Consider the following 57,671-nt stretch of genomic DNA (forward strand, 5'->3'; position numbering starts at 1 on the left):
TACTCTGTATGGGTATAGTAATACGATTTTGCGATTGCGTAGAGGCAATGCAACGATAGATTCTCTATTTGAAGGGTTTCGTGGATTTAGAAGAATGCTTCATGCTACGAAAGCGATGTTTTTCATTTTCTTATATACGGGTAGTTGGATTCCTAGTATAATAATGGGCTTTTCTTCGTTTTTAGAAGAAACTGATAATTTTGGAATTCTAAGCTTATATACTATTTTATTATTGGCATCATGTGTTTTCGTCGCTATCAGATATTTTTCATATGCGATGACGTACTTCATCATGATAGATTATCCAGAGTATTCTGCTTTACAAGCAATGAAAGAAAGCAAGAGGATGATGAAAGGACATAAAATGGACTTATTTCTTTTATGGCTTAGCTTCATTGGTTGGGGGATATTACTGTTCTTCTCAGTACTTTTACTTACAGTATTCTTATTTGGAATTGGATTGTTATTTATATTTGGAATTCTATGGCTCATGCCTTATATCTGTACAACAACAGCGGTATTTTACGAGAAAATCTCAAATAATGATTATAAAAAAGAGAATACTACTTTCTAAAAAAACCCCAAGCATAAACATTAATTGTTCATGCTTGGGGTTTTTTGTAGGAATTTCATAAATTCTTTACCGCTTAGTGGCTTGCTAAAATAATAACCTTGCATATATTTACAGCCATTGTTTTGTAAGAATTGGAGTTGTTCTTCTGTTTCAATTCCTTCTGCAACAACGGAGAGTTTTAATGTATTGGCAAGTGAAAGAATTGTTGATACAATCGCTTTTTCTTCTTCGCGATGTTCAGCCATTTGTATAAATTCTCTTGGTACTTTTAATGTATCAATTGGATAAAGAGATAGATAGGCAAGTGATGAGTAGCCTGTACCAAAATCATCAATTGATGTTTGAATTCCACATTCTTTTAATTGTCTCAGCTTTAATAAAGTTTCTTCTTCATCTATCATTGCGATTCGTTCCGTTAATTCGAGTGTTAAAAATTTGGGCTCTAAGTTTGTTTCTTGCAGTATATTTAGAATTACATCGATTAAGTTATCCTGCTGAAATTCTTTTGCTGATAAATTAACGCTCATGTTTAAATCGCAATAGCCGAATCTATGCCATGTTTGTAGTTGTTGACAAGCTTGTTTTAACATCCAGTGACTGAGTGGAATCATTTGTATCGTTTCTTCCGCTATAGGAATGAACTCGCACGGAGAGATCATTCCTAGGTCGGGGTGTTGCCAACGAATTAATGCCTCTGCACCAATTATTTTTCTTGTGAAAACATCGATTTGTGGTTGGTAGACGATAGAGAATTCATGATTTGCTAAGGCAAGCGGTAAGTCTTTCTCAATTCTAGCTCTTCGTTCCATCTTCTCATACAGTTCCTTTGTATAAAAAGAACTACCATTTTTTCCTTTATGTTTTGTTTCATACATCGCCATATCAGCATGCTGCAAAATAGACATCGCATCTTCACCATCTTCTGGATAGATGGAAATACCGATGCTCGGTGAGATTTGTAGTAGATGATTTTCAATTTCAAATGGTTTATTCATTGACGATAAAATGTTGTCTGCAACTCTTTGTACTTCAGAGTCTTCCTTATAATCTTCTATAAGAAGTGTAAATTCATCTCCAGCAAGTCGTGCGATCTTTACATTGGATTTCGAAATTTGCTGCAATCGTTTTGCTACAGCAATTAAGAGAAGGTCTCCTACACGATGTCCAAGAGTATCATTTATAATTTTAAAGCGGTCTAAGTCAAGAAACATAACTGCAAAGGATCCTTGTTCTTTTTTCGCCTTTATAACGGCAGATTCAAGGTGTTCCTGGAAAGCGCGGCGGTTTGCTAGTTCAGTTAATGTATCATGATATGCTAGGAAGTTAATTTGTTTTTGTTGTTGTTTACTTTCTGTAATGTCTTTGATCATCAGATAAATTCCTGTAATATGTTCTTTTAAAATAATAGGAACAGCTGTAACGTGTAAATAATAAATGTCTCTGTTTTTATGATATGCTCGTATGTCTAAAGAAATAGAGTGTCCTTGTTTTACATGGCGGAATGTATCTATTATCTTTTGCAAATCTTTTTCGTAAATGAGGGAATGGCAAGGTTTTTGTAACAACTCGTTTGTTTGATAGCCAAGTAATGTAGTTCCGGCATTATTAACATTTAAAAAATTCCCATATAAATCTAATGTGAAAATTGGATCTGGATGATGCTCATATAAAGATTTAAACATTTGCTTGCTTTGAAATAATTTATTTTTTTGATCTACTAAATCTTCTGTGCGTAATTCAATTTGTTTTTCTAGTTCTAGACTGAAATGCAGTTGTTGTAGTAAAAGCATTTTATTTTGTCTTCGTACTAACATATGACGAATCAATAAGAAGAAAAATGTGATAATAAATCCGGTTACTAAAACAGGCGCAAAAACGTGCTCCACCAATATAAAGATACTAAGTACAATCACAGATATATATGGTAATGATAAACGAATTGCTTCACCAGCTTGTGGTGTTAAAAGTACTTGCTCATGTTTCTTAGTCTTTTTTGTGTGAAGTACGCATGCAATCGTAATCATCATTAGTATGGCTTGATAAATTGGTGCGACCGTAAACATGGAATATTCTGGTGCTGAGTATTTGATGTACATATAGATAAAATCTGTACCTGCATACAAAACAAGAGAACTTCCAAGGAGTGCGGCAACCTGTTTTGAAATAAGTGATAGCGGCCGAAATAATAATTGAATTCCTATTAATAGAAACAATAAATTTGCCATCGGATACATAAGTTGAACAGTCATATTGATGAGAGATAAGGTGAATATATGAATGGCTTGTTCAATGAGAAGGTAATAACTTAAAGTGAATTGGGCAGTCACAATGATACAAATGTCACATAGTGTAAAGAGTTTCTCCCATATATTTTTGTTATAAATCATCTTGTATAAAAAGGCAGATACGAAACTTATTATAAATAGTAAATAAAAAATATCAGATGGATCAACAAATGTATAATAGTCATCCAGAATGAGTCTTTGATAGAAAACAATCATATCACCGATACCATAAAATATTGTACCTGCTGTTAGTAATATCCAAAATGTATAGGACGGTTTATCTGTATTTGATGAAAAATAAAATAAGTAACTACCCATCATTATGTTGAGAAAAATGGTAGTGGTACCCACTATGATTTGGAACGAAACTGAGTATCCAGAAAAAAAGAGTAAAGCTGTATAGTGAATCGTAAAATATAGTAATAAAGAGCTTATAAGGATAGTTACATGTGTTTGTTTCTTTATTTTCACTGAAGTCACCTGCGATATAGACGAATATAAATCGTCCTTTTCTGTTTTCTTGGGGAATTGCGTGATACGCATATGCAGTTTCCATATTTTATTTTACACATTTATGACAAATTTTAAAAATGAGGGGAGAATTGAGTGGTTATTAAACTGGTTAAAATGACTGTAAACCAAGTAGTATGAGGGGAAAACTAACCTTATGTTACTTGGTTTTTCTTTTTCCCAATATATCGACATAGGAATTTGAAGTTTGTTATAATGGAAGAAATAGTTGCATTATTTAGAAAAATTTAAAAATAATAAATAATGCAGGTGAGACATATTGTTTACTAAGTGAACTTGTTGTTAATTTAGGGGGGAGGGTTTCAAGGTGGCAAATGTATATGAAAATAGTTATATGATTGTTGCTATCTTTTTACTATTAGGCATATTACTGCCGATAGTGGCTCTTACGTTAGGAAAGTTGCTGCGCCCACATAAACCAAGTGCAGCGAAGGCAACGACGTACGAAAGCGGAATTGAACCTTATCATGATGCAAATGTCCGTTTTCATGCTCGTTACTATATTTTTGCATTATTGTTTGTCATTTTTGATGTGGAAACCGTATTTTTATATCCGTGGGCCGTTGCGTATGACAAGCTTGGTTTGTTCGCACTTGTTGAAATGTTAATCTTTGTCATTATGTTGCTCGTTGGTTTGGCGTATGCTTGGAAAAAGAAGGTGTTACAATGGCTATAAATTTCGAAGAGTTACATCCACAGGAACGGGCGGAATTAGAGAGAAATATCTTCTTTACAACATTAGAGCAGGTGAAGGGATGGGCGCGTAGTAATTCTTTATGGCCGATGACATTTGGACTTGCATGCTGCGCGATTGAAATGATGGGAGTTGGCTCATCTCATTATGATTTAGACCGATTTGGGTCATTTTTTCGGACATCGCCGAGGCAATCAGATGTCATGATTGTTTCAGGAACAGTGACAAAGAAAATGGCACCGATCGTGCGTCGTTTATACGATCAAATGCCAGAACCGAAGTGGGTTATTGCGATGGGATCCTGTGCAACAGCTGGTGGTCCGTATGTGAACTCGTATGCTGTTGTGAAGGGAGTGGATCAAATCGTACCGGTAGATGTGTACATTCCAGGGTGTCCCCCGAATCCGGCGGCTTTAATTTATGGGATTAATAAGTTAAAAGAGAAGATTCGTTACGAAGCAAAGACTGGAAAGCAGGTGACGAATAGATGAGCGATCCAAATAAAGAGATAGAGGATATGAAAAAAGAGGCCGCAAGACATGCAAGAGAAGAGGCACGGAAAAAACTTGCTGCTAAACATGAAGCGGAATTGTCTAGTGGGGCACAAGAAGAAGAGAAAGCGCTACCAAAAGGTGCGGAGATAAATATAGAGGAAGCAAAACGCCTCGCCGCAGAGGCAGCGAAAGCAAAAGCGGCCGCGCTAGCAAAACAAAAAATGACAGAAGGAGAAGGAATATCGGAAGAGGAAAAAGCAAAAGCGAAGGCGAAAGCCGCGGCAGCAGCAAAGGCAAAAGCGGCAGCGTTAGCAAAGCAGAAAGAGGCAGAAGGCGGAGCGATATCGGAAGAGGAAAAAGCAAAAGCGAAGGCAAAAGCCGCGGCGGCGGCAAAGGCAAAAGCGGCAGCGTTAGCGAAGCAGCAAAGGGCAGAAGGCGAAGCACCATCTGAAGAGGAAAAGGCGAAAGCGAAGGCAAAAGCAGTCGCGGCGGCAAAGGCAAAAGCGGTAGCGTTAGCGAAGCAGCAAAGGGCAGAAGGCGGAGCGATATCGGAAGAGGAAAAAGCAAAAGCCGCGGCAGCAGCAAAAGCAAAGGCGGCAGCGTTAGCGAAGCAGAAAGAGGCAGAAGGCGGAACGATATCGGAAGAGGAAAAAGCAAAAGCGAAGGCAAAAGCCGCGGCAGCAGCAAAGGCAAAAGCGGCAGCGTTAGCGAAGCAGAAAGAGGCAGAAGGCGGAACGATATCGGAAGAGGAAAAAGCAAAGGCGGCAGCGTTAGCGAAGCAGAAAAGAGCAGAAGGCGGAGCGATATCGGAAGAGGAAAAAGCAAAAGCGAAGGCAAAAGCAGTCGCGGCGGCGAAAGCAAAGGCGGCAGCATTAGCGAAGCGAAAAGGAGCAGAAGGCGAGGCAATATCGGAAGAGGAAAAGGCGAAGGTGATTGCAGTGGCCAAAGCGAAAGCGGCGGCAGCTGCTAAGGCAAAAGGTGTTGCAAGCAAGAAAGAAGAAAAGCCGAAGCCGGAAGAATCATCACCGAATCAGCCGTATTTGGATGCTTATGTAGAGATTATTCAGGAGAAAATGGGTGGGCATTCATTAGAAGATTACTATATTAATAAACTTTCCAAGGATGTGCCAACACTTGTTATTAGGTTAGAAAGTTATTACGAAGTGATGGAATTATTAAAGTGCCATGAAGGACTTGCCTTCGATTATATGTCGGAGTTGCATGCGACGGATTTTGTTACGCATATGGAAGTGTACGTTCATTTGTTTTCATATGGTAAGAAACAGTCTGCAGCGGTGAAGGTGAAGCTAGCCAGGGAAGCGCCGCGGGTAGCGTCAATTGCGCCGCTATGGAACGGGGCGAATTGGCCGGAGCGAGAGGCTTATGATTTGCTTGGTGTTGTTTTTGAAGGGCATCCAAATTTAACGCGTATTTTAATGCCGGATGATTGGGCTGGTCATCCGCTTCGCAAGGATTATGAGCCACTTGATGTGGAGGTGTAACATTATGATTCGTACAGAAGAAATGCTTTTAAATGTAGGACCGCAGCATCCGAGTACGCACGGTGTATTTAGGCTCGTTATTAAAATTGATGGAGAAATTATTAAGGAAGCTACACCTGTCATTGGTTATTTACACCGCGGAACAGAGAAAATCGCCGAGAGCTTGCAGTATACACAAATTATCCCGTATACAGATCGAATGGATTATTTATCAGCGATGACGAATAACTATGTGATCTGTCACGCTGTTGAAACAATGATGGACCTTGAAATTCCAGAGCGGGCCGAATATTTGCGCGTACTGGCGATGGAACTTGGCCGCGTTGCGAGTCACCTCGTTTGGTGGGGAACAAACCTACTGGACATTGGAGCAGTTAGCCCGTTCCTATATGCATTTCGGGAGCGAGAGATGATTATTAATCTCTTAAATGAACTCTGTGGTGCGCGGCTAACGTTTAACTACATGCGAGTGGGCGGTGTAAAGTGGGATGCCCCAGATGGTTGGATCCTAAAAGTGCGTGAGTTTGTTCCGTATATGAGAGAACAATTGAAAGGTTATCACGACCTTGTGAGCGGGAATGAAATTTTCTTGAATCGTGTAAAGGGTGTTGGCATATATAGTGCGGAAGATGCACTTTCTTATTCACTAAGCGGAGCAAATTTACGGTGCGTGGGTGTGAAATGGGATCTTCGTAAGGATGAACCATACTCTATTTATAATCGCTTTGATTTTGATGTTCCGGTAGGGAGCGTGGGGGATGCTTGGGACCGTTACGTTTGCAGGATGGAGGAAATTGAGGAATCCCTCAAAATTATTGAGCAGGCGGCTGAGCAAATTCCATCAGAAGGGCAAGTGATGGCAAAAGTGCCGAAGATTATTAAGGCGCCAAAGGGCGAAGCGTTTGTCCGAATCGAGTCGCCGCGCGGGGAAATTGGCTGCTATATCGCGAGTGAAGGGAAGAAAGAGCCGTATCGCTTAAAGTTCCGCAGACCATCTTTCTACAACCTTCAAATTTTACCGAAGCTTTTGAAGGGCGAAAATATCGCGAACTTAATTACGATTTTAGGTGGCGTTGATATTGTGCTTGGGGAGGTTGATGGATGATGATAGAGCATCTCATAGAGTCATCGGCGAGTTGGACGAACTTTTTCATTTTTTTCGGATTAGCGGTCCTTCTACTATTTGCCGTCCTTGGATTTGTTACATATGGAATTTTAGCAGAGCGAAAAGTGATGGGATTTATGCAAGGACGGATTGGTCCGAATCAGGTTGGCGGCAGATTCGGTTTACTGCAAACAGTTGCTGACGTTTTAAAACTTTTATTAAAAGAAGATAGCATTCCAAAAGCTGCAGATAAGCCGCTGTTTATATTAGCACCTGTTATTGCATTTGCACCAGCTTTTATGGTGCTTGCGGTCATTCCGTTTACGGATAAATTTCAGTTTGCGGATATCGGAGTGGGGTTGCTTTATTATATTGCTGTATCAGGAATTACAACGATTGGTGTTGTGACCGGAGGATGGGCATCAAACAATAAATATTCACTTTTAGGTGGGATGCGTGCGGCGGCGCAAATGATTTCCTATGAAATTCCGCTTGTAATGAGTGTGATTGGCGTTGTTTTATTAGCGGGCAGTCTGAATTTAAATGAAATTGTAGCGGCGCAGGAGAAGGTTTGGTACATTTTCGCGCAGCCCATTGGTTTTGTGATTTTCTTAATCGCAGCGGTTGCAGAGTTAAATCGGACGCCATTTGACTTACCGGAAGCAGAATCAGAACTTGTTTCGGGATATCATACGGAATATTCAGGGTTTCGCTGGGCATTCTTTATGCTTTCTGAATACGTGTACTTCTTTGGGATGGCTTCGCTCATTACGGTGCTCTTCCTAGGGGGATGGCATCCAGTTATGTTCCTTGGTTTTATTCCTGGAGCTGTATGGTTTGCCTTGAAATTTAGCGCAGTAGTCTTTCTCTTAATTTGGTTCCGCGTTACGTTTCCACGTATCAGGGGCGATCAATTGATGGAGTTTGGCTGGAAGGTATTATTGCCAATCGCACTTGCGAATATTTTCTTAACGGCATTGATTAAGGAGTTGTTCTTCTAATCTAAACGGGGGGTGCCACTAAGATATGAAAGGACTATTTAAAGGGTTAAAGTATACGCTTAGTAACTTGAGTAAGAAAAAAGTAACCTACGATTATCCCAATCAACCATTGCCACTACCAGATCGCTTTCGCGGGATTCAAAAATTTTATCCAGAAAAATGTATTGTTTGTAACCAATGTGCCAACATTTGCCCCACTGATTGTATTCAACTAACAGGGAAGAAGCATCCGGATCCGGCAAAAAAGGGGAAAATCATTGATACGTATGATATTAACTTTGAAATTTGTATTCTTTGTGATTTATGTACAGAGGTTTGTCCAACAGAGGCAATCGTTATGACAAATAATTTTGAGTTAGCGGAGTATACGCGTGATGATTTATTTAAAAATTTGCAGTGGTTAGATGAAAATGATGAGAACGTCAGAAAGGAGAATAAAGCATGAACGGCGAGTTGATAGCGTTTTTTGTTTTGTCTCTAACGGCGATTATCGGCGGTATTCTTATGCTGAACTTAACGAAAGTCATGCACATGATGCTCGCTCTTGTGTTTACGTTTCTTAGCATTGCTGGATTGTACTTTCTCTTATCGGCAGAGTTTGTTGGAGTCGCGCAAATTTTAATTTATTCCGGTGCCATTACGATTATTATGATTTTCGGCATTATGCTAACGAAGCATGACGCCGAAAGTGAATCTAGTTTTAGTTTTCGGAAATGGCTCATCTTTCTCGCGGTAGTAGCTTTTGGCGCAGTGATGTACTTTGCTGTTAACAACATAGACTTTACAAATCGAAATGTACAAGGAAGCTTACCGCTTCATGAACAAAATACACTTCAAATTGGCACACTCTTGTATTCAAAATATGTTATTCCATTTGAATTAACGTCGGTTATTTTACTTGTTGCACTTGTTGGAGCGATTGTACTTGCGAAGAAAGATGAGAAAGAGGGGGATTCCAATGAGTAGTGTTCCAGCTTCCGCCTACTTAGCTCTTGCCATTATTCTGTTTTGCATCGGTTTATTCGGGGCTTTAACAAAACGGAATACGGTCATTGTCTTAGTTTGTATCGAACTGATGTTAAATGCGGCGAACTTAAACTTAGTCGCTTTTAGTAAATTAGGATTTTTTCCGAATTTAACAGGACAAATCTTTTCACTGTTTACGATGTCTGTTGCGGCAGCTGAAGCGGCAGTTGGACTTGCAATCTTAATTGCATTATATCGTAAGCATGCAACAGTTAACGTAGATGAAATGGATTCGCTGAAAGGTTAATTGTGACCGGAAAGGGGGAAGGAAACAATGATCGATTATGCATGGCTCATACCACTTTTCCCGCTTGCCTCGTTCTTTTTGCTCGTTATGTTTGGGGGGAAGTTGAGAGAAGGAAGCAGCTTACTTGGTATCTTTCTCACATTTCTTTCCTTTGTGGGTGCGGCGGTAGTATTAATAGAACGGTTTTCATCAGAAACAGTAAAGCATCAGTGGTTATGGCTCCGAATTGGTGATGTAGATCTTTCGTTTGGTTTTGAGATTAACGCATTAAATGCTTTGATGCTTTTTATTGTGACGCTCGTTAGTTTCCTTGTGCATGTGTATTCAAAAGGGTATATGCATGGTGATGAGAGATTGCACATCTTTTATGCATATTTAGGGCTCTTTACATTTGCGATGCTGGGGCTTGTCATCTCAACGAATTTATTACAACTCTATATATTTTGGGAATTAGTTGGACTTGGTTCGTTTTTACTCATTGGGTTTTATTTCTTTAAAGCAGAAGCAAAGGCTGCAGCGAAAAAAGCGTTTATTATGACACGTATTGGAGATGTAGGTTTATTTATCGGGATGATTTTACTCTTCTGGCAGGCTGGTAGCTTTGAATATGAAGTTATTTTTAAAGCGATGAAGATGGGAGACATATCACCTACCATGATAACGCTCACGGCAATTTTAATCTTTATTGGTGCCATGGGGAAATCAGGTCAGTTTCCGCTTCATACGTGGCTACCAGATGCGATGGAAGGACCAACGCCTGTATCGGCACTTATTCACGCGGCAACGATGGTCGCGGCAGGTGTGTATTTAGTAGCAACGATGTTTCCGCTATTCTCGGCAAGTCCTGTGGCGATGCAAACAGTCGCGATTGTCGGTGCATTTACCGCAATCTTTGCTGCCTCTATTGGCCTTGTACAAACGGATATAAAAAGAGTCCTCGCCTATTCAACAGTCAGCCAGCTCGGTTATATGATGCTCGCGCTTGGCTCGGCAGGGTACGTGGCCGGCGTCTTTCATTTAACGACACATGCTTTCTTTAAAGCGCTACTTTTCTTAGCAGCAGGAAGCGTCATTCATGCGGTGCATACGCAAAACATTAATGAAATGGGCGGACTGCAGAGGAAAATGAAAGTGACGGGGGTCCTCTTCTTAATCGGCACGCTAGCAATTAGTGGTGTTCCGCTTTTCTCAGGTTTTTTTAGTAAGGATGAAATTTTGGCTAGAGCGTGGATGCACGGCAATTATGTTTTGTTTGTCCTCGCGGTTCTCGCGGCATTCTTAACGGCGTTCTACATGTTCCGTTTATATTTTCTCGTTTTTACAGGCGAAGCGAAGAAAGAAGAGGATGTGCATGAATCTCCTCGCGTTATGACATTTCCGATGATTGTCCTTGGTATTCTCGCAGTTTTAGCAGGTTACATCAATACGCCGTGGTTTGGAACATTTCTTGGGGACTGGCTCACAAAGGATGTCCCGTTTCAAGTGGAGCAAAGTCACGGTCCTGTGTGGATTATGATTATTGCGACACTCGTTTCATTTGCGGGCATTTTCTTGGCATATCTCATCTATGGCAAACGCTCCGTCTCTAGAGAATGGGCTGGCGGAAAAGAAACAGTTCTATACAGCCTCCTTAAGGAAAAATATTATGTAGATGAAATATATAATGTGACTGTGCTCCCGCTCATAAAAGGAATCGCTTATGTGCTTCGCTTATGTGAAGTATATATTGTGGAAGGAATCGCCCAGCTAATTGCGTGGATTGTGAGAGGAGCAAGCACTGCTGGTTCTAAACTTCAAAACGGAAACGTACAAGTATACGGAACCGCGGTGGCTGTTTCTTTGGCAGCATTAGTTGTCATTCTGTTATATACAGGGGGGTATTGGCAATGAATGCATTCTTATTATCGTTCTTTATTTTCTCCCCGCTTCTAGGGATTCTCTTACTTACGTTAACACCGAAAACGGAAGTGCGTGCAGTGCGAGGCCTTGGTTTATTCGGAACAATTCTTCCGCTTGGTATCGCGATTGTTTTAGCTGGTACATACGCTTCCGGAAAGAGTTTAACAATCTTTGCTGAAAAGGTGAAATGGATTCAATTTGGAAGCTTTTTGAACGTAGATGAAAAGTTGTTTTCTATTTATTATGAGCTTGGCATCGATGGTCTCTCTCTTGTAATGATGATACTCACGGCCCTTTTAGCAACACTTGCGGCGATTGCCGCCTTTTCCATTCAAAAAAATATAAAAGGTTTTTACATGCTTTTATTAATACTTGAAATTGGGATGCTTGGTGTCTTTGCAGCAGAAAATTTACTTCTATTCTTTGTCTTCTTTGAAATTACATTACCACCGATGTTTTTGCTTATCGGAAAGTGGGGGAAATTGAACAGTGAAAAAGCGTCCTATAGTTATTTGATTTATAACGGAATTGGATCAGCAATTTTACTCATCGTTTTCTCTATCCTCTTTGCAAAAACGGGTACAACCAATATTACAGCGTTAAAAGATATTTTGACGGGGGCGGAAACATCGCTTCTAGGCGATATTTCAAATTCATTGCAACTTGGATTATTCATTGCTCTTATGATTGCCTTTGCGATTAAGTTACCTGTATTTCCTTTGCATCGCTGGATGGTGAGTGTACATGTCGAGGCCCATCCTGCAGCAGTGATGCTCCATGCAGGTGTTCTGCTCAAAATCGGGGCATACGGCATCGTTCGCTTTGGAAAAGGGCTATTCCCGGAGCAGTTTCATGACTTTGCAACGCTTATAGCGATTTTAGGAGTAATCAACTTACTATACGGTGCTTTTCTAGCGATGATTCAAACTGACTTCCGAAAGGTTCTCGCTTATTCCAGTATTTCGCATATGGGAATCGTGCTAATGGGGCTTGCAGCACTTAACGCCCCCGGCATGAAGGGAGCGCTATTTCAAGTCGTATCTCACGGCTTAATCGCAGCGTTACTATTCTTCTTGCTCGGCATGATTGAGCGGCGCTTCGGCACTTCTGATATTACGAAGCTTGGTGGCCTCGCAAAACAAGTTCCAGTGTTAAGTGGTTTCTTATTGGCAGGAGGTATGGCTTCGCTTGGCCTCCCGGGAATGTCTGGATTTGTTAGTGAGTTCCTCGCATTTCTCGGGCTATTTCAAGGGAAGCCAATCATCGCAGCAGTTGGTGCGCTCGGCATCATTTTAACAGCGGTATATGTCCTAAGGGCGACGCTTCAAGTGACATTTGGAAAGAAGGAATTGGAAGCGAGGCCCGATGTCCGTGGTTGGGAATACATTCCGATTGTACTCCTCTTTACTTGTATTATCGCAATCGGTATTATGCCAGAGTTGCTCGGAGCACCACTACAATACACAGTGAAAATATTGGGGGTGAGATAGGATGGATATGAATACATTACTTAGCTTATCTTGGCACTTAATGGTACCGGAGTTCATCATTCTTGGGGCGGCCATCCTTCTCTCGCTTCTTGATTTATTTTTGAAGTTTGATCGTAAGTATTTAGGGATTGGTGCGATTGGTAGTGCGGTGCTATCACTTATTGCGTTAATTATGCTATATGGTGAACCAGCTGGTGATATTTTAAGCGGTTCATTTGTATTAGATGGATTTTCAAAAGGATTTAAAACGTTACTATTAATTGGAGCGATCCTCGTTTTCTGTATGGCGATGAGCGATGATAAAAAAGAGCCGATTCAAGATAAAGGAGAATACTATTACTTATTTTTAATGGCAGTTCTCGGGGCGATGTTCATGGCGTCTAGCGTCGATTTTATTACGCTCTTTATTGGTCTAGAGTTGTTATCGCTGTCTTCGTACATTTTAGTGGGAATTCGAAAGAAAAATCGTGCTTCGAATGAAGCAGCGATGAAATATGTCATTAATGGCGGAATTGGGACGGCCATTACGCTCTTTGGAATGAGCTATTTATATGGTATTACGGGATCGACTAATATAGTTGCTATGCAGGAAGTTCTTATGCAAGGCGTGGATGGGAGCATTCATCTTTTGTTATCACTTGCTTTCTTGCTTCTGTTTGTAGGGTTATCTTTTAAAATTGCGACAGTTCCGTTTCATATGTGGGCGCCGGATGTATATGAAGGAGCAGTAGCACCTGTTACAGCTTTCCTCGGGACAATCTCTAAAATCGCGGGCTTTATTATGATGATAAGATTGTTCCTTATGGTATTCGGGGCTATACCGGTTCATGGAAGTGAGCAATCTGTATTTGGTAATATGAGCATATATATTGCGGTTTTAGCTGGAATTACAATGATTATCGGTAATGTTGTAGCACTAAAGCAATACAGCGTGAAACGTCTGTTTGCCTATTCTGGCATAGCGCATGCGGGGTATTTACTCGTTCCGCTTGTAGCATTATCGCCATTTACGATGGATAGTATGTGGTTTTATATGTTGGCATACGTGCTGATGAATATAGGAGCTTTTGCAGTCATTCACGGATTAATCTTACAAAGTGGAAAGGAAAATTTAACGATTTTCTCAGGTTTATACAAACGCTCTCCGTTCACCTCGGCGGCGATGACCATTTTTATTCTATCTTTAGCAGGAATTCCAGGAACAGCTGGTTTTATCGGAAAGGTTAACATTTTTTTAAGTGCCTTTACAGCTAGTCCAGCTCATTACGTGTTAGCATCAGTCATGATGGGTACAACGGTTATCTCATTTGTGTATTATTTCCGTATTTTGCAGCAAATGTTTTTTCGAAAGAGTAGTGAAGAAGATCCAGTGCACGTACCAATCAACTTGAAAGTCGTCATTAGTTTTTGCGCAATTGCAACTGTATTACTCGGGATTCTACCGGCAGTTGGCTACAATTTCTTTTATGAATATTTTCCACTCATGAAAGATTTCTTCTTTACGGGGAACGTGGTACAATAGTGAAAATAAAAAGTGTAGGGTCACCACTCTACGCTTTTTATTGTGGAGCAGAAACGTCTAGTAAGACGGAGATGTTGCCGTGGTAGTGTCCCCTTCAGCATCTTTTGAAGGGAGAACTTTATGCTGCCTATTTTAGGCGGGGAAAAGTATGGTTTCCATTTATATGGGATCGTTTTGCATCCTAAGTGGTGGTGAGCCAAACAAAAGGAGTCGATTTTTTTGGCGCAACTTTTAGGGCAACAAGCACTGATTGCGATTGTTTCGCATTTATTGTTTATTACCATTACATGGTGGGCCTTACAAGGTATCCATATCGAACGCCTGATGAAATCTGGAAAGGTATTGCAGACGAGGATTTTGCTCATTCTTGTTACGATTGCAATCGGGACATCTGTCAGCAACTTTTTCCTTGATTATTTAGGGTATTCGAAGAGTTTAACGTATTTAGTAAAGTAAGTGTATAGAACCTCATATCTCCGTTAACAATGGGGGTAGGAGGGGATGAAACTTGAAAAACTTAAAAACAATTCTTATTGTTGTCGTAAGTATTGTCGTATTCTTGGTCGGGTATAAAGAGATAAAGCCCGTAAGTGACGAAGAGAAAATGGAGAGTATGATCGCTGCCCTTGAAAAGAACGGAACAGAGATAGAGCGCTGGTCATGGTTAGCACGAGAAACAAAAACCATTTCTAATATACATACGTTTCAAAGATTGTTAAATGAAGTGAAAGAAAAAGCGAATATTCAAAAATGGGAGTTGGAACAATCTCATGACGGATATAAAGCAACAGCATACAAAAAATTTTCTTCTCATGAAGAGCGAATAGTAGTAACTTGGAGTAAGGAAAATACTAAAGAAAACACTTTTATTATCCTTGAAGTGAGCGGGTCAAAATGGGACCCTAAAAATATTCAAAAAATGGATAAAATTTTTAGTACAAAACCTAAAATTTACACTTGTGTTCAAGGTGTACTGAATGATAAGATTGAAGGTGTTTTGCAAAATAAAACCAATCAGGTTTTGAAAGATCTTTCAGCAAGAGCGATCGAAGAGATAGAAGAAAGAGCATTTGTGTCAGTCTCCGCATATAATAAAAAGTGGAATGACGCTCTTTCAACAAATAGAGAGAAAATCAATGTGCAAATAGCAATACGTTCTACAGACAACAAAGATACAATTGTGGTTGGCACACCGATCATAACTTCTGAGTATTGAATAGATATTGAAAAAAGGACACGGAGGGGAATAAATTGGAAAAAATCATCGTCCGTGGCGGAAAGCGGTTGAACGGCACAGTGCGTGTTGAGGGCGCGAAAAATGCTGTATTACCAATAATCGCTGCAGCCCTATTAGCGAGTGATGGAAAGAATGTACTATCTGAAGTACCAGTTTTGTCTGATGTATACACGATTAATGAGGTATTACGTCATTTAAATGCTGAAGTCGTATTCGAAAATAACCAAGTAACAATTGATGCTTCAAAGGATTTAAATATTGAAGCACCATTTGAATATGTACGTAAAATGCGTGCGTCCGTTCAAGTAATGGGACCACTATTAGCACGTAATGGCCGTGCTCGTATTGCACTTCCTGGTGGATGTGCAATTGGTTCACGTCCAATTGACCAACATTTAAAAGGCTTTGAAGCAATGGGAGCAAAAGTAAAAGTTGGGAATGGATTTGTTGAAGCTTATGTAGATGGACAACTACAAGGCGCGAAAATTTACTTAGACTTCCCAAGCGTAGGTGCGACAGAAAACATTATGTCTGCTGCTACATTAGCAAAAGGGACAACAGTACTTGAAAACGCAGCGAAAGAACCAGAAATCGTTGACTTAGCTAACTTCTTAAATGCAATGGGAGCAAAAGTACGCGGAGCTGGAACTGGAACGATTCGTATCGAAGGCGTTGATAAATTATATGGTGGACACCATTCTATTATTCCTGACCGTATTGAAGCAGGAACGTTTATGGTTGCAGCAGCAATTACTGGTGGAGACATCTTAATTGAAAATGCTGTACCAGAACATTTACGTTCTATCACAGCGAAAATGGAAGAAATGGGTGTTAAAGTTATTGAGGAAAATGAAGGCGTACGTGTTATCGGCCCAAGTAAATTAAAAGCCGTTGATATTAAAACAATGCCTCATCCAGGTTTCCCAACAGACATGCAATCACAAATGATGGCATTGTTATTACATGCTGATGGAACGAGCATGATCACAGAAACGGTATTTGAAAACCGCTTCATGCATGTTGAAGAATTCCGTCGTATGAATGCAGACATCAAAATTGAAGGCCGTTCTGTTATTATGAATGGACCTAACAACTTACAAGGTGCAGAAGTAGCAGCAACTGATTTACGCGCTGCAGCGGCATTAATTCTAGCTGGTTTAGTATCAGACGGTTACACACGTGTAACAGAATTAAAACACCTTGATCGTGGATATGTAAACTTCCATGAGAAACTAGCTGCACTCGGTGCAACAATTGAACGTGTAAACGAAAAAGTAGAAGAAGTGACGAAGCAACAAGTTTCTGACCTTCACGCTTAATTGAAGTCGTCTCTATGTCTTTTGACATAGGGGCGATTTTTTTTTCTATTACTGTTATAGTCAAGAAATTCCTGACTTATGCATGGTCCATTAAAAATATTTGGAAAATTCATTCGTTTGAAAGGAAGCCTCCTAATAGAAGAACTTTCTCCCGATATGTTCTAAAAGCTTGCCATGCTCCATAAGAATGAAATGAATCCAATTTTATATCGGGGGAAAAAGATGAAAATTTCAAAGCCACTTTTCATTACAATGGCGTTCTTAGTAGCGCTCGTCATTATTGTACCGACCGTACTTGTCATTCCGTTTACGAAAGAGAAGGTCAGTCAGCCGCCCAAAAATCCTCCAGCCGTACAAAATGTGCCAGCTCCTGAAAAGGTAAATACTGCTGTGCAAGTTGCTGTGTATCGCAGTCAGCAAAAGAAGGTAGAAACAGTGCCAATGGAAGAGTATGTTACAGGTGTAGTAGCTTCTGAGATGAATGCTAGCTTTGAAGTAGAGGCACTAAAGGCGCAGTCATTAGCAGCAAGGACATTTATTGTACAGCGTATGCTAAGTGGAAGTAAGAAAAATAATGCGGATGTAACAGATACGGTGGGTGATCAAGTGTATCAAAGTAAAGATGATTTAAAGAAGACATGGGGTAAAAACTATGAGAAAAACTTGAAGAAAATTGAAGAAGCTGTGTCTAAAACAGCCGGACAAGTTTTAACTTATGAAGGTACTCCCATTACAGCGTCTTTCTTCTCAACAAGTAATGGCTATACAGAAAATGCGGCAGATTACTGGGGAGGTGACTTGCCCTATTTGAAAAGCGTAGACAGTCCGTGGGATCAAGCTTCTCCGAAATTTGCAAGTGAGCAAACCTTTACGGTAGCTGAGTTTCAAAAGCGTCTTGGTGTAAAGGTACTAGCAAATGGAAAAGTCGGTACTATTAAAGACCGCACAGAAGGAAAACGGGTGAAGGATGTAGAGTTTCAAGGGAAAACATTAACAGGAAAAGAAGTGCGAACGAAACTAGATTTACGCTCTTCTGACTTTACGTGGAAACAACAAGGGAGCAATATTGTCGTCACAACGAAAGGTTTCGGTCATGGCGTTGGCATGAGTCAGTATGGTGCAAATGGTATGGCGAAAGAGGGGAAAGCCTACACAGACATTGTTGCTCATTACTATAAAGGTATCGAAATTAAAACACTAAATGACTATGAAGGAAAGTTAATGGCGAAGAACTAGGTGGCAGGGGTGCGAGTTTAAAGGGGAAACTGGTGCGTTTTTGAAAGTGTAGCTGTTTCGGAGAGGGGAATGGCGCATTTTTCGAAAAATGGACCTGTTTGGAGAGAAAAAACAGCGCATATTCGAAAAAAGTAGCTCGCTCGGAGGCGAAAAAATCGGTTCTTTTTAAAAAGTGTAGCCCGTTCGCAAAATATATCGGTGATTTTTCAAATATATCGACCATTCGACAAAGTCAAGAGATCATTCGGCAAAAAAGGAGCTCATCCCTATGAGCTCCTTTTGTCATTATTTGTAGAAAACGAAAGAAATGTTAACGGCTTTTGTCTAGTTATGCTGTGTTATAATACAGGTGTGTGTATATATATAAAATAATAACAGGGGGAATAAAATATGATGATGGATGTACCACTCCTCATTCCAGCAATGATGGAACGAGCGGAGAAATATTTTTCAAAAAAGGAAGTTGTCTCGCGCACTGCATCGCGTATTCAAACATTAACATATGGAATGGTTGCGAAGCGGACAAAACGGCTTGCTAGTGTATTAAATAAAATGGGAATTGAAAAGGGAGATAAAGTCGGAACAATTGCTTGGAACCATCACCGCCATTTGGAAGCATATTTTGCGATTCCAGGACTTGGAGCGGTGTTACATACGATTAACTTAAGGCTTTCCGCAGATCACATTTCTTATATCATTAACCACGCCGAAGATAAAATCATTCTTGTTGATGAAGATATGGTTCCCGTATTAGAAAGTATTCAACACGAAATTCCTCATGTGAAAGCATTTATTATTATGACAGATGATCACGAACTACCTCACACAACATTATCACCAGCATATCATTACGACAAACTACTTGAAGATGGCGACGAAACATTCCCATTCCTAACAGACTTAGATGAAAAAGAACCTGCGGGTATGTGCTACACTTCCGCAACGACAGGAAAACCGAAAGGCGTTGTGTATACACATCGTAGTATTGCACTTCATAGTTATACGCTCGGCCTTGTAGACGGCGGGAATATATCAGAAGTAGACACTTGTATGCCAGTTGTTCCGATGTTCCATGTGAATGCGTGGGGACTTCCCTTTGCTGGTACATGGTTCGGTACAAAGCTTGTTTTACCAGGACCGCACTTTACACCAGAAGTTTTGGCGCAGCTTATTGAACGTGAGAAAGTGACAATTACTGCTGGTGTGCCAACGATCTGGATTGGTCTATTACAAGAACTTGAAAAATACCCGTATGATATTAGTAGTATTCGTACGATTTGGTCGGGTGGATCAGCGGCGCCGAGAAGTATGATTCGCACATATGAAGAGAACTACGGAATTGCTTTTAGGCAAATATATGGAATGACCGAAACCAGTCCAGCTGTTGTCATTAACTGTCCAAAATCATATCAGCGTGATTTACCAAAAGAAGAATATTACGAATTACGCTCCCGCCAAGGTTATTTATTCCCTGGCCTTGAAATGAAAGTGATTGGTCAAGAAGGGGAGATCAAGTGGGACGGGGAAGAAATGGGTGAACTTTGCCTCCGCGGACCATGGATTGCTGGTAGCTATTATAAAGACGAACGTACAGAAGAATCGATGAAAGACGGTTGGCTACATACAGGGGATATTGTCACAGTCGATCCTGAAGGGTTTATCAAAATTGCTGACCGGACGAAAGACTTAATTAAAAGCGGCGGTGAATGGATTTCCTCCGTTGACTTAGAAAATGCTTTAATGGCACATGATAAAGTACTAGAGGCATCCGTCGTTGCCGTTCCGCATGAAAAATGGCAAGAACGCCCTGTTGCCTGTGTTGTCTTAAAAGAAGGACAAGCGGTAGAACAAGAAGAGCTCTATGCATTATTAGAAGATCAGTTCCCGAAATGGTGGATGCCAGATGATATTTTATTTGTCGAGGAAATCCCGAAAACATCCGTCGGGAAATTCCTGAAAAGAGCGCTTCGCGATCAGTTGAAGAGTTATATGGTGAAGCAGAAGTAATCGCTCGTTTGGTGCAATATATCGATGCTGCGATAAAATACATCATACAAAAAATAATCAAAAGGGGCTAAACTAGCTCCTTTTTATTTTCGGGAAAAATATCATAATTTTCCATTAATTGTTTGATATAATAAGATAAAAACAATATGGGGGAGAAAACATGGCGTTACTGGAGCTAAAACAGTTGGGTAAGACGAACCAGTTGCAGGCGATTCAGCTTGAAATTGAAAAAGGGCAATGTGTTGTGCTGCAATGTAACAATCATACGGCGAAGGTTTTGCACCGCATTATAATTGGTGAAGAAGAGGCATCGACAGGGAGCGTTTTATTTGATGGGAAGCCGATTCAAAGGCAAGCGTACTCGCGCATTGGTTTTTGCTTTTTAAAAGATGAAGCATATAACCGCTTGAAAGTGAAAGAATATTTCGCTTTTTTATCTGGATTGTATGAATCGAATATTAGCATGGAAGAAGTTGTCCAGTATGTTGGTTTACTAGATAAAATGAACGTCAAAATCGAAAAGCTATCATTTTCTGAAAAACGCCGTCTTCATATTGGCCGGGTCATGATTCATAATCCAGATTTAATTATTTTTGAAGAGCCAGAACAAAATGTAGATATAGAGAGCACAATTATGATTCGAAAAGCAATTATGAAGATGAAAGAACAAGGAAAGGCCATCTTTATTACATCATCCTTTCTATCGGATGCACTTTCTCTAACAGAAGATGTGTATATATTAAATCCAGATGGCGTTAAAAAAATAGAAATCGAGCAGGAAGAAGAGGAAGAGATAGATCCAGAAAACGTCGTGCAAATGATTCCGCAAATGAAGCTCGAAAGAATTCCAGCGAAGGTGAACGATAAAATCATTTTGCTTGATCCAATGGAAATTCATTTTATTGAAACGCAAAATGGAACAACGCATATTCATGTTCGCGAAGGGGACTTTGTATGTGCGTTAACATTAAGTGAGTTAGAAGAAAGATTAAAAGGGTTCGGATTCTTCAGATGTCATCGTTCTTACCTTGTTAACTTACAACGAGTACGAGAAGTGATCACTTGGACTCGTAATAGCTTTAGCTTAATTTTGGATGATGAACGAAAAAGCTCAATTCCACTTTCTAAAGGAAGAATGGATGAGTTAAAAGGTGTAATTGGACTATAAATAATGCTCCAATGAGCTAAAAATAGGGTTCATTCACCGGTAAAAATACTCCTTTTACCGGTATTTTACTGCAGGGCCCCTTTGTTTTTCATATGATTAGGTCAAGAAAAGCGAACACAACAAGCGGAGGTGGCAAACGAGCCGCTGAAGCGAAATTATCTATAAAAGAAAAACAAAGGGGATGACGAAATGACATTGGCAATTGAAATGAAGGATGTAATGAAAACCTTTAATGAAAAAACAGCACTTCGAAATGTAAATATTGAAGTGAAGCAAGGAGAGATCTTCGGATTTCTTGGACCGAGTGGATCAGGAAAAACAACAACAGTGAAAATTTTAACTTCCCAATTGCTTCATAGTGTTGGAACAGTGAGAGTACTAGGAAAAGATATTGCAGGACCAGGCAGTATTGATTATAAACGAATTGGCATTTTAACAGATAATAGTGGCTTATACGAAAGACTTAGCATTTATGATAATTTATTATTATTTTGCGACTTATACGATTGTAAAAAAGAACGAATCGATGAAGTGCTATCGCAGGTGAATTTATTAGAAGATAAAAAAACACCAATCAAAAAATTATCAAAAGGGATGAAGCAGCGTGTAACTTTAGCGCGAGCAATTCTGCATAAACCGGATATCCTCTTCTTAGATGAACCAACATCAGCACTTGATCCAGTAAACGTCCAAAACATTCATAACATCTTAAAAGACTTAAATAAAGAAGGAACAACAATCTTCTTAACAACGCACAACATGGATGAAGCGGAAACGCTTTGTAATCGCATTGCCTTCTTATGTGGCGGTGAAATTGTAGCACTCGATACTCCAGAAAATCTCCGTTTACAATACGCAAAAGACAAAATTGAAGTTGTTTTAAAAGATAAGAAAAAAGAAACAGTGCAAAAAGATGAATTAGGGGCAAAACGTATTTCAGAATGGATGAAAAAGGGTGAATTATTATCAATCCATTCGTATGAGCCAACTTTGGGCGATATCTTTATTGAAGTAACGGGGAGGGGATTATAATGATGACATTTTCTATGAAGAGGTTTTCGGCGATTGTAAGGAAAGAAATGCAGGATGCCGGCAAAAACTCACAAGTTTTAATGATGGCTGCAATACCATTAGCGTTAGCTTTAATTTATGGACAAATGGATAGTCAAAATAAAGAGCAGTTAGCGAATTTAACCATTTTAGCAGCACTTATCTTTACGGGTGGTTTTGTGCAAGCAATGGTAATTGCAGAAGAGAAGGAAAAACATACTTTGCGTGTATTAATGTTGTCACCTGCTTCTTCTCTTGATGTATTATTCGGTAAGGGTGTAATTACCGCTTTGCTTACAATTGTTGTTTCGGTTGCAAATCTATTTATTCTAGATGTAGTGAAAGGAAATATTGGGGTACTAATTCTCTTAATAGTAGTTTCAGCATTCCTATTTATTATGATAGGAACAGTCATTGGACTATTTTCTGGAACAGTAGCACAAACATCATTGATTGGAATGCCTGTATTAATGGTTCTATTTATGGGACCGATGATGTTATCATTTATTAAAAATGAAACGGTTAAGCAAATAGTGGAAGCTCTTCCAAGTTATCATATTAGTGAAGCGATTGTTAAATTATTAAACGGGAAACCAATTACAGACATGAATGGCGATTTTTTAAACATCGGTATTTGGTTTGCAATCACTTTAATTGTTAGCTTAATTGTATACAAAAAGAAACAACTAGACTAAAAACTGAGTCAATCCGCTCAGTTTTTTCTTTTTTCTATCATTTCCTCGGAAATTTTGCAATTCCTATACATATTTTTACAGATTTTGTCGAAAAGTAATTAGTTATAGGTTGTATAGGATGAATGAATATTGTTCAAAATGATTGCTGAGGTGATGATAGAATGCGAGGAAGGAATAATAAAAAGTCGCGGAAGGTAGTTCATTTATTTCAAAAACGGTGGGTGTTTCCTGCACTATACATTGCATGTGCAGCGGTAATCTTGTCAGTTGCTCTATGGTTCCAGGCAGCTAATCCAAAGAAAGCGCCTAATAAAGAGCAAGCAACGCCGTATGGTCAAACGGACAATCCAGCAGTACCCGTAACAAAATCTTCAGAAGTTGTGAAAATGCCAGTTGCAAAGAATGTAGATGTTGTTGTGAAAAAGAAGTTTTATGAGGATGGAGCAGCGGAAGAGGAGCAAGAACAAGCACTTGTCTTTTATAACAACACATATTCTCCTAATAAAGGAATTGATATTGCTACGAAAAATGGGAAGGAATTCGATGTTACAGCTGCTTTAAGCGGTACAGTAACAAAAGCGGAAAAAGATTCGCTTCTCGGTTATGTTGTAACGGTGGATAACGGAAATGGTCTTGCAACATCTTATCAAAGCTTAGGCAGTGTAAAAGTAGAAAAAGGTGCAAAAGTTGCACAAGGTGAAGTATTAGGGAAATCCGGTTTAAGCGCAATGAATAAGGAAGCAGGTCCACATGTACACTTTGAAGTACGTAAGGATAATGTAGCTGTCAATCCAGAGCGTTACCTTAACAAACTTGCAACAGACGTAAAAGCAGAGGCAGGAGCAGCAAAAGCGACAAATGGCTCCGCTGATGAAAAAGCAACAAATGGTAAAACGGACGAAAAATCACAAAAAGAAGAGAAATCAACTTCAACGGACGAAAAATCACAAAAAGAAGAGAAATCAACTTCAACTGACGAAAAGCAGCAAAAAGAAGAGAAATCAACAAACAGCTCAACTGATGAAAAGCAGCAGAAAGAAGAAAAATCAACAAGTGGTTCAGCTGATGAAAAACAACAAAAAGAAGAAAAATCAACAAATGGTTCTACGGAATCATCTAGCGATCCTTCTTCTACACAAGAATAGTAAAGTGAAAAAATCAGTTCTCATTAGGAGAGCTGATTTTTTTATTTTTATATAAAAATGGTTCATTTCGAGAGAAAGATAGCAATAACAAGGAAATTGGACAGAATTCTCGAATATATATTAAGAAAAGGAGGGGATGCTGTGTCATTTTTATTTGTTCTGTCGATTGCTCTTATTTTGTTGTTTATTTTATTTACTTTATATTATTACATTGCCAGTAAGAAAGAAGTTCCCCACCATCAATTGTTAGAAGAAGAATGTGATCAGGAAGAATGACGCCTTTGACAAGGGGCGTCATTCTTTATTTATCAAGTGAAAATTGTCATTGTTAACGTATTTCTCACACAAAATTGTAATTTTTCTTAACTTAGTCCGCAAAAATACCGAACTTGTAGCATATATCAGTAATGTGGGCAATACAATGGTATAAACCAATGCAAAGAGAGTGTTTGAGGTGAGAAATCGTGAATCATTTCATTATAAATTCCAGAATGTTTAACGCTTACAAACAGCACTCGAATTTACTTCTTAGTCATATGCAGCGAGTCTCATTTCACACTTCTCACATCCAATTTAGGGAGGCGAGTGGTGTGCACGATTACATCAAAGAGAGAACTATCAAGATTGGCAAGTATATCGTGGAGACAAGAAAAACAGTTCGTGTAATTGCGAAAGAGTTTGGGGTATCAAAGAGTACAGTTCATAAAGATTTGACAGAACGTTTACCAGAAATTAATCCAGAGCTCGCAAATGAAGTGAAAGAAATTCTTGATTATCATAAGTCGATTCGTCACCTAAGGGGCGGAGAAGCGACGAAGCAGAAGTATCGAAAAGAAGATACAGAAAAAACCGTGCGGCAATAATTGATTATACGGCAAACATTCCTTGATCATTACGGAACACTTTTCAGAAGAATTATCTTTTCAAATATTACGTTTCCGTTAAAATTATGATAAAATCAGGAATTAGATGTAAAAGAATTCGGGTGCAACCTGATTTTGAATATCAAGGAGGAAAAAACAGGAATGTTTGCGAGAGATATCGGAATTGACCTAGGCACGGCTAATGTATTAATTCATGTAAAGGGTAAGGGGATCGTTTTAAACGAACCGTCTGTTGTAGCAATTGATCGCAATACGGGAAAAGTATTAGCGGTAGGTGAAGAAGCAAGAAGTATGGTAGGACGTACACCTGGTAATATTGTAGCGATTCGTCCGCTTAAAGATGGTGTAATTGCAGATTTCGAAATTACAGAGGCAATGTTAAAGTATTTCATTAACAAACTGGACGTGAAGAGTTTCTTTTCAAAACCTCGTATTTTAATTTGTTGTCCAACAAACATCACATCTGTCGAACAGAAAGCAATTCGTGAAGCTGCTGAACGCTCAGGTGGTAAAACAGTATTCTTAGAAGAAGAACCAAAAGTAGCTGCTGTTGGTGCTGGTATGGAAATCTTCCAACCAAGTGGAAATATGGTTGTTGATATTGGTGGAGGTACAACAGATATTGCCGTACTTTCAATGGGTGATATTGTTACCTCCTCCTCTATCAAAATGGCTGGCGACAAGTTTGATATGGAAATCTTAAACTATATTAAACGCAAGTACAAGCTATTAATCGGGGAACGTACATCAGAAGACATTAAAATTAAAGTCGGTACAGTATTCCCAGGTGCACGTAGTGAAGAACTTGAAATTCGCGGACGTGACATGGTAACAGGTTTACCACGTACAATTACAGTATGTTCAGAAGAAATTACAGAAGCACTAAAAGAAAACGCTTCTATCATTGTACAAGCTGCAAAAGGTGTATTAGAGCGTACGCCACCAGAACTATCTGCAGACATCATTGACCGCGGCGTTATTCTAACAGGAGGCGGCGCATTACTACACGGTATTGACATGCTTCTAGCAGAAGAATTGAAATTGCCTGTTTTAATTGCTGAGAACCCAATGCACTGTGTTGCTGTTGGTACAGGCATTATGTTAGAGAATATTGATAAGTTGCCGAAACGTCTATTGAAATAGTTATATAAAAGGTAGCAAAAGGTGCGAAGGGAAATATTTTCCTTCGCGCTTTTTTTGTCGCTTTTTTTAACTATATATCCATTTAAAACCAGTAAAGTAAGTATTTTCTGGTAATAAATGTGACAGGATTGTTAGCGTATTGTCATAGTTCGTCAAGAAAAACCATGTTATAATCACTAATGTGAATTTTGTGTGAACTTAATGTAAATTTAATGTAAAGCATCATATGTCTTATTTTTAATTACCTTCAATAAATTAGATGTATAGATGTATAGATGTATAGATATATTGATATTATATGAAATATTGGAGGAAAAAATGATGAAAAAAGTAATTACGTACGGAACTTTCGATTTATTACACTGGGGACATATTAACTTATTGAAGAGAGCGAAAGATTTAGGAGATTATTTAATCGTTGCGGTTTCCTCAGATGAATTTAATAAATTAAAAGATAAGAAATCTTATCATAGCTACGAGAATCGTAAAATGATTCTAGAAGCAGTTCGCTATGTGGACGAAGTAATCCCTGAGAATGATTGGGAACAAAAAGTAAAAGACGTACAAAAACGTGATGTAGATGTTTTCGTAATGGGTGATGACTGGAAAGGTGAGTTTGATTTCTTAGAGGAGCATTGCGAAGTTGTATATTTACCACGTACAGCCGGGATTTCTACAACGAAGATTAAGAAAGAGTTGTTACAAGTTGCTCAATGATGATGGGGGCAATACGTGAAATAATTGTTTCCATATATTTATTTTTATTTAAAATGCTATTTCGTATATGTAAGCTATTTCCGTTGCAGAAAAAAGTAACTTTTATCATTTCTTATGGTGAAAACTTATTTTATATACATGAAGAGATGAAACGGCAACAAGTAGAGGATAAAATTGTAGTGCTTTACAAATCCACATGTAAATATGATGTGGGAAAGTACAGTGGTAGAAAATACCGTTTTGAGTCGATGCGTATGTATGATACGGTTCTATCTACATACCATTTAGCAACCTCGAGATATGTTTTGGTAGATAACTATTTTGGTTTTCTATCAGCTGTGGAGTTTAAACATGAAGTGCAATGTATACAGGTTTGGCATGCGGCGGGAGCAATTAAGAAATTTGGAGCTGAGATGCCGAGTGTGAAAGAGCGAACAAGAAGGGCGCAAGAGCGTTTTTTGAAAGTATATAAACAGTTCCACAAGATAGTAGTTGGATCGGATTCGTTAGCTGATATCTATAAGCAGGCATTTCAGCTTTCCGAAGAAAATATGATACGGACAGGTATCCCTCGTACCGATTTGTTTTTTCAGCTGGACCAACAGCAAGAGATTATTAGGAAATTAAGGATCCAAAATGAGAAGCTTAGGGAGAAAAAGGTTATTTTATATGCTCCGACATTCCGAGAGCATGAATTAACAAATGCTCATATTGAGCTAGATATTGGCGCTTTATATGAAAACCTTAAAGATGAATATATTTTGTTATTGCGGCTACATCCCGCTGTGAAAAAAACTGTGAATATTCAAGAGAAATATCAAGAGTTTATGTATGACTATTCTACGTATCCAAATATTAATGATTTGTTACTTATTACAGATATTTTAATTACAGATTATTCTTCTATACCATTTGAATTTTCATTATTGAGAAGGCCAATGATTTTTTATCCATACGATTTAGAAATGTATGTGAAAGAGAGAGATTTTTGGTTTGAATATGAATCTCTCGTACCAGGATACATTGCTCATAATGCACAAGATATGATTCGGTATATAAAAAAAGGTGATTTTGATTTAGGGAAAATTGATTCTTTTGCAAGAAAATGGAACCAATACTCTAAGGGAGATGCAAGTAAACAGCTAGTGAAACAACTATTTAGTGAATAACGAAGGAAAAGGAGTGTGAAGGAAGCGGAATGAAATGTGTTAGTGTTATAATTCCAGTGCATAACAAAGAAGACTATCTCGAAAGATGCTTGGAATCTGTTGTGCAGCAAACCCATCAGAACTTAGAAATTATTGTTGTAAATGACGCCTCTACTGATAACAGTAAGATGATTATTGAGCGTTTTACTAAAAAGTATGCCAACGTTTATATGTATCGACTGAAAAAAAAATCAGGTGTTGCAAAAGCACGTAACTTTGGTCTTAGTAAGGCGACAGGAGATTACGTTTACTTTTTAGATGCAGATGATTCTATTACCCCCTATACATTAGAACTATTTCTGAATCATATTGGAACGTACAATACGATGGCAGGAAAAATATGCAGAAGTAACGTGCAAGTTCCAGACTCACTCGAAGATGTACAGGTTCATCTTTATAAGAAGGGTCAGAAAACGAAAGCATTGCGCGGAAGAACATCTGTAAATATTCTAATAAAACGTAGCTTTATTAAAAAGCATAGTCTCCGATTTGATGAAAACGTAGATTTCTTCTCCGATATCACTTTTTCAATCCCAGCTATTGTAAAGGTGAAAACATTGCCAATGATTGATATTCCCACTTATATAAAAGGGGATTGTTATGAGCCAATTGAGAATCCGACATTAACACTGTTAGATGACCGTGAAAAAATTGGTGATTTCCTTTATGTTTATAACAAAATGAAGGATGAACAAGGGAAATATGTGAGTATTTCACGTTACCTTGACAGACAATTGATGACTTTTTATTTCAAAAATATAAGCAAAAGTGTTGCAGCCTCTCCTGATATTTGGACACAGTGGTTTAATGAGTTAAGCCAAAGTATGAAAAGACTTGAGCCTGTATTAGTTGAAAAACGTAACTTCTTTGAAAAGAAAGAAATTGCCGCTATTCAAAAAGGTAAAGCAACCGCAGCACAAAAATGGATGGAGCGTAAAGGTACGTATATACGCTGGAGAAAGGCTACGAAAACAAGACAAGGCCTTTATAAAGAAGTATATCGTTCATTCCTTACAAATTTACCACTCAAGCGGAATCGAGTTGTTTTTGAAAGTTTTGCTGGGAAAAGTTATTCTTGTAACCCACGGTATATTTATGAAGAAATGCTAAAGCAACATCCAGATATGAAATTCGTTTGGATGTTTAATGATACAAAGAAAGATATTACAGGGTCAGCGAAGAAAGTGAAACGATTAAGCTGGAAATATTATTATTATATGGCAACTTCTAAATATTGGGTAACGAATGCGCGTATGCCTGCCTTTTTAGAAAAACGTCCGGAAACGATTTATTTGCAAACGTGGCACGGTACACCCCTTAAAAAACTGGCTTCGGATATGAAGGAAGTTCATATGCCAGGGACGACAACTGAAAAATACAAGCGTAATTTTTACAATGAATCTCAGAAATGGGACTATCTCGTTTCACCAAATGATTACTCAACAGAAATTTTTGAGCGTGCTTTTAAATTTGGAAAAGAAACGTTAGATGTTGGATATCCGCGTAATGATTTGTTATATCATCCAAAAGAAGAACAAGTGCAAATTGTGAAAGATATTAAGCAAAGGATTGGAATACCAGCAGATAAGAAGGTTGTTTTATACGCACCAACATGGCGTGATGATGAGTTTTATGAAAAAGGTAAGTATAAATTTAACTTGAAGTTAGATTTACAAGAGATGCAAAACCGTCTTGGGGACGAATATGTTGTGGCATTACGTATGCATTATTTAATTGCTGAGCATATTGATGTTTCAGGACTGGAAGGTTTTGTTTATAACTTATCAAACTATGAAGATATTGCTGAGCTATACGTTATCTCGGACATTTTAATTACGGATTACTCGTCTGTATTTTTCGATTATGGAAACTTACGTAAACCGATTTTATTCTTTACGTATGACATTGATAAATATCGTGATACACTGCGAGGCTTCTATTTTAATTTTGCAGAAGAAGCACCGGGTCCATTGCTAAAAACATCTGATGAAGTTATTGATGCAATTGAGAATATAGAAGAGGTTGAAAAGCAATACCAGGAAAACTTTGATCGTTTCTATAATATGTTCTGTCATCTTGATGATGGAAATGCAGCGAAAAAGATTGTACAGAAAGTGTTTCAAGCGTAGCATTTGATGCCAAATAATCATGATTAGTAAGGGATATAATTCTTTACTGTCTATTTTATAAACAGGATACCTCTTCATATTATTTTGAATGGTATCCTGTCTTTCTTTACAAGGCATCATGTAGATCTTAGAACAACAGAGAAAGTTGAGGAAATGTTATGAATCATACAGTTACAGTCATCGGGGCTGGAAGTTGGGGAACAGCATTATCAATGGTATTAGCTGACAACGGCCATGCAGTTCGTATTTGGGGAAATAATGCCGAACAATTACGAGAAATTAATGAACATCATACGAATAAAACATATTTACCAGATATTCAATTACCTGAAACAATTCGTGGCTATGAAGACTTACAAGAAGCAATGCAAGGCGTAGATAAGGTTCTTCTCGTTGTTCCAACGAAAGCAATCCGCCCTGTATTAGCAGAGCTTCGTAAAGTTATCAATCAGCCTATTACAATCGTTCATGCAAGTAAAGGAATTGAGCCAGGGACATATAAACGTATTTCAGAAATGATTGAAGAAGAGATGCCAGCAGAATTATTAGAGGCGGTTGTTGTATTATCTGGCCCAAGTCATGCAGAAGAAGTAAGTTTACGTCATCCGACGACTGTTACTTCGGCATCTCATAACTTACAAGCAGCAGAAATGATTCAAGATTTATTTATGAATCAATATTTCCGTGTGTATACAAACCGTGATGTATTAGGTGTAGAGTTAGGCGGCGCTTTAAAGAATATTATCGCTCTTGGTGCAGGTATTAGTGATGGACTTGGTTACGGTGATAATGCAAAAGCTGCCCTTATCACACGTGGCCTAACAGAAATTGCTCGCCTTGGCTGCGCGATGGGAGCAACACCGCTAACATTTGCTGGTCTTACGGGCGTTGGCGATTTAATTGTAACGTGTACGAGTGTGCATAGCCGCAATTGGCGCGCTGGTAACATGATTGGTAAAGGCAAAAATTTAGAAGATGTGTTAAATAGCATGGGGATGGTTGTGGAAGGTGTACGTACAGCAGAAGCAGCTTATCATCTAGCTAAAGAGAAAAATATTGATATGCCAATCACATCCGCGATTTACGACGTACTATTTGCTGGTGAAGATGCAAAAAATGCGGTAGATACTTTAATGAATCGCATGGGTAAAGACGAACGAGACATAGCGCCGAAGTGATCAGACTGAGATGAGAATTTGGAAGAAGTTAAAAAAAACATCGATTGTCACCACAGCTTGTAAGTTTGTTTTTACAATTTGTAGTAAGATCCCATATCGAAAGAATTGTATTATATTTGAAAGCTATTTAGGAAGACAGTATAGCTGTAATCCAAAAGCAATTTATGAATATTTGAAAGGGCGCAATGCTAATTATCATATGATATGGAGCGTTGATAAACGGTATGCCAAACAGTTTGAAGCGTATGGAATCCCATATGTAAAGCGGCTATCAATTCCATGGTTTTTTTACATGGCGAAAGCTTCTTACTGGGTTACAAACAGCCGGATGCCGCTTTGGATGTCAAAGCCAAAGCATACGACATACGTTCAAACTTGGCATGGTACACCGTTAAAGAAATTAGCGCAAGATATGGAAGAAGTGCATATGCCAGGAACGACAACGAAAAAGTATAAAAATAATTTCTATCATGAATCTCGTAATTGGGATTACTTATTATCACCAAGTGCGTATGCAACAGAGAAATTTAAAAGCGCATTTCAGTTTGAAAAAGAAATTGTTGAGGTTGGCTATCCGCGGAATGACTATTTATATACGCATAATCATTCTGCTTATATTAAAGAGGTAAAGAAGAAGCTTAACTTGCCACTAGATAAAAAAGTGATTTTATATGCTCCAACGTGGCGAGATGATCAATTTGATGAAACGGGTAAGTATACTTTTGACCTGCAATTAGATTTATCGTACTTACAAGAAAATCTCGGTAAGGATTATATCGTTTTATTACGTATGCACTACTTAGTGATGAGTGACTTTCATTTATCAAAATATGAGCAGTTCGCATACGACGTTTCCAAGCATATTGACATTAACGAATTATATTTACTTGCAGATATGTTAATTACCGATTACTCCTCCGTTTTCTTTGATTACGCGAATTTGCGTAAACCGATCATTTTTTATACGTATGATCTTGCTTCATATCGCGATAAGCTGCGTGGTTTCTATTTTCAATTTGGAGAAGAAGCCCCAGGACCACTTGTTATGACGACAGAAGAAGTGGTCGCGGCCGTTCGGGCGATTGAACAAGACTGCTTAACGAAACAGTTTGCAGCAACGTATGAAGATTTTTATAATCGCTACTGCTATACAGAAGATGGACAATCATCTAAACGAGTCGTAGAGAAAATTTTTTATAGAGAGGCATAATTCATATGAATGCAACGTTCATGGTCATAAAGGAACAAGTGAACAACTTCTATTTAATGAAGCGCTTGTCTATTTATGAGTTGAAAAGCACGAATAACAATAACTACTTGGGAATGGTTTGGGAAGTATTGAATCCTCTCATTCAAATGAGTATTTACTGGTTTGTATTTGGACTCGGAATACGAGGAGGACAAGGCGTTGACGGTGTACCATTTGTATTTTGGTTATCAGCTGGTCTTGTCGTTTGGTTTTTCTTCCATCCTGCGGTTATGCAAGGCACGAAATCCGTATATAAACGTTTGAATATGGTTTCAAAGATGAGTTTTCCGCTAAGCGTTATCCCAAGTTATGTTATTTTATCAGTTTTTTATCAGCATATTATATTAGTGGGAATTGTGACGCTTGCCTTTCTCCTTTCTGGACAAGGTGTATCACTACATTATTTGCAACTCCCTTACTATATGATTTCAGCTATTATGTTAGTATTTGCTATCGTGTTAATTACATCAACATTAGCAACAATTGTGCGTGATGTTCAAATTATTGTTCAAGCAATCATGCGTATGATGTTATATATTACACCAATCTTATGGACGCCAGAAAAACTGCCACCTGCGCTACAAACAGTGATGAAATTTAATCCATTTGCTTATGTTGTGGAAGGGTACCGAGAGGTGTTTTTAGGTACAGGATGGTTTTATGAACGGATGGCATACACAGGTTATTTTTGGGGTGTTGTTCTCGGGTTATTTATAATCGGGGCAGCACTGCATGTTAAATTCAGAAAGTATTTTGTAGATTATTTATGATGAGGACTGTAAATAATGAACAATCCAGTAAAGTTTCATAATGTAACAAAAAAATATAAAATGCATAGTAAAAATGCCGATAAGTTAAAGGATATGTTATATCCAGGTGGCTTCGGTGAAGATTTCTATGCTTTGCAAAACATAACGTTTGAAGCGCAGCAAGGAGACGTTATCGGTGTAATCGGTGTAAATGGATCTGGGAAATCGACACTTTCTAATTTAATTGCCGGCATTACATTACCAACAAACGGCGAGATTACAACAAATGGACAAGTTTCATTAATTGCAATTGCAGCTGGGCTCAATAATCAACTAACAGGTCGTGAAAATATTGAGCTGAAATGTTTAATGCTCGGTTTTACAAAAAAAGAAATTGAACAAATGACACCAGAAATTATCGATTTCGCTGATATTGGTTCATTTATTGATATGCCGGTAAAGAAGTATTCAAGCGGTATGAAATCACGTCTTGGTTTTGCAATCTCTGTCAGCATTAATCCAGATATTCTCGTCATTGACGAAGCGTTATCCGTTGGGGATCAAACTTTTGCAGACAAATGCTTACAGCGTATGAATGAATTTAAAGAGCAAGGAAAAACAATCTTCTTTGTTAGCCATTCTATGGGACAAGTAAAACGTTTTTGTACGAAAGCATTATGGCTTCAGTACGGTGAAGTTCGAGGATTTGGCCCGATAGAAGAAATGATGCCACAGTATGAAGCGTTCTTAAAAGAATATAAAGCAATGAGTAAAGAAGAGCAGAAACAATTTAAAGAAAAAGCCGAACAAAAACAATCGGGAAAAGAGCTTGTAGAAGAAAAGCAGGGCGAGAACGATGTGAAACCAGAATCAGTAGCTTCTAAGCAAGAACAAAATGCAGTTCAATATAATGAATCAGCTGAAATGTTTATGCCAAAGAAGAAGTTACCGTTCAGATGGATTGGGGTTGCCCTAGCAGTCGTGCTCCTCTTAACAGCTGGCGGAATTACGTATGCAAAACGTGATCAATGGTTCGCTTCTTCAGAGAAACGAGAAGACGTACAGGCCAAGCCAGAGCCAAAGCAAGAACATCCACTGCAAAATATTGATATAAGATATATATCCTCAGCCAAAGCTCGCGTTCGTACTGGTCCATCTGTTAGCAGTTCCAATATTGCGATGATGGAATTTGGCCAGCCTTTTATTGTGAAAGAAGTAAAACAAGATGAGAGTGGCGAAGGAAACTGGCTGAAATTCGACCGGGCAGATGGAACAGAAGGCTTTGTAGGTGAATCAGTTACAACGGCTGTGCCATTTGATCAATTATTATCCTATGATGATATACAGCCAAAGATCGATCAGCTTATCAATCAACCAGACATATTGCAACAGACTACTGCTGTATTCGGAAAAACAAAAAGTCAAATCAATGAATTCCAAGGACCAGCAATCGATGAAACAGTAGATGCTTTGTATAAGACCGTGTACTATCAAAAGCTAGCAGTGGAATTAAACCCAGCTGGAAAAGCAATTAGTGTTACAGTGCAGAAACTATCTATTCCAGTAGAAATATTACTTCAAATATTAGGGACGCCGCACATACAAAGTAATGATGAAAGTACGTATATCTATCGTACAAACAAATATGATTTCATATTTACGACACCAAACGGCATCTCAATAAGCCAAATGAAGGTGATTTCAGCGGAGGAGATGGCTGCAAAATAGATCAGAAAGGTACCTGCTACTCGGCTGGTAGGATGAGTAGCAGGTGCTTTTTTTATATAGATTAAAATGTACATTCTGCAATGATACAGTTCATGCAGAAAAAATGAAGATTAGTAGGTGAGAGCGTGAGTTATGAGATTTATTTAATGATGGGCTCCGTGGATGTAGTTCGCGGTGGAATGACGAAAGCCTTACTAAAAAGAGCAAACATACTAGCAGAGCAATATGATAAAGTAAACATCTTAACTTTTAATTATAATACGAATTATGATCAAATTCGCCAACAGTTATACCACTTAAATTTATTAAAACTGAATGTTATCTTACACAACATGTATGAATCATTTAGTGATAAAAGAACTTGTATGTGGAATCTATATGAAGATGGGAAAATCGTAGAGAATAAGAAACATAAAGGTGTACGAGAGTTTGATAATGGTTTATATCAGAACTATAAAGCGTATCGTAGGGATAAATCTCTCCTATTTATAGACTATTTTAATGAAAGAGCAGAACGTGTAAAACGTGAAGATTATAATAGATATGGAAAAATGGTGAAGGCTGCATATATGGACCTCATCACAAATAAAGAAAAACAAGCTGTCTTTTATAATGAGAATGGCCGTGCTTATATTACAAAGTGGATAAATCGTAAAACAGAGGATGTTGAGCGTATTTTCTTATTTGAAGAAGGTAAAAAAGAGAAATTACTTTTAAATGAGGACGAGCTGAAGAAATATTGGATTGAGAAGATGGTAGAAAATGATGAAAATCCAATTATTATTTCAGATTCTCGTAGTACCGATGAGTTATTACAATCCATTACAGATGAAAATGTCGGGAAAGTAGTTGTTATTCATAGTTCTCATTTGAATCACCCATATAAATACGGATCACCGCTTGTTGCGAAGAATAGTAGAACATTAGAGATGTTAAATGAATTTGATGCAGCAGTCTTCTTAACGCAAGAACAAAAGCAAGATATTACAAATAGATTCGGAAGTCGTTCCACATACTATGCGATATCTCATAGTGCATCAAAAGTAGAGCTAAATAAACAAATTAAAAAGGATGATTGGAAAGCTGTTGTAGTATCTCGTTTTACTAGCTTAAAGAATATTGATCATACAATACGAGCATTTAAAGGGGTTGTACAACAATTACCGAAGGCGAAATTAGAAATATGGGGTTTCGGTCCTGAAGAAGAGAAGTTACAGCAATTAATTATCGACCAAGGATTAGAAAAATCAGTTGCAATCAAAGGATTTACAACGAATGCAGCTGAAGTATTCCAAAGCGCAGCATTCTCTATTATGACATCGAAATCAGAAGGATTTGGTATGGTTATTTCTGAAAGTATGTCTGTTGGAACGCCGGTTATTTCTTACGATATTAAATATGGTCCGCGTGATATGATTCGTGATTATGAAAATGGCATTCTTGTACAGGAAAACGATGAGCATGCGTTAGAAGAAGCAATGATCTTTATGTTCAAAAATAGAAAGATGCGCAAGCAAATGAGCCGAGAGGCAGTGAAAATTGTTGAAGAACTTAGCGATCAAAAATTCTTACAGCAATGGACAGACTTATTTAAAGCTGTAACAGAACAAAAAACGAAACGAGTTGTGATGAAGAAACCAAGATGCCGCTTAACTTCATTACAATGGAGCCATAAAGAAACAGGAACATTAAAAATAGAAGGAACAATTCAAGTTTCGAAAGAATATAAAGATGATTTAAAATTATCTCTTTACGTCCGTCATCGTGAGGAAGTTATTGATGGATATAGCCCAGTTACGTACTCATGGAAAGACAAAGAGACAGTTATATTTACCACAGAAGTTGTTTTAGGTTACTTCTGCGAGGGGGATTGGATTTCTAAAGGGATTTGGGATGTTTATATGAGTTACTCTGTTCGTAATTTCCATGAGTTTATTCGCCTAGGAAAGAGAAAATCAAAAGAAGTAGAACAGTTCCAATCTTATATTCACCATAAACAAGCAACAATTTTTCCATACTTTACATCACCATATGGAAACTTGAGTATTGATGTTGGAGAACAAATGCATACATTATCCGAAATAGAAGCGAATGAAGTGAGAATATAGTTTGTTGTATAACGCAATGATATAAAAAATACACCAGTATGTTACTGGTGTATTTTTTCAGGCTGTGGAGAAAGTCTTCTCCACAGCCTGTTTTGTGTCTGAACCTCTTTTCATCTGTCAACAATGATAAAAAGAAGAAAAGGAGTGGTTTATTATGATGGGTGCATTAAAAAATCATCGTGATGAGCGTGTATCAGTTTCTGTTGAAGAGTTAGTTCCACAAGATCACTTTCTTCGTACAATTGAAGCGACTATTAATTTTGATTTTATTGAGGAAAAGTTACGTCCTTTGACCAAAAAGGTCAGGTGAAGGGCTATTTTTCTTATTTTTATCATTTTTTATATTTTTTATAGATAAAAACTTCAATTCTTCTAGAGTGTGAGAAACCCTAAAGGGTTTCCCAACACTCTGAAAAAATGAGAAGAAATATTTTCTTTGCACTTTTTTATTTTCTTTAAAAATCTATATTCTATGGTTAAAACATTGTTACATAGCTTAAGTATAAAATTACATAATAATAACTTAATATAACGAGATAACCATTGAGTTTGGGGTGTAAATTTATATTGACGGGTTCATTATCAAGAACTAAAATGAATATTACATGAATATATTATGATTATTAAAATAAGTTACGTATTTTTAAAATATATACTTGAAAAATTCATTTGGCTTATCTTTAAGTAAATAATTTGAGATGTAAGTAAATTTTACTTTGGTAATAGCATTTGGTTTATCTGTAATTTGCATATGGAAGCCTTTTTACTAAGTTAAAGATAAATCAAACAGTAGTGGAGGAGAAATATGGAGAAGGAAATAAATTTAAAAAGCTTGTTTAATGTTATAAGAAGAAGATTTTGGATTATTGTAGTAATCACGATATTGGCTGCATTTGCTGGTGGCATATACAGCTTTTTCATGAAAGCGCCTTTATATGCGTCCTCTGCAAGAATTCTTATTCCGGCAAATGCTGAAGCAATGAGTACACTTAAAGTAATGATAAAAGAACCTATTGTTTTAGAGAAAGTGGCTCAGCAGCTAAATCTGCAAAAATCAGCAAGTGCATTAAGCGGACAGATAAGTGTAGGAAAGGTGGAAGAGTCACAGGTTGTCGTCATCACAGCTGTAGATACTAATCCGGCTCAGGCTGCTCAAATTGCTAATGCTACAGCAAATGTTTATAAAAAAGAAGTAAGTGCTATCATGAATTTTGGAAGTGTTCGTATCTTAACAGAGGCAAACGTACAAGGAAATCCTTCACCAATAAATCAAAATCATACAAGTGCGATAGGGATGGCCTTGGCTGTTGGATTCATATTGAGCATAGGATTGGTTTTCCTATTAGATTCTCTTGATGAAACGATTAAATCGGAACGAAACATTGAGCAACTATTACATGTTCCCGTTCTAGGTACTGTTTCTCAAATGAAGAAAAATAATATGGTGGATAAAAAAAGTAATAAGAACAGTGTAACAGCGAGAGGTGAAACAGTTGATTTATAACAGAAAACGAAAACGCGTACTCGATAAAAGTCATTTAATTGCCCATATTGCCCCAAACTCGAAGGTTTCTGAGGAATATCGAACAATTCGTACTAATCTTCAGCTCTCATCTAAAGTCAATAAAAAGAGAACTATAGTTATTACTTCTCCGGGGTATGGAGAAGGGAAAACTACCACTGTAGCAAACTTAGCGGTCTCCATTGCTCAGCAGGGAGAAAAAATATTAGTTATTGATGCAGATTTGAGAAATCCTGCTCTCCATGCCATCTTCGGGCTGGAAAATAAATTTGGATTAACAAGTATCCTCACTGAGAAAGCAACATTAGAAAAAGTAGTAACTCAGACAGAAATCCAAAATATCCATGTATTGACAAGTGGTCCGGAAATCAATAATCCAGCTGAGACGCTCAACCTGCCTATCATGCAATTTTTAATTAGCAAAGCAATAGAGCAATATGACGCGATATTATTTGACTCACCGCCTCTTCTGGAGGTAGCTGACACGAATATATTAGTCAACCAATGCGATGGAGTATTGGTGGTATTAAGCTGCAATCAAACTGCTAGTGAAGCAGTAATTGAGGTAGAAAGGGCGTTAGGATTAACAAAAGGAAAGCTACTTGGTGCTATTTTGAATAAAAAGGTATAAGGAATTTACCATAATAAAATGTCCAAACAATGCTGATGCAGTATTTTTCTAATCTATACATAAGATTGAAAAGCCTATAGGATTCGGTGATGCCTCCTTACCAATATCAATGGAGGCACTCGGTCATGCTGTGGGTTAAAAGCCTTAGACGTCAGTCGTCAAGAGTGTGATGTGAGGGAGGGTTAAATGCCCAAATTTATTTGAAGTTTTTGTCTAGAAAGTCTTTTAAAAGGATTTTGTAGATAGGGACTTCACGTTAGTAGGCATTGAATGCTTTCCTTGTTTATATATTCAGTTAGACATACGTAAAATATGAATCCGTTAATCTTGAGATACAAGTTATAAGAATTTCTTTTTGTTAAAAAAATTGAGAGAGGGGGCCTATTATGACATACCATCAAAGATTATTTTTATTAATTTTAATAGATTCCTTAATTGTATTAACCACAATTTTCTTTAGCCGCTTTTTAGTAAGTGCGGATTTCAATGTCATAAAGTTGCCAATCGTAGTAAGTGCAATGACATTGCTATTTAGCCATCATATTTTTTCCTTTATTTATAAGCTTTACAAAAAAGCATGGGAGTATGCAAGTATAGGGGAATTGTTAATTATTGTGAAGGCAGTTACACTTTCTATTATCACAACAGCAGTAGTACAACAGGTATTGCTCCAAGACATTTACTTCCGTCTGCTTGTTGTAACGTGGATGATTCATGTTTTACTGATTGGGGGATCACGCTTTCTATGGCGAATGTTCAGAGATGCATATATTAAAAATGGTGACGACAAAAAAAGAACAATGATTATTGGCGCAGGTTCTGCGGGAACAATGGTTGTGCGACAGCTTTTGAATAATAATGAAACAGAATTACTACCTGTTGCCTTCATCGATGACAATATAAAGAAACATGGATTGGATATCCTTGGGATACCAGTAATCGGAGGAGTTAATCGTATTGAATCTGCTGTTCAGCAATTGGATATTGATAATATCATAATAGCAATTCCGTCGCTTAGCAAGAAAGCATTAAATACGATTTTCCAAGAATGTTCCAAGACAAAAATAAAAACACAAATTCTTCCGATGTTAGAGGATTTAATGACTGGGAAGGTTTCAGTAAATGAATTTCGTGATGTTCAGGTAGAAGATTTATTAGGGCGTGAACCTGTTGAATTAGATATTGAAAGTATTTCAGGATTCATTACTGATAAAGTTATTTTGGTAACTGGTGCCGGTGGTTCAATTGGATCTGAAATTTGTCGTCAAATCGCAAAATTCAATCCAAAACAATTGGTTTTATTAGGCCATGGGGAAAATAGTATTTATTCCATTGAAATGGAGTTAAAAGAGTTATACGGTAACACAGATATTGTCTTCACTACAGAAATTGCTGATGTACAGGATGATATGAAAATGATGTCAGTAATGGGTCGATATCAGCCTCAAGTTGTTTATCATGCTGCTGCACATAAACATGTACCGTTGATGGAACGCAACCCTGAAGAAGCTATAAAAAATAATTTAATTGGAACAACAAATGTTGCAAAAGCAGCGAGCTGGCATGGGGTCGAGACGTTTGTAATGATTTCTACAGATAAAGCTGTGAATCCGACAAGTGTAATGGGTGCAACAAAAAGGTTGGCTGAAATGGTAATTCAGAATTTGGACAAAACAAGCAAAACGAGATTTGTGGCTGTACGCTTTGGTAATGTACTAGGAAGCCGTGGTAGTGTTATACCGTTGTTTAAAAAGCAAATTAAGCAAGGTGGCCCAGTTACAGTTACACATCCAGAAATGATTCGTTACTTTATGACAATTCCAGAAGCATCCAAGCTTGTAATACAGGCGGGGGCATTGGCTAAAGGTGGAGAAATATTTGTTTTAGATATGGGAGATCCTGTGAAAATAGTAGACCTTGCAAAAAATTTAATTACATTATCGGGAAATTCGCTAGAAGAGATACAAATAAAGTTCACTGGAATCAGACCTGGAGAGAAGCTTTTTGAAGAGTTATTGAAAAAAGAAGAAGTACATGAGCAACAAATCCATCCTAAAATTTATATAGGTAAAACATCAAATCTTTGTATAAATGAAATTGAAACAGTTATCCAAACTTATGACAATCTTGAGAAGGCAGAATTACGAAAATATGTATTGGCATTGGCAAATAGTCATATAGTTCCGCAAAATATAACGTGAATATAAGCTTGCATACATATGTTTAAACTCATGTTTATGATGTAGAAAAACGAAGTATGTACAAGTGATAAGAAAGACTATAACAACAAGTGTAGGGTGATAGAGGTGGAAAATAAAGTATTATTCTGTGCAACGGTAGACTTTCATTTTAAAGCATTTCACTTGCCATATATGAAATGGTTTAAAGATCAAGGTTGGGAAGTTCATGTTGCTGCTGCCGGTAACATGGAACTTCCATACGTGGATAAGAAGTATGAAATTACTATTCAAAGATCGCCTCTGCATCTTAAAAATATTAAGGCTTATAAAGAGTTAAAAGCTATCATTGATAAAAATAGATATAAAATTATCCATTGCCATACACCGATGGGAGGAGCAATTGCACGTTTGGCGGCAAAAAATTCTAGAAAACATGGAACAAAAGTTTTATATACTGCTCATGGATTCCATTTTTGTAAAGGTGCGCCACTTATAAATTGGTTGTTATATTATCCAATTGAAAAGATGCTTGCAAATTACACAGACTGCCTTATCACAATTAATCAGGAGGACTATAATTTAGCTGTTCATCGGCAATTCAAAGCGGCTAAAATTGAACAAGTTCATGGAGTGGGAGTAGACACAGGATATTTTAAACCAGTTGATGTGGTACAAAAAAATTGTCTAAGGATCGAGATGGGTTATAAGCAGGACGATTTTTTAATGTTTTATGCGGCTGAGTTTAATAAAAATAAAAATCAACAGCTTTTGATTCAATCATTAGCTTTAATAAAAGATAATGTTCCAAATGCAAGGCTGTTATTAGCTGGGAACGGTCCCTTAATAAATGACTGTAAAAGGTTAGCTAAACAAATGGGAGTGTTTGAAATGATCGATTTCCTCGGTTATCGAAATGATATCGTAAAGATTTTACCTATCTGCGATATTGCAGTTGGATCGAGTCTCCGCGAAGGTCTGCCAGTTAATATTATGGAAGCGATGGCTTGTGGTTTGCCCATAATTGCAAGTGAGAACAGGGGGCATTTGGAGCTTGTAGAAGATAGTGCAAATGGCTATATCATTCCCAATCAAGATGCTCAACTTTTTGCTTTAAAAATAGTAGAGTTGAACAAGTCAAAAGCATTACTAGTAAAAATGGGTACTGAAAGTAAACGGAAAATGAATAAATATTCAATTGTTCAAGTTGAATCTGAAATGAGTTCTATTTATAGGAAATACATTCTGGAGGAATTGGATGAAACCAAAAGTCAGTATAATAATTCCGGTCTACAATGTTGAGAATTTATTAGGAAGATGTTTAAACAGCTTAATGTCACAAACACTTGAAGATATTGAGATCATTATGATAAACGATGGTTCAACAGATCGGAGTGCAGAGATACTTAATGAATATGCAAAGAAAGATAACAGAATTATAGTGATTGAAAAAGAAAACGGTGGTGTTTCTTCAGCAAGAAACAAAGGCATACAAATTGCAAGCGGAGAATATATTGGGTTTGTTGATCCAGACGATTGGATTGATGTAGAAATGTATGACACTATGTATAAGGAAGCTGTTCAGAGTGGAGCAGACATTGTTATGTGTACATATATCCGTGAATTTGGGAGCCATTCAAAAGAGAAGAAATTTAATCTGCCTGAAAAAGTTTGTTATAAAGGTGAAGAAATTAAAGAAAATGTAATGAGACGTTTAATAGGTCCTATAAATGAAGAGATGGGAAACCCAGAGTTCTTAGATGCTTGGGGCACTGTTTGGTCAAAGCTTTATCGTTCTGCGGTTATTAAAGAAAATGCTATTCAGTTTGTGGATTTGAGTTATATTGGTACAAATGAGGATTCATTATTTAATATACAGGCGTTTTATTATATAGATAATTTTGTTTTCTTAAACGAGCCATTTTATCATTATTGGAAAACAAATGCGGCTTCGGTGACATCTAATTACAAATCGGAATTGATGAACCAATGGTTTAACCTGTATAACATCATCGAGAGATTTTTAAAAGATAAGGGGCTATCAGGGAATTTCCAATTAGCTTTAAATAATCGTATTTGTCTTAATACGCTCGGACTTGGCCTGAATACAATCAGTAAAAGTAATCGTGTATCTCCATTAACGAAATTTAATATATTAAGTAAAATACTGAATGATAATCGTATAAAACGTTCTTTTAAGCAATTAGAAATGAATTACTTTCCGATTGTTTGGAAGGCGTTTTACTTTTGTGTAAAATACAGGTTTACTGCAGGATATTATTTCATGTTAGTGGCAATAGATTCACTCAGAAAGATGATTAGATAGGAGTGGTACTCTTGAAACCTATTCGTATACTTCAAGTAGTTACCGTTATGAATCGTGGCGGGCTTGAAACTATGTTGATGAATTATTACCGAAGAATAGATCGTAGCAAGATTCAATTTGATTTTATGGTACATAGAACAGATAAGGGACATTATGATGATGAAATTGAGAGGCTTGGTGGGAAAATTTATCGAATGCCACAGATACGACCTGGAAATTATCGCCGTTATTTTAAATTACTCAATGAGTTCTTTGCTACTAATCCTGAGTATAAAGTAGTACATTCCCATATCAATGAGAACAGTAGTTTTGTATTAAGAGCAGCAAAAAATGCAGGTGTTCCGTGCCGTATTGCTCACAGTCATTTAAGTGATTTAGGTATCGATATAAAACTTCCTTTTCGATTATATGCAAGATTCACAATGAAAGAAAATCCGACTGCATATTTTGCATGTTCAAAAAAAGCAGGGGAATGGTTGTTTGGGAAGAAAAGGGCAAGCTGTAATGAAGTAAAAGTTCTAAATAACGCAGTGAATGCTGCAGAATTTAAATATAACGAAAGTAACAGAAATAAAGTAAGAGAAGAAATTGGAGCAAACGATAATACGTTAGTTATCGGGCATGTAGGAAGATTCAATAAGCAAAAAAATCATGAATTTTTAATAGATATTTTCCATGCTGTACATAAAAAGAACCCAGAATCCATACTGGTTCTCATAGGGGAAGGTACCCTACGTGCAAGCATTGAAAAAAAAGTCGCTGACTTAGGGTTGTCTTCTAAAGTCAGATTTCTAGGAACTAGAGCCGATATCCCGCAATTGATGCAAGGATTTGACATTTTTCTTTTTCCTTCGCTTTTTGAAGGCTTACCAGTTGTACTAGTGGAAGCACAGGCTGCTGGTCTAAATTGTGTGGTGTCTGATGCAATTACTAGTGAATCTAACTTGACTGGCCGAATGAAATTTATGAGCTTAAAGAGTTCAACAGAATTATGGGCAGATGCAATTTTTTCCTCATCATTAGAGCATGAGGATACAACAAATGTAATGCAAAATATGGGCTATGATACAGCTACTATGGCAAACTGGCTAACAGATTACTATTATGCACATGCCTATAAATAATAAAAACTTGATGCAGGAGGGTTTGCAATGACACCACTCTTAACCGTTTTTACACCTACATATAATCGTGCATATACCCTTCATTTATGTTACGAAAGTTTAAAGAAGCAAAAATGTAAAGATTTTATTTGGTTAATCATTGATGATGGCTCTACTGATAACACAAAGGAACTTATAGATACGTGGATTGCAGAAGATGTCGTTCCCATTCGTTATCATTACCAAGAAAATCAAGGTATGCACGGGGCACACAATACCGCTTATGAATTAATGGATACAGAGTTAAATGTTTGTATAGACTCGGATGATTATATGGCTGAAGATGCTGTTGAAAAGATTGCTTCATTTTGGAAGACACATGGAAGTAAGAAGTTTGCTGGAATAGTCGGGTTGGATGCGAAACAGAATGGAGAGATCATTGGAACTAAAATGCCATCTAATATTAAATCTTCCACACTGTCAAGTTTGTATGGTCTTCATGGGGTTAGAGGCGATAAGAAACTAGTTTATCGTTCGGAATTGACAAGAAATTCTTTGCCATATCCTATATTTTCAGGAGAGAAGTACTGTCCGCTCAGTTATAAGTATATTTTAATTGATCAACAATGTCCTTTACTCATTATGAACGAAGTCTTATGCCATGTGGAATATTTAGATGATGGTTCAAGCATGAACATGATTAAACAATATAAGAAAAACCCGCGTGGTTTTTTATTCTTCAGAAAGGTTGCTATGAAGTATGCTCCTTCTTTTAAGGAGAGATTTCGGGAATCCATACATTATGTATCAAGTAATTTAATGATTAGAAATTATGCTTTTCTTAAAGAATCACCATGTAAGGGTACCACTTTCTTAGCAATACCTTTCGGGATTCTTCTTTATCTTTATATACAGAATACAAGTAATAAAACTGTTTCGAAGCGCCATTAGGAAGGTGAAGATATGCCGGTAATTGCTGTTTAAGGTTGCAATAATTGGTTGATTAATCGCTTAATATATTTATGTATAAATATATCTATTTTTTCTAGTGCCTTTGCTTGTCTAAGTTACTTGCTTGTTTGCTGTGTGGAAGGAGTTATGGAATGACTATATTATGGATAAACCTTTCTGTAGTTTACATTTTATCCTTTTTTGCAAGATATTCTGCAAAGAGCATGAGCAATGGGATCGTTCCAGTTCAACCAAATAAACTACTTAGTTTCTTGGCAATGGCATCTCTTGCTATTGTATCGGGACTTAGAAATAATATTGGTGATACTTATTTTTACATGTATTCCTATGCCCACAATGAATTCAGTTGGAGCAATATTGATTTCTCAGGGGATTTTGGATTTGATATTTTACAGATGTTTCTGCAACAGTTCTCAAAAGATCCGCAGATAATGATATTTTTTGTCGCTTTAGTGACAAATGTATTAATTGTAATAACTCTTTATAAATACTCTCGAATGCTTGAATTAGCTTTATTTGTATATATTACAGGTGGAATGTATTTGGTATCCATGAATGGAATCAGACAGTTTTTAGCAGCATCTATTGTCTTTATGGCCACGAAATATATTTTTAATGGAAATTGGAAAAAATATATTTTGATTGTACTTTTAGCATCTCTGATTCATAAGTCAGCGCTTGTCTTAATCCCAATTTATTTTTTGGTTAGGAGAAAGGCTTGGGCTTGGGATACGTATGTATTGCTGTTCCTCTCGGTCATTATAGTAATTGGATTTAATCAATTCTCAGCAGCATTGTTCTCGGCATTAGAATCAACTCAGTATGGACACTACAAGGACTTTGCAGAGGGAGGAGCAAATGTATTACGTGTTGCAGTTAGTGCTGTGCCAGTAGTTATTGCATATCTTGGAAAAGAAAAATTAAGAGAAGTCTTTCCGAAAAGTGATTACATTGTAAACATGTCTTTAATTGGTTTAGTGTTCATGATTATTTCAACGCAAAATTGGATATTTGCAAGATTCACCATTTACTTCAGTTTATATCAATTAATTTTAATTTCGTGGATTGTTGTATTATTTTCTAAAAAGGATAGGAATTTCGTATATTACGGACTCTTATTATGTTATCTCTTTTATTATTTTTACGAGAGTGTAATAAGTTTAGGCATCATTTATACAAGTAAATATATATCTTTATAGATTTTTCAGTAATCCCTACTTTTAAGTATAAATTTAAGCATATCGGGGAGAGTGTATCAATTGGAGAACGTGAGGAAAATTCCATCAATCATACATTATTGTTGGTTTGGTGGTGGAGAGAAGCCTGAGATCGTACGAAAATGCATAGATAGCTGGAAGAAGAATATCCCAGAATATGAAATTATTGAATGGAATGAAAAAAATTTTGACATAGAATGTAACTTATATGTTAAAGAAGCCTATGATGCGAAAAAATTTGCATTTGTAAGTGATTATGTAAGGGTATATGTTCTTTATAAGTTTGGAGGTATTTATTTAGATACCGATGTAGAGGTATTCAAACCTTTTGATAATATGCTCCATCATAATTCATTTTGGGGATTTGAACAAGAAAATTATATAGCTACAAGTACTATAGGAGCTATGAAAGGAAATAAGTTAATTAAAACATTTTTGGATTCATATGAAGGGAAAGAGTTCATCAAAAAAGATGGAAACCATGATGAATTAACCAATGTGGCTATTGTAACGAATATACTAAAAAATGCAGGATTAAAATTAAATGGAGAATATCAAGAAATAAGCGGTATGGGAGCCTTTTATCCACAAACGTATTTTTCTCCATATGATTATATCAATTGCAGAAAATTTATAACTGAAAATACATATGCAATGCATCATTTTTATAAAAGTTGGTTGCCGCCCAAAGTAAGAATCAAGGGTAATATAAAGTTAATCTTAGCGAAAATAATAGGTGGAAATAATATTGCTAGGCTAAGAAGGTACATAATAGGAAAACAAGGTTTTAAGGAGAATACACATGATTAAGGTATTCAAGAAAATTATTCAAACAATAGTTGCAGAAAGCCGTAATAGAGGACTGTACTTTACTGTACTAATGAATGTTTCACATGTAATTGGTGCATTAAGAGGCGCCTTCTATAAGGTAATATATTTTCGTAATATAAAGTGTTCAATCTTTTTTCTCCAAGCAAATAGCAAGATTGAAATCTTTAATAAGCGTTCAAAAGTTAATATTGGAAAGTTTGTATTTGTAAGAAAGAATGCCAGCATTAGACTGGATTTTGACGGAGTATTAGATATAGAAGAAAAAGTATTTATTAATGATAACTGTAATATCAACTGTGTAAAGAGAATATCGATTGGAAGAGGTACAAAGATAGGACCAAATGTGAGCATTAATGACCACGACCATAATTATAAAGACCCTACAGATGGTCATCTGGTAAAAGGTGAAGTAAAGATAGGGAAGAATGTTTGGATTGGTTCTAATGTAGTTATATTGAAGGATACTGTTATAGGCGATAATACCGTAATAGCCGCCGGGAGCGTTGTAAAAGGGCGTATTCCTTCTAATACGCTATTTGTGAATAAAAGAGAGAATATGTGTATTGATCGCACTAGTTTAAGCAGCTAATGAAAAGTTTATTCCATATGAATTCACATACTGCGATTGCTTTCATTTACTTACATTAAAACAAAATATGAACGTGAGGAAGCGGATGAAAAAAAATGTTTTAATTTCTATCTATGATATGGAAATTGGTGGAATAGAAAGAAGTCTAATTAATATGTTGGAAAGCTTCGACTATGATACATACAACATAGATTTATTGATATTTAATCATACCGGAGAGTTCTTAAATCTAGTACCTAATAAAGTTAACGTACTACCACAGATAGGTGGATATACCGTCTTTAGGAAGTCAATTGTGCAATGTGTACGTGGAGGATATTTTGGGGCAGTAATCACAAGAATAATAAGTAAGTATATGGCAGGCAGAATATCGAAAAAGAGACAGTTAAAGGAAGGTTCAGGATATATTCAGATGCAGCTTGTGTCAAAGTATGCAGCGTATTTTTTGCCTAAACAGAAAAAAAAGTATGACGTTGCGATTAGTTATGCATGGCCACACGATGTTTTAGCTGATAATGTCAGCGCTGATAGGAAGATTGCTTGGATTCATACAGATTATAGCACACTAGAAATTGATAATAAAATTGATTTTGCTATGTGGAATAAATTTGATCACATAGCATCTATATCAGACGAATGTACAAAGGCGTTTTTAACTGTATATCCATCACTAAAAAATAAAATTGTACAAATAGAAAATATTACTTCACCCCAATTTATCCGAAATATGGCTGAAAGCACTGTGAATTTTAATAAGCAAAGTAACGACACCTTTAATATTTTATCGGTTGGAAGATTGTCATATGCGAAAGGGTTTGATGTTGCTATAAAAGCTCTTAAAGCATTACATAATAAGGGGTTAAACAATATAAAATGGTATGTGATAGGATACGGATCGGATGAATCTATCCTTAAAGAACTGATAACGGAACAACAGTTAGAAGACAGTTTTATACTATTAGGTAAACAAACCAATCCATATCCGTATATGAAGTTATGTGATTTATATGTTCAGCCGTCTAGATATGAGGGAAAGGCAGTTACGGTTACGGAAGCTAAAATCCTTGAAAAGCCTATATTGATAACTAATTATCCTACCGCAGCCAGTCAATTGGATGATGGAATTGAGGGCGTTATATGTGATTCAAGTATAGAGGGGTTAGTCGAAGGTATCGAAAATTTATATAGAGATGATGAGCTAAGGAAAACATTAATCAATAATTTGCGAGATCGAGATTATAGTAATAACGCTGAGTTGAATAAGCTATATAAAATTATCCCGCATTAATGGGCAGTAAGACCCTCACCTCAAAATTCGGCAAAAACAAAGAAGCTAGGTGGGAGATCAGTTGCCCTTAAAAGTCCGATTCGTTCAACTAATAATTAGCGGGGGATGAAGAAAACTCCCAATGACTAAAGTTTCACTTTATAGGTGCCTAAACAATTCATACATCAAGTATAGGAGACAACAATAGAGGTGTATTTATGATAATAGCGTAAGAGATTTCTCGTAAAGGTGTGATTAGGCATGAACCAAAAAGTAAGTGTAATAATACCAGTTTATAATGCAGGAAAATACATCACTCAGTGCATAGAGTCACTTTTAAATCAAACACTTCAAGAGTGTGAGTTTATATTTGTTAATGATGGTTCAACAGATGACAGCAGGGAAATAATTGAGAATTATAAGAAATTAGATGACCGGATTATACTTATCAACCAAAGAAATCAAGGTGTAAGTATTGCTAGAAATAGGGGCCTGCATTTAGCGGCTGGGGAATATGTTGGATTTGTTGATGCTGATGATTGTGTAAAAAGAGATATGTATGAGGTGCTATATCATTCAGTAAAAGAAAGTAATTGTGATGTAGTTATATCAAATTTCGAGAGTGAAACGGAAGGACATAAGGTAACTACAAAATACCCATTTCCTATAGATATTGTTCTCAAAAGGGATTATATAGAGCGAGAATTATTACCTTATTTCCTTAAGGCGGATAACTTGAATACTGTTGTAAATAAGATTTATCGAAATAATGTAATCAAAGAAAATGACGTTAAATTCCCAAATGGAATTGCATTGGGGGAAGATGGAATGTTTAACGTTGAATTCTTTAGTGTTGCAACCCGTATGAAATATATCAATTATGCAGGTTATCACTATAGGGAAGTAGCGGGTAGTGCTACTAGAAATATATCGAAAAGAGATTACTTTCAGAGGGCTGTAGAAGTATATACTATGGAATTGCCTAAAATATATACTGATAAACTTAATAAAGTAAAAATAAATCAATTAAAATCAATAAAGTTTATGAATAGTGTAATGTCCTATATACATGTTTATTTTACACCATCTAAAGATGTAAGTTTCAGTAGGCGGTATAAATATGTAAAAAGTATGATACGAAATAAACATGTGAGAGAGGCACTATCTATATATTATAGTGAAATTTATAACAAGCTAGGAAGATATGAGCGGTTAATAATAAATTTAATAAAGAGACAATCAACTATTGGACTGTATTTCGCTACAGCCTACAGTAGATTCAGAAATAAATAATAGTGAGGGAGTTTAAGTATGAAAATTATGATGTTTGCCCATGGTGGCAGTCTTAATAGGGGATGTGAGGCTATTGTTCGTTCCTCTACTAGTATCATAAAAGAAAAGGTAGATGAGGCAAAGATATATTTGGTATCAAGTAAGCCTGAAACAGATAAGATTATAACAAAGTTAGATGGGATATATGATGGTTCTACTAAGAGTATAGCAAAGTACTCATATGAGTGGTGGATGGCTTTACTTAAAGTAAAATTGTTTAATGATGAATCTTATGCAATAGCTAAAATGGAAGATAATATAATTAAACATATAAAGAATATGGACGTATGCTTATCTATAGGCGGAGATAATTATTGTTACGGGGAGCAGCCCGCATTGTATGAAATAGATAAAAAAGTAAAAGCAGCAGGAAAGAAGTTAGTGTTATGGGGATGTTCTATAGGTGAAGAGGATATGTCTGAGAGAAAGTTAGGAGACTTAAAACAGTTTGATTTAATATTAGCTCGTGAAACACTTACTTATAATATGTTGAAAAATAAAGGGCTTAATAATGTTAAATTGTGTGCAGATCCTGCATTTACTATGGAGAAAGAAGAGTTGGAATTACCAAAAGGATGGCAAGAGGGGAATACAATAGGTCTTAATTTTAGTCCACTTGTATGGAACAGGAACAAGGATTCACAAGTTGCGGTAAGAGATTTAATTAACCATATACTAGATACTACAGATTCAATAATTGCTCTCACACCGCATGTTATGCAGGATGGGAATAACGATTATGAAGTTCTGTATACATATTATGAGGAATTTAAAAATACAGGTAGGGTAATTATATTACCAAACAATTTAAATGCAATACAATATAAAGGGTATATAGCTAGGATGCGATTCTTTATAGGAGCTAGAACACATGCTACGATAGCAGCTTACTCAAATTGTGTTCCAACTATGGTATTGGGATACAGTATAAAATCGAAGGGGATAGCTAAAGACTTATTTGGAGAAGAGAAATTAGTCTTAAATATAGAAGAAATATCTAATAGTAATAAATTAAAAGCTAAATTCGATGAGATGGTAAGAGAAGAAGATCAATTGAAGAGAAAACTAGAGCAAACTATGCCTAATATTAAGAGAATGTCATATAAAGCGGTAGAATACTTACAAGAATTAGCTAAGTAAATCGAGGTATATTATGAAAAAAAAATTATTATTTGTTATGCCTAGTCTATCTGCTGGTGGTGGGGAAAAGAGTCTAGTAAACTTACTATCTCAAATAGATTATCAATTATATAATGTAGATTTATTTTTGTTTAACCATGAAGGTATATTTATGGAATTTGTGCCAAAAGATGTACAAATTTTACCTATACCAGAAGCATATAAGACATTTACTTTGCCTTTGTTTAAATCGGTCAAAGCATTTTTATTAAAAGGGGAAATATCGTTAGCCTATAATAGGTGTATGTTCACCATGAAGAATAGAACAGGAAAAAATACATCAATAAAGGAACAATATAGCTGGAAATATATTGCTAAGTCTTTAAATAAAATTGAGAAACAGTATGATGTTACTATAGGATTCTTAGAAAAAACCGCTACATATTTTTGTGTAGATAAGGTGAAAGCACATAAAAAAATAGGATGGGTACACATTGACTATAATAAATTAGGAATGGATTCGAATTTTGATGTTTTGTACTTCAAAAAGCTAAACAATATAGTTACAGTATCGGCAGAGTGTGCCAATATCCTAAAAAATAGATTTCCTAATCAAAAAGATGAGATAAGTGTTATTTACAATATTGTATCACCGACAATGATACATAAAATGGCTAATCAGGAAAATAAGGATGTTTATGTTAAGAAAGATAATGAAATTATTATCCTTTCAATAGGTAGGCTGCACTACCAAAAAGGCTTTGAAATGGCTATAGAATCCTGTAAGAAACTAATAGATAAAGGGTACAAAATAAAGTGGAATATTATAGGTGAGGGAGAAGAAAGAGAACAACTGACTAATTTGATAAAAGCAAATAAATTAGAAAACAATTTCAAATTGTTAGGATTAAAATCTAATCCCTACCCGTATATAAAACAAGCAGATATTTATGCACAGACATCTAAATTTGAAGGGAAATCTATAGCAATTGATGAGGCGAAAATATTGAATAAGCCTATACTTGTTACTGATTTTAGTACTGCGAAAGATCAAATTGCCAATGAAATAAATGGATTAATTGTAGACATGAAACCAGAGGCTATTGCAGAAGGAATTGAGAGACTTATAAAAGATAAAGAACTAAAGAAAAAATTAGTAAGTAATCTTTCGAAAGAGAAATTAGGAACGGAAGAAGAAATATATAAGTTATATGAAATTCTATAATGGGTGAAGTTCATGAAAAAAAATATATTATTTATAATGAATAATCTAAATTGTGGTGGGGCTGAAAAAGCCCTAATTTCTTTATTGGAAGTTATAGATTATTCTAAATACAAAGTGGATTTATTCTTATTTAAGCATGAAGGAATATTTATAAATAAGTTACCAAAAGAAGTCACTGTATTACCGGAATCGATAAAATATAAATATTTTGATATGCCTATAAAAAGGTCTTTGACAGACTTAATGAAAATAGGAGATTTTAAAACAATATTTTCTAGAGGGGTATTAGGTTATCTGGCTAAGACAGAAACAAATGGAGCCATAATTGAACAAAAAATATGGAAGTACATGTCAAATTCGATAGATGAAATCGATAAGGAATATGATGTAGCCATAGGGTTTCAAGAAAAAAATCCTATATATTTCTGTGTAGACAAGGTAAAAGCGAAAAAAAAGATTGGATGGATACACACGGATTATAATAAATTAGGGATTGATTTTAGTAAAGAAAAATTTTATTTTGGGAAACTAGATCATATAGTGACTGTATCAGAAGAGCTAGTAAATATTTTAAAGGAGAATTTCCCGGAATATGGGGAGAAAATTGGGTGTATACACAATATAGTTTCTGCAAGAATGATAAGGAAAATGTCATTAGAGAAAGTTGATTTTAAAGAAGAGAACGATAAAAGTATATCATTAATTTCGGTAGGAAGATTGGCTAAAGAAAAGGGATTAGATATCTCTTTAGAAGCATTTAATATACTCGTAAAAAAAGGGTACGATCTTACATGGTATTTGATCGGAGAAGGTAACGTAAGAGAAGAACTTGAAAGAATTATAAAGGAAGAAAAACTGGAAAAAAGAGTGAAGTTATTAGGTATAAAAGAGAATCCATATCCATACATAAAGCAAGCAGATATATATATACAGACATCCAGATATGAAGGTAAATCTATTTCTATAGATGAGGCAAAAATATTGGCAAAACCAATATTAATTACTAATTTTGAAACAGCTAATAATCATATAAGGAATAATATCAATGGAGTAATTGCAGAGATGAACCCTATGTCAGTGGCAAATCATCTTGAGTTATTAATAAAAGAAGAAAAATTAAGAAGTGAGTTTATCGATAATCTCAAGAAAGAAGAATTGGGGACAGAAGATAAAGTTGATCATTTGTATAATTTAATAGATGGTTAAATATAGCATTTAAAAATAAGTTAAATAATACATCCATTGGAGGCCATTATGTTTAATCGGATAAAAAAATCATTAATGGTAAAATTGGGAATGGTATCTCTTGAAGATTTAACAGTAGAAGCGTGTTTACAAAGAGGTATGAAGGTAGGGGGGAATTGTAGTGGATTAGCTGGAAGTACAATTGACTATGCTCATTGTTGGCTAATAGAAATAGGTGATAATGTTACATTTGCACCCCAAGTATATCTCCTTGCACATGACGCCAGTACGAAACGATATTTAGATTATACAAAAATAGCGAAAATAAAAATAGAAGACAATGCATTTATAGGAGCAAGGGCTTTAATTATGCCCGGGGTTACAATAGGGAAAAATGCTGTTGTGGCTGCGGGAAGTATAGTAACAAAATCGGTTCCGGAAGGATGCATAGTTGGAGGAAATCCCGCGAAAATTATAGGGAAAACAAAAGATTATATCAATAAGCACCAATTAAATCTAAAGACAGCACATCGTTATGATAAAACCTGGACAATAGGTGAGAATATCACACCAGATATGTGCACTCAAATGTCAGAAGAATTAGGTAGTACTGTTGGATATGTTAAATAAGTATTTAAATTATTTTCACGTTGAAAGGGCAATATAAAGATGATATTTCAAATTTTGAGCTGTATTGTAATTTTTATTATTTTTATGATTATTACCATAGACTTAGTACCTGTAATAAAAGATTGGGTACTAAGAATTCATATGGGGAGGTATAAGGATAAGTCCATATGGAACAAGACTATAACGAAAAAAGGGTCTAAGTGGTTATTAAACACCCCAAAAATAAAAGTAACAGACAATACAAGATTAGTTGTATTAGATATGCTGAAAGGAAATTATACGAAAAGTACGATTCAACATTGGCAAGAAGCATCATTAGTATTAGGTTTATCTGAGTATTTAAAACATAATGATGATAAGGAAATGGAATATGAGATTGAAAAATTTTTGAATTCAAAATTTGATAGTAGTGGTCAATGGCTAGAAAAACCTAAGCATATAGACGGAGCTATACTCGCTTACGCTATTATGAAGTTGGATTGCATTGATATAAATAAATATAAAAAGGCATTAGATTATACATGGGAAATGATTAAAGATCATATAGGTGAGGACGGCACAGTAGAATATAGGAAGTTTATGAAAAGCTACAGATATGTAGATACTATAGGGTTTATATGCCCTTTTCTAGTTTGTTATGGTACTAGATATAACGAGGAAGAGTGTATAGATTTGGCAGTGAAACAAATTAGGGAGTATGAAAAGTATGGAATGTTACATAAACATTCGCTACCGTGTCATGTCTACAAGATAGAGAATAAAGTCCCTCTTGGATTATATGGATGGGGAAGAGGTCTTGGTTGGTTTGCTATTGGTCTTATAGATGCTTGGAATGAATTGCCTCAAGATAGTAAATATAAATTATCATTTGAGGAAAGTGTTAAAAGGTTTGCGAAAACGGCAATGAGTTTTCAACAAGATAATGGAAGTTGGAATTGGACTGTAACTAGAAATGAGAGTAGGTCTGATTCTTCCGCTACAGCTACACTTGGATGGTTTATGTTAAATGCTTCAAAGATAGATGGAATTTCAAGTGAATGCATGGATAGTGTAGAGAGAGCCATGCATTATTTAATGCAAGTTACAAGAAAAGATGGGGCAGTTGAATTTTCCCAAGGAGATACAAAGGATATAGGAGTATATTCTACATTATTTAATATTCTTCCTTTTACCCAAGGATTTTGTATTAGGAGCATTAATTTATATTTAAATAAAAATTAAGTATAAATAATGTATAAGATAGGTTTTTACAAATCAGATGGATATGTTAGGAAGTTAATAATTTTGATTGAATAAATTAAGTCATGATTTTCCGCCAGTAGAGTAAAATCTGTGGTGCTTTTTTTATGGGAAAATGGGATAAAAAAGGTGAAAGTAATAGATTATATGAGATGTAAGCAAGGTTCATACAAAGGATGATTATAAATGAAAATAACAGTATTCACCCCAACGTATAACAGAGGATATATTATAGAGAAATTATACAGATCATTACAGGAGCAAACATATAGAAATTTTGAATGGTTAGTCATTGATGATGGATCAAGTGATAATACAGAGGAATTATTTAAATTGTGGAAATTAGAGGAGAATTCATTTTCCATACGATACTATAAAGTTGAAAATGGAGGGAAACATAGGGCAATTAACAAGGGTGTTGATTTGGCTGAGGGAGAAATGTTTTTTATAGTAGATTCCGATGATCACATTACAGAGGATGCATTAGAAAGTATAGTAGAATGGGAAAATAGTTTGGAGAATAAAAAATTATTTTGTGGTGTTTCTGGTAATAGGGGAGGGAGCAGTAAGGATTTTTTAGGAACAACGTTTAAAGGTGAATATGTTGATGCAACTTCACTTGAAAGGAATAAATACAATATAACAGGAGATAAAGCTGAAGTCTTTTATACCGATATACTAAGGAAATACAAGTTTCATGAGTTTGAAGGGGAAAAATTTATGACAGAGGATACGGTATGGAACCGGATGGCTTATGAAGGTTATAAAATAAGATGGTTTAACAAGACAATATATATATGTAATTATTTAGAAGATGGTTTAACAAAAAATATGAGGGATATATTTTCCAAAAGTCCGAAAGGTACAGCATATTACATAAATCAGCAAATTGAATTTTATAAGTGTGGCCTGAAAGGGAAATTATCCTATTATAATTTATATTATGATTTTGTTAAGTCTAATTTAAATGTAAAGAAAGCCGCAGA

General features: G+C 36.4%; 52 protein-coding genes (2 of these 52 cut by a window edge). 51 read left to right on the plus strand and 1 reads right to left on the minus strand.

All coding sequences use genetic code 11. The features are described 5' to 3' along the window. On the plus strand, window positions 1–574 hold the 3' portion of the coding sequence (locus AAIE21_RS16825) for a DUF975 family protein (protein WP_343267811.1). The gene continues 269 nt to the left of window position 1, outside the view; the window shows 574 of its 843 coding nt (coding positions 270–843); its start codon lies off the left edge, out of view; it ends in the stop codon at window positions 572–574. A gap of 20 nt (window positions 575–594) precedes the next feature. On the opposite strand, the gene AAIE21_RS16830 is transcribed toward AAIE21_RS16825, so the two are convergent. After that, complete coding sequence (locus tag AAIE21_RS16830; RefSeq protein ID WP_343267921.1) at window positions 595–3,324, minus strand: putative bifunctional diguanylate cyclase/phosphodiesterase; 2,730 nt, start codon at window positions 3,322–3,324, stop codon at window positions 595–597. A 373-nt stretch (window positions 3,325–3,697) separates the two neighbouring features. On the opposite strand from AAIE21_RS16830, the gene AAIE21_RS16835 reads away from it, so the two are divergent. The 50 genes from AAIE21_RS16835 to AAIE21_RS17080 form a co-directional block, all read left to right on the plus strand. After that, window positions 3,698–4,066: an NADH-quinone oxidoreductase subunit A gene (locus tag AAIE21_RS16835; protein WP_343267812.1), complete on the plus strand. Its 369-nt coding sequence runs from the start codon at window positions 3,698–3,700 to the stop codon at window positions 4,064–4,066. Continuing rightward, window positions 4,057–4,575, plus strand: a complete 519-nt coding sequence (gene nuoB / locus AAIE21_RS16840; protein WP_017153544.1) for an NADH-quinone oxidoreductase subunit NuoB — start codon at window positions 4,057–4,059, stop codon at window positions 4,573–4,575. The genes AAIE21_RS16835 and nuoB overlap by 10 nt, the downstream gene beginning before the upstream one ends. After that, window positions 4,572–6,080 (plus strand): NADH-quinone oxidoreductase subunit C, encoded by a 1,509-nt coding sequence (locus tag AAIE21_RS16845; RefSeq protein ID WP_343267813.1) that lies wholly within the window; start codon window positions 4,572–4,574, stop codon window positions 6,078–6,080. Before nuoB ends, AAIE21_RS16845 begins: the two co-directional genes overlap by 4 nt. Window positions 6,081–6,084: 4 nt before the next feature. Then, entirely contained in the window at window positions 6,085–7,185 is a 1,101-nt protein-coding gene (gene nuoD, locus AAIE21_RS16850; protein WP_343267814.1) for an NADH-quinone oxidoreductase subunit NuoD, read from the plus strand. Continuing rightward, window positions 7,185–8,186 (plus strand): NADH-quinone oxidoreductase subunit NuoH, encoded by a 1,002-nt coding sequence (gene nuoH / locus AAIE21_RS16855; RefSeq protein ID WP_343267922.1) that lies wholly within the window; start codon window positions 7,185–7,187, stop codon window positions 8,184–8,186. The genes nuoD and nuoH overlap by 1 nt, the downstream gene beginning before the upstream one ends. A gap of 25 nt (window positions 8,187–8,211) precedes the next feature. Beyond that, the gene (nuoI, locus tag AAIE21_RS16860; RefSeq protein WP_003202066.1) at window positions 8,212–8,631 is read left to right on the plus strand and encodes an NADH-quinone oxidoreductase subunit NuoI; all 420 of its coding nucleotides are present in this window, start codon (window positions 8,212–8,214) and stop codon (window positions 8,629–8,631) included. Then, window positions 8,628–9,152: an NADH-quinone oxidoreductase subunit J gene (locus AAIE21_RS16865; RefSeq protein ID WP_343267815.1), complete on the plus strand. Its 525-nt coding sequence runs from the start codon at window positions 8,628–8,630 to the stop codon at window positions 9,150–9,152. The genes nuoI and AAIE21_RS16865 overlap by 4 nt, the downstream gene beginning before the upstream one ends. Next, window positions 9,145–9,459, plus strand: a complete 315-nt coding sequence (gene nuoK, locus AAIE21_RS16870) for an NADH-quinone oxidoreductase subunit NuoK (RefSeq protein ID WP_016112670.1) — start codon at window positions 9,145–9,147, stop codon at window positions 9,457–9,459. The genes AAIE21_RS16865 and nuoK overlap by 8 nt, the downstream gene beginning before the upstream one ends. Before the next feature lie 27 nt (window positions 9,460–9,486). Then, the gene (gene nuoL, locus AAIE21_RS16875) at window positions 9,487–11,349 is read left to right on the plus strand and encodes an NADH-quinone oxidoreductase subunit L (RefSeq protein WP_343267816.1); all 1,863 of its coding nucleotides are present in this window, start codon (window positions 9,487–9,489) and stop codon (window positions 11,347–11,349) included. Continuing rightward, entirely contained in the window at window positions 11,346–12,848 is a 1,503-nt protein-coding gene (locus tag AAIE21_RS16880) for an NADH-quinone oxidoreductase subunit M (protein WP_343267817.1), read from the plus strand. The genes nuoL and AAIE21_RS16880 overlap by 4 nt, the downstream gene beginning before the upstream one ends. A gap of 7 nt (window positions 12,849–12,855) precedes the next feature. Beyond that, entirely contained in the window at window positions 12,856–14,370 is a 1,515-nt protein-coding gene (gene nuoN / locus AAIE21_RS16885) for an NADH-quinone oxidoreductase subunit NuoN (protein WP_343267923.1), read from the plus strand. Window positions 14,371–14,589: 219 nt separating this feature from the next. Continuing rightward, window positions 14,590–14,826, plus strand: coding sequence for a DUF1146 family protein (locus AAIE21_RS16890; RefSeq protein ID WP_003202077.1), 237 nt, complete (start codon window positions 14,590–14,592; stop codon window positions 14,824–14,826). Between the two features lie 52 nt (window positions 14,827–14,878). Further along, on the plus strand, window positions 14,879–15,586 hold the full coding sequence (locus AAIE21_RS16895) for a YwmB family TATA-box binding protein (RefSeq protein ID WP_343267818.1): 708 nt from the start codon (window positions 14,879–14,881) through the stop codon (window positions 15,584–15,586). A 35-nt stretch (window positions 15,587–15,621) separates the two neighbouring features. Continuing rightward, entirely contained in the window at window positions 15,622–16,926 is a 1,305-nt protein-coding gene (gene murA / locus AAIE21_RS16900; RefSeq protein WP_343267819.1) for a UDP-N-acetylglucosamine 1-carboxyvinyltransferase, read from the plus strand. Window positions 16,927–17,148: 222 nt separating this feature from the next. After that, window positions 17,149–18,162 (plus strand): stage II sporulation protein D, encoded by a 1,014-nt coding sequence (spoIID, locus tag AAIE21_RS16905; protein WP_343267820.1) that lies wholly within the window; start codon window positions 17,149–17,151, stop codon window positions 18,160–18,162. Between the two features lie 390 nt (window positions 18,163–18,552). Further along, entirely contained in the window at window positions 18,553–20,169 is a 1,617-nt protein-coding gene (locus AAIE21_RS16910) for a long-chain fatty acid--CoA ligase (RefSeq protein WP_343267821.1), read from the plus strand. 160 nt (window positions 20,170–20,329) lie between these two features. Beyond that, on the plus strand, window positions 20,330–21,337 hold the full coding sequence (locus AAIE21_RS16915) for a LytTR family transcriptional regulator DNA-binding domain-containing protein (RefSeq protein WP_343267822.1): 1,008 nt from the start codon (window positions 20,330–20,332) through the stop codon (window positions 21,335–21,337). A 189-nt stretch (window positions 21,338–21,526) separates the two neighbouring features. Further along, entirely contained in the window at window positions 21,527–22,369 is an 843-nt protein-coding gene (locus AAIE21_RS16920) for an ABC transporter ATP-binding protein (protein ID WP_343267823.1), read from the plus strand. A 2-nt stretch (window positions 22,370–22,371) separates the two neighbouring features. Continuing rightward, window positions 22,372–23,082, plus strand: a complete 711-nt coding sequence (locus tag AAIE21_RS16925) for an ABC transporter permease (RefSeq protein ID WP_343267924.1) — start codon at window positions 22,372–22,374, stop codon at window positions 23,080–23,082. Between the two features lie 161 nt (window positions 23,083–23,243). After that, on the plus strand, window positions 23,244–24,227 hold the full coding sequence (gene spoIIQ, locus AAIE21_RS16930) for a stage II sporulation protein SpoIIQ (protein WP_343267824.1): 984 nt from the start codon (window positions 23,244–23,246) through the stop codon (window positions 24,225–24,227). A gap of 141 nt (window positions 24,228–24,368) precedes the next feature. Then, on the plus strand, window positions 24,369–24,503 hold the full coding sequence (locus AAIE21_RS16935) for an ABC transporter ATP-binding protein (RefSeq protein WP_174100448.1): 135 nt from the start codon (window positions 24,369–24,371) through the stop codon (window positions 24,501–24,503). A 314-nt stretch (window positions 24,504–24,817) separates the two neighbouring features. After that, on the plus strand, window positions 24,818–25,090 hold the full coding sequence (spoIIID, locus tag AAIE21_RS16940; RefSeq protein WP_042981008.1) for a sporulation transcriptional regulator SpoIIID: 273 nt from the start codon (window positions 24,818–24,820) through the stop codon (window positions 25,088–25,090). A gap of 162 nt (window positions 25,091–25,252) precedes the next feature. Continuing rightward, on the plus strand, window positions 25,253–26,254 hold the full coding sequence (mreB, locus tag AAIE21_RS16945) for a rod shape-determining protein (protein WP_343267825.1): 1,002 nt from the start codon (window positions 25,253–25,255) through the stop codon (window positions 26,252–26,254). A gap of 321 nt (window positions 26,255–26,575) precedes the next feature. Then, the gene (gene tagD, locus AAIE21_RS16950; protein ID WP_343267826.1) at window positions 26,576–26,971 is read left to right on the plus strand and encodes a glycerol-3-phosphate cytidylyltransferase; all 396 of its coding nucleotides are present in this window, start codon (window positions 26,576–26,578) and stop codon (window positions 26,969–26,971) included. After that, window positions 26,971–28,140 (plus strand): CDP-glycerol glycerophosphotransferase family protein, encoded by a 1,170-nt coding sequence (locus AAIE21_RS16955; protein WP_343267827.1) that lies wholly within the window; start codon window positions 26,971–26,973, stop codon window positions 28,138–28,140. The genes tagD and AAIE21_RS16955 overlap by 1 nt, the downstream gene beginning before the upstream one ends. A 29-nt stretch (window positions 28,141–28,169) precedes the next feature. Continuing rightward, on the plus strand, window positions 28,170–30,308 hold the full coding sequence (locus AAIE21_RS16960) for a bifunctional glycosyltransferase/CDP-glycerol:glycerophosphate glycerophosphotransferase (protein WP_343267828.1): 2,139 nt from the start codon (window positions 28,170–28,172) through the stop codon (window positions 30,306–30,308). Between the two features lie 158 nt (window positions 30,309–30,466). After that, window positions 30,467–31,486, plus strand: a complete 1,020-nt coding sequence (locus tag AAIE21_RS16965; protein WP_343267829.1) for an NAD(P)H-dependent glycerol-3-phosphate dehydrogenase — start codon at window positions 30,467–30,469, stop codon at window positions 31,484–31,486. A gap of 10 nt (window positions 31,487–31,496) precedes the next feature. After that, the gene (locus tag AAIE21_RS16970) at window positions 31,497–32,696 is read left to right on the plus strand and encodes a CDP-glycerol glycerophosphotransferase family protein (RefSeq protein ID WP_343267830.1); all 1,200 of its coding nucleotides are present in this window, start codon (window positions 31,497–31,499) and stop codon (window positions 32,694–32,696) included. Window positions 32,697–32,701: 5 nt separating this feature from the next. Further along, complete coding sequence (locus tag AAIE21_RS16975) at window positions 32,702–33,505, plus strand: ABC transporter permease (protein ID WP_343267831.1); 804 nt, start codon at window positions 32,702–32,704, stop codon at window positions 33,503–33,505. A 15-nt stretch (window positions 33,506–33,520) separates the two neighbouring features. Further along, window positions 33,521–35,212 (plus strand): teichoic acids export ABC transporter ATP-binding subunit TagH, encoded by a 1,692-nt coding sequence (tagH, locus tag AAIE21_RS16980; RefSeq protein WP_343267832.1) that lies wholly within the window; start codon window positions 33,521–33,523, stop codon window positions 35,210–35,212. A gap of 125 nt (window positions 35,213–35,337) precedes the next feature. Then, on the plus strand, window positions 35,338–37,320 hold the full coding sequence (locus AAIE21_RS16985) for a glycosyltransferase (RefSeq protein ID WP_343267833.1): 1,983 nt from the start codon (window positions 35,338–35,340) through the stop codon (window positions 37,318–37,320). A 154-nt stretch (window positions 37,321–37,474) separates the two neighbouring features. Continuing rightward, complete coding sequence (locus AAIE21_RS16990; protein WP_343267927.1) at window positions 37,475–37,630, plus strand: hypothetical protein; 156 nt, start codon at window positions 37,475–37,477, stop codon at window positions 37,628–37,630. A 495-nt stretch (window positions 37,631–38,125) separates the two neighbouring features. Next, window positions 38,126–38,824, plus strand: coding sequence for a YveK family protein (locus tag AAIE21_RS16995; RefSeq protein ID WP_343267834.1), 699 nt, complete (start codon window positions 38,126–38,128; stop codon window positions 38,822–38,824). Beyond that, entirely contained in the window at window positions 38,814–39,473 is a 660-nt protein-coding gene (locus AAIE21_RS17000; protein ID WP_343267835.1) for a CpsD/CapB family tyrosine-protein kinase, read from the plus strand. The genes AAIE21_RS16995 and AAIE21_RS17000 overlap by 11 nt, the downstream gene beginning before the upstream one ends. A gap of 386 nt (window positions 39,474–39,859) precedes the next feature. Further along, a complete protein-coding gene (locus AAIE21_RS17005) occupies window positions 39,860–41,674 on the plus strand; it encodes a polysaccharide biosynthesis protein (protein WP_343267836.1) in 1,815 nt (604 codons plus the stop codon). Window positions 41,675–41,779: 105 nt separating this feature from the next. Continuing rightward, window positions 41,780–42,952, plus strand: coding sequence for a glycosyltransferase family 4 protein (locus AAIE21_RS17010; protein ID WP_343267837.1), 1,173 nt, complete (start codon window positions 41,780–41,782; stop codon window positions 42,950–42,952). Further along, complete coding sequence (locus AAIE21_RS17015) at window positions 42,909–43,976, plus strand: glycosyltransferase (RefSeq protein WP_343267838.1); 1,068 nt, start codon at window positions 42,909–42,911, stop codon at window positions 43,974–43,976. Before AAIE21_RS17010 ends, AAIE21_RS17015 begins: the two co-directional genes overlap by 44 nt. An 11-nt stretch (window positions 43,977–43,987) precedes the next feature. Further along, entirely contained in the window at window positions 43,988–45,100 is a 1,113-nt protein-coding gene (locus tag AAIE21_RS17020) for a glycosyltransferase family 1 protein (RefSeq protein WP_343267839.1), read from the plus strand. A 27-nt stretch (window positions 45,101–45,127) separates the two neighbouring features. After that, entirely contained in the window at window positions 45,128–46,030 is a 903-nt protein-coding gene (locus AAIE21_RS17025) for a glycosyltransferase family 2 protein (RefSeq protein ID WP_343267840.1), read from the plus strand. Window positions 46,031–46,182: 152 nt separating this feature from the next. Then, window positions 46,183–47,250 (plus strand): EpsG family protein, encoded by a 1,068-nt coding sequence (locus AAIE21_RS17030; RefSeq protein WP_343267841.1) that lies wholly within the window; start codon window positions 46,183–46,185, stop codon window positions 47,248–47,250. Between the two features lie 60 nt (window positions 47,251–47,310). Then, window positions 47,311–48,078 (plus strand): glycosyltransferase family 32 protein, encoded by a 768-nt coding sequence (locus AAIE21_RS17035; protein WP_343267842.1) that lies wholly within the window; start codon window positions 47,311–47,313, stop codon window positions 48,076–48,078. Next, window positions 48,071–48,688 (plus strand): acyltransferase, encoded by a 618-nt coding sequence (locus tag AAIE21_RS17040; RefSeq protein ID WP_343267843.1) that lies wholly within the window; start codon window positions 48,071–48,073, stop codon window positions 48,686–48,688. Before AAIE21_RS17035 ends, AAIE21_RS17040 begins: the two co-directional genes overlap by 8 nt. Before the next feature lie 85 nt (window positions 48,689–48,773). Then, window positions 48,774–49,976, plus strand: coding sequence for a glycosyltransferase (locus AAIE21_RS17045; RefSeq protein ID WP_343267844.1), 1,203 nt, complete (start codon window positions 48,774–48,776; stop codon window positions 49,974–49,976). 240 nt (window positions 49,977–50,216) lie between these two features. Continuing rightward, on the plus strand, window positions 50,217–51,248 hold the full coding sequence (locus tag AAIE21_RS17050) for a glycosyltransferase (RefSeq protein WP_343267845.1): 1,032 nt from the start codon (window positions 50,217–50,219) through the stop codon (window positions 51,246–51,248). An 18-nt stretch (window positions 51,249–51,266) separates the two neighbouring features. Continuing rightward, window positions 51,267–52,427, plus strand: a complete 1,161-nt coding sequence (locus AAIE21_RS17055; RefSeq protein ID WP_343267846.1) for a polysaccharide pyruvyl transferase family protein — start codon at window positions 51,267–51,269, stop codon at window positions 52,425–52,427. 13 nt (window positions 52,428–52,440) lie between these two features. Next, window positions 52,441–53,631, plus strand: coding sequence for a glycosyltransferase (locus tag AAIE21_RS17060; RefSeq protein WP_343267847.1), 1,191 nt, complete (start codon window positions 52,441–52,443; stop codon window positions 53,629–53,631). 12 nt (window positions 53,632–53,643) lie between these two features. Continuing rightward, entirely contained in the window at window positions 53,644–54,837 is a 1,194-nt protein-coding gene (locus tag AAIE21_RS17065) for a glycosyltransferase (protein ID WP_343267848.1), read from the plus strand. A 48-nt stretch (window positions 54,838–54,885) separates the two neighbouring features. Continuing rightward, window positions 54,886–55,446: an acyltransferase gene (locus AAIE21_RS17070; RefSeq protein ID WP_343267849.1), complete on the plus strand. Its 561-nt coding sequence runs from the start codon at window positions 54,886–54,888 to the stop codon at window positions 55,444–55,446. 39 nt (window positions 55,447–55,485) lie between these two features. After that, window positions 55,486–56,667 (plus strand): glycoside hydrolase family 88 protein, encoded by a 1,182-nt coding sequence (locus AAIE21_RS17075; RefSeq protein WP_343267850.1) that lies wholly within the window; start codon window positions 55,486–55,488, stop codon window positions 56,665–56,667. Window positions 56,668–56,871: 204 nt separating this feature from the next. Next, window positions 56,872–57,671, plus strand: the 5' portion of a protein-coding gene (locus AAIE21_RS17080; RefSeq protein WP_343267851.1) for a glycosyltransferase family 2 protein. It continues 82 nt past the right edge of the window; 800 of the gene's 882 nt are visible here — the first part of the coding sequence; the start codon lies at window positions 56,872–56,874; the stop codon falls past the right edge of the window.

This window comes from Paenibacillus sp. 102 (genome assembly GCF_039549175.1).
Lineage (GTDB): Bacteria > Bacillota > Bacilli > Bacillales > Bacillaceae_G > Bacillus_A.

Bases quoted from the DNA above. Each gene is read 5' to 3' on its own strand.
- AAIE21_RS16975 (WP_343267831.1), top strand. From the start codon at position 32,702: ATGAATGCAACGTTCATGGTCATAAAGGAACAAGTGAACAACTTCTAT.
- AAIE21_RS17065 (WP_343267848.1), top strand. From the start codon at position 53,644: ATGAAAAAAAATATATTATTTATAATGAATAATCTAAATTGTGGTGGG.
- nuoH (WP_343267922.1), top strand. From the start codon at position 7,185: ATGATAGAGCATCTCATAGAGTCATCGGCGAGTTGGACGAACTTTTTC.
- AAIE21_RS16880 (WP_343267817.1), top strand. From the start codon at position 11,346: ATGAATGCATTCTTATTATCGTTCTTTATTTTCTCCCCGCTTCTAGGG.
- AAIE21_RS16920 (WP_343267823.1), top strand. From the start codon at position 21,527: ATGACATTGGCAATTGAAATGAAGGATGTAATGAAAACCTTTAATGAA.
- AAIE21_RS16995 (WP_343267834.1), top strand. From the start codon at position 38,126: ATGGAGAAGGAAATAAATTTAAAAAGCTTGTTTAATGTTATAAGAAGA.
- AAIE21_RS16925 (WP_343267924.1), top strand. From the start codon at position 22,372: ATGACATTTTCTATGAAGAGGTTTTCGGCGATTGTAAGGAAAGAAATG.
- AAIE21_RS16990 (WP_343267927.1), top strand. From the start codon at position 37,475: ATGATGGGTGCATTAAAAAATCATCGTGATGAGCGTGTATCAGTTTCT.
- AAIE21_RS16915 (WP_343267822.1), top strand. From the start codon at position 20,330: ATGGCGTTACTGGAGCTAAAACAGTTGGGTAAGACGAACCAGTTGCAG.
- spoIIQ (WP_343267824.1), top strand. From the start codon at position 23,244: ATGCGAGGAAGGAATAATAAAAAGTCGCGGAAGGTAGTTCATTTATTT.
- AAIE21_RS17040 (WP_343267843.1), top strand. From the start codon at position 48,071: ATGATTAAGGTATTCAAGAAAATTATTCAAACAATAGTTGCAGAAAGC.
- AAIE21_RS17045 (WP_343267844.1), top strand. From the start codon at position 48,774: ATGAAAAAAAATGTTTTAATTTCTATCTATGATATGGAAATTGGTGGA.
- AAIE21_RS16960 (WP_343267828.1), top strand. From the start codon at position 28,170: ATGAAATGTGTTAGTGTTATAATTCCAGTGCATAACAAAGAAGACTAT.
- AAIE21_RS16970 (WP_343267830.1), top strand. From the start codon at position 31,497: ATGAGAATTTGGAAGAAGTTAAAAAAAACATCGATTGTCACCACAGCT.
- nuoI (WP_003202066.1), top strand. From the start codon at position 8,212: ATGAAAGGACTATTTAAAGGGTTAAAGTATACGCTTAGTAACTTGAGT.
- spoIID (WP_343267820.1), top strand. From the start codon at position 17,149: ATGAAAATTTCAAAGCCACTTTTCATTACAATGGCGTTCTTAGTAGCG.
- nuoK (WP_016112670.1), top strand. From the start codon at position 9,145: ATGAGTAGTGTTCCAGCTTCCGCCTACTTAGCTCTTGCCATTATTCTG.
- AAIE21_RS16865 (WP_343267815.1), top strand. From the start codon at position 8,628: ATGAACGGCGAGTTGATAGCGTTTTTTGTTTTGTCTCTAACGGCGATT.
- AAIE21_RS17050 (WP_343267845.1), top strand. From the start codon at position 50,217: ATGAACCAAAAAGTAAGTGTAATAATACCAGTTTATAATGCAGGAAAA.
- AAIE21_RS17005 (WP_343267836.1), top strand. From the start codon at position 39,860: ATGACATACCATCAAAGATTATTTTTATTAATTTTAATAGATTCCTTA.
- AAIE21_RS17030 (WP_343267841.1), top strand. From the start codon at position 46,183: ATGACTATATTATGGATAAACCTTTCTGTAGTTTACATTTTATCCTTT.
- AAIE21_RS16955 (WP_343267827.1), top strand. From the start codon at position 26,971: ATGATGGGGGCAATACGTGAAATAATTGTTTCCATATATTTATTTTTA.
- AAIE21_RS17075 (WP_343267850.1), top strand. From the start codon at position 55,486: ATGATATTTCAAATTTTGAGCTGTATTGTAATTTTTATTATTTTTATG.
- nuoL (WP_343267816.1), top strand. From the start codon at position 9,487: ATGATCGATTATGCATGGCTCATACCACTTTTCCCGCTTGCCTCGTTC.
- AAIE21_RS17025 (WP_343267840.1), top strand. From the start codon at position 45,128: ATGACACCACTCTTAACCGTTTTTACACCTACATATAATCGTGCATAT.
- AAIE21_RS16965 (WP_343267829.1), top strand. From the start codon at position 30,467: ATGAATCATACAGTTACAGTCATCGGGGCTGGAAGTTGGGGAACAGCA.
- nuoD (WP_343267814.1), top strand. From the start codon at position 6,085: ATGATTCGTACAGAAGAAATGCTTTTAAATGTAGGACCGCAGCATCCG.
- nuoB (WP_017153544.1), top strand. From the start codon at position 4,057: ATGGCTATAAATTTCGAAGAGTTACATCCACAGGAACGGGCGGAATTA.
- mreB (WP_343267825.1), top strand. From the start codon at position 25,253: ATGTTTGCGAGAGATATCGGAATTGACCTAGGCACGGCTAATGTATTA.
- tagD (WP_343267826.1), top strand. From the start codon at position 26,576: ATGAAAAAAGTAATTACGTACGGAACTTTCGATTTATTACACTGGGGA.
- nuoN (WP_343267923.1), top strand. From the start codon at position 12,856: ATGAATACATTACTTAGCTTATCTTGGCACTTAATGGTACCGGAGTTC.
- AAIE21_RS16845 (WP_343267813.1), top strand. From the start codon at position 4,572: ATGAGCGATCCAAATAAAGAGATAGAGGATATGAAAAAAGAGGCCGCA.
- AAIE21_RS17070 (WP_343267849.1), top strand. From the start codon at position 54,886: ATGTTTAATCGGATAAAAAAATCATTAATGGTAAAATTGGGAATGGTA.
- tagH (WP_343267832.1), top strand. From the start codon at position 33,521: ATGAACAATCCAGTAAAGTTTCATAATGTAACAAAAAAATATAAAATG.
- AAIE21_RS17015 (WP_343267838.1), top strand. From the start codon at position 42,909: ATGAAACCAAAAGTCAGTATAATAATTCCGGTCTACAATGTTGAGAAT.
- AAIE21_RS16910 (WP_343267821.1), top strand. From the start codon at position 18,553: ATGATGATGGATGTACCACTCCTCATTCCAGCAATGATGGAACGAGCG.
- AAIE21_RS17060 (WP_343267847.1), top strand. From the start codon at position 52,441: ATGAAAAAAAAATTATTATTTGTTATGCCTAGTCTATCTGCTGGTGGT.
- AAIE21_RS17055 (WP_343267846.1), top strand. From the start codon at position 51,267: ATGAAAATTATGATGTTTGCCCATGGTGGCAGTCTTAATAGGGGATGT.